Source organism: Streptomyces sp. NRRL S-350, from assembly GCF_000719705.1.
Lineage (GTDB): Bacteria > Actinomycetota > Actinomycetes > Streptomycetales > Streptomycetaceae > Kitasatospora.
Map to the genome: position 1 here is coordinate 1 of NZ_JOHO01000010.1, position 57671 is coordinate 57671.

Here is a 57671-nt window from a genome sequence, read left to right on the forward strand (position 1 = left end):
AGGTCACCGCGAAGCTTCTCCACCTCACCAAGATCCACAAACCGCAGCATGCACCGCCACAGCCACCAAGATCAAACCAACCTAACGAAGTACTACTAGTGCTCCGCGGCGCGCAGCACGATCGGGTTGGTCAGCGCCGCCATCGGGCCCCAGGGAAGGTCCGGGCCCATCGTGTTGCCCCGGCCCGGCGTGCCGTCCGCCTTCGGGTGGCGTACCTCGGCCCGGACGTACGTGGCGAGCGCGGCCGTCGTGCGCCACACCACCGTGCCGGAGCCGTCGGCGGACAGCGCCTCCTGGTGCATCTGCCCCTCGTCCGTGATCAGCCGGACGGTGCCGCCGGGAACGCCCGAGACGGCGAGCCGGACGTCCAGCGGCGCGTCGGCCGGGACGGTCAGCTCCTCGCCGATGCCCGCCTGGCGGCCGTGCCCGGTGACGGTGAACTCCAGCCGGACGGCGGAGGATTCGGCGAGCCAGCTGCGGCCGTCGCGCAGCCCGTCGAGGATCGCGTCCCGGGTGAGGTCCTCGGCGAGGACCACGTTGTGCGGGGAGCCGATGGCCTGCGGCTCGCTGTGCGCGTCGCTGTTGCCCACGGCGGTCAGCCAGGAGCGGCCCCCGCGCAGGGCGACGGCGAGCCGGCCGTCCCAAGTGTCCACCGCGGACTCGTCGTCGTACGTCCAGGGGCCGTTCCACACCTCGACGGCGTCGGCCTGGTCGTAGCCGAACTTCCACTGGCAGGCGACGTACGGGCAGTACGGGTGCGCGGGCACGACCAGGCCGCCGGAACGGTGGACCTGGCGGACGAAGCGCGGGAACTCCTCGTCGCGCGAGCGGTAGCGCCAGTCGACGAACTGCCCGGCCTCCAGGCCGAGGGCCAGCCAGTGGCCGTTGCGGGTGGTGATCTCCTCGCCCGGGAGGATCAGCAGGTCGGGGCCGGCCAGCGGGCCCCAGACGGCGTGCGACGAACTGGTGTTGTGGTCGGTGGAGACGATGAAGTCCAGTCCGGCCGCGCGGGCACCGGCTGCGACCTCCTCGGGCAGGCGCCGCCCGTCGGAGTGCACGGTGTGCAGGTGGCAGTCGCCCCGGTACCAGGCCCGGCCGCGGCCCCGGGCCCGCTCCGCCGGGTAGTGCGGGGTGAACTCCGGCCCGGGCGCGCCGAACCGCAGGGTGACCTGGACGCGGTAGTCCAGGCCCTGCGGGGCGACCTGGTACGGGCCAAGCGCGACGTGCCAGGTGCCGGGGCCGATCGGGCCGGGGAGGTAGCCGGGGGTCGCGGCGGAGCGGGAGAGGCTGAACTCGGTGCGGAAGCCGCCGGACCAGCCGCGGAAGCCGGGGCCGCTGAGGTCCGTTCCGCGCTCGTCGAAGATCCCGATGTCGCACGAGTTGCCGGGGGTGCCGGCCGGGACCGGGGGCTTGTCGTAGCTGTAGGAGACGGTGATCTCCCGGACGCCCTCGGGGACTTCGACCGGCAGGTAGACGAAGTCGGGGGCGCCGGTGGGCAGATGGCCGGTGAGGGTGAGGGTCAGGTCGGGGGTGCCGGTGGGAGCGCCGGCGGGGGTTCCGGCGCGGGGGTCGCCGGGAGCCGCGGTGGCCTCGCCGGTCGACCCGGCCAGGGCGAGGGCGGTGGCGGCGCCGGTGGCCAGACCGGTGCGGAGCAGGTCGCGGCGAGCGGGGTGGGCGGGTGGCGCGGGGTGGGCGGGTGGTGCGGCGTGGGCAGGTGTCGCGGGGTGTGGGGTGCTGGGCTCGGTCGGCATCGAGGTCTCCGGATCGCGGCGGGCGGGCGGTTCGCTCGCGTGCCTACCCCGGCGGGTGAACCGGGGGTGAGTCGGCGCCCAAGGGGGCGGGGCGGGTCGGTGAAGAGGGGCCGGGCGGGACCGGGGGCGAGTTGCGGGGAGTGACGAATGGCCGGTTCATTAGTCATGTAATCGGTTGATATGTGACGCGATGTGGTGCGACGGGTCGGGAGGCTGGCGTGGCGGTGAGTCGGCGGGCGCTGCTGATGGTGGTGGCCGGGGGCGCGCTGGCCGGTTGCGGGACCAAGGCGGCGTCGCCGGGCGACGGATCACCCTCGCCGTCAGGCTCCGCACCGGCGACGGCGGGCGCGGCAACCGACGCGTCCACCGCCCCAGCAGCGTCCGCCACGTCCGCCACGTCTGCGCCGCCCGCCGGGGCCGCTGCGGCCCCGGCGGCACCGGAGCCCCCGAAGCAGCCGCCGCACGAGCCGACCCGCGACGAGGTGGTGGAACGGTACGGCGGCGCGGCCCCGGCCGACTGGGGCCTGGAGGTCGCCGGGGTGATCACCGAGCTGCCCGACGGCGAGGGCGCCACGGCACTCACCTTCGACGCCTGCGGCGGCCCCGGCGGCAACGGCTACGACGCCGACCTGATCGACTTCCTGCGCGCACACGGCGTCCCCGCGACGCTGTTCCTGAACGCCCGCTGGATCGACGCCAACCCCGACGAGTTCGAGCAGCTCGCCACCGACCCGCTGTTCGAGATCGGCAACCACGGCACCGTCCACCGCCCGCTCTCGGTCACCGGCCGTTCCGCCTACGGCATCGCCGGCACGGGCGACGTCGGCGAGGTGTACGACGAGGTCGCGGGCAACGCGCACAAACTGGCCGCGCTCCTCGGGCACCCGCCCCGCTTCTTCCGCTCCGGCACCGCGCACTACGACGACATCGCCACCCGGGTGGTCGCCGACCTGGGCGAACGCGTCGCCGGCTTCACCGTCAACGGGGACGGCGGGGCGACCCTCAGCGCCTCCCAGGTACGGCAGGAGGTCGCGTCGGCGCCGCCGGGTGCGATCGTGATCGGCCACCTGAACCACCCGGGCGGCGGCACCGCCCCCGGCGTGGCCGCGGCGGTGCCGGGGATGCTGGCGGCGGGGCGGCGGTTCGTCCGGCTCTCGGACGTGATGTAGGCCCGGCCGGCGCCGGGTGGAGGGCCCTCCGGGTGCTCGCCTACGCCAGGCGGAGGCCCCCCGGGTGCTCCTCCTCGATGATCCGGACCAGCCAGTCGAAGACCGTCGGCCCCTTCCCCGCCCGGGCGTCCGCCAGCTCGGCGGCGACGTGTCCGCGGTTGGTCGGGTGGCACCGGCCGAGCCGGAGCTCCAGCTGCCGGACCGTCTCCGGGTAGCCGAGGTTGCGGCGGGAGACCGCGTGGCGGCGCCACTCGATGACCCAGGCCTCGTCCTCGGGCGTGCCGTAGCCGCCGCGCAGGCAGTCGGCGAAGGCGTCGAGGTTGCGGCCGAAGTAGCCGTCGATGCCGATCTCCTGCCCGACGACGTCCCAGAAGTCCTCCAGGGTGCCGATCCTGCTGCCGTCGATCACGTAGGTCACCGTCACGGGGACGAGGATATGCCGCGGGCCGTGCGCGGGGGGAGGCGTCACGGTTCGACCGCGATCGCGGTGGCGAGCAGCCCTTCCCGGACGGCCCAGCGGCCTTCGAAGCCCTCGACGCGCCGCCCGCCGACCACCGGGCCGGGGACCAGCAGCCGGGCCGTGAAGGAGCCGGCGGGGGAGAACTCCAGCTCTGCCTCGTTGAACTCCAGGAAGAGTCCCGTCAGCGGGAACCACGCCTTGTACACCGACTCCTTGGCGCTGAACAGGAGACGGTCCCACGGCGTGCCCGGATCCGCGGCCGCCAGCTCGGCGAGCCGCTTCTGCTCGACGGGCAGCGCGACGACGTCCGCGACGCCCTCCGGCAGCGGCAGTGCGGGCTCCGCGTCGATGCCGACGGAGGCCAGGGTGCCGGCCCGGGCCACGGCCGCCGCGCGGAAGCCGTCGCAGTGGGTCAGGCTGCCGACCACGCCCGCCGGCCAGCTCGGCGCGCCGCGCAGACCCGGGACGAGCGGGCGGTAGGGGACGCCGAGCCGAGCGAGGGCGGTCCGGGCGCAGTGGCGGACGGTGGTGAACTCGCGGCGCCGCTTCTCGACGGCCCGGGCGAGGACCGCCTCCTCCTCCGGCTCCAGCCGGGCCCCGGGCGGGTCGTCGTACGCCACCTCGGTCACGACGACGTCCGGCAGCAGGTCCCCGATCACCCGTTCCCCCCTCGGTCGGCCGCGCGGAGCCGTCGCCGCGCGGGACGAGGGTAACCCGGTCGGGGGGATCTTCGGGGGCGAACGGGGGTAGCGGGCGGGGACCTGCCGGGGACCTGCCCGGGATCTGCCGGGCGACTGCCGTCGGGGGCCGCAGCCCGCTCGCGGTTCGGCTCCTGGTTCGGCGCGGGGTTCGGCGCGGGGCCCGGAGGCGGCCGCCGACTCGGCCGGGGACCGGCTCTACTGGCCGAGCAGGCGGGCGAAGTCCAGCCCGAGGCTGCCGAGGACGGGCAGCGCGCCGAGGTCGGTGACGCCGCCGACCGGGATGCTGTAGCCCTGGTTGACCTCGCGGTGCGACGCCGAGCCGGTGGTGACGGCGGGCGACGCCGTGGCGGCCGACGCGGCGGTCGCGGCCGGGGCGAGGGCGGCGCCGAGGAGCAGGGCGGCGAGAACGGTGCGCATGTGACGGAGCCTCCGGGACGGCATGGCGGGTGACGGCCTGTCAACACCCTCTGTGGCGGAGCGGTCACGCATCTTCGCCCCTTCGGCCGCATTGGTAAAGATCCTTGCCTTGTGTTCATGCCAACATCGTGGAGGTCTGGACCACGGTGAGGACGAGCGCATACGTTCCCTTCGCAGGGGCGGGCATCTAGTCACCCAACTGCCATGCAGGTGGAGCGACTTCTGATTGTCATGCCCATGATCGGCAAGATTTTGGCCAGTACTGCAACCGGAGGGAACGAACCATGCACGCCATCGGCAAGAACCTCAGGATCCTCGCGGGCGCCCCGCTCGCCGCAGCCGCCCTCATCGCCCTCACCGCCGGCACCGCCAGCGCCGCGATCCCGATCAACAAGCCCATGACCGGCAAGGCGACCTACTACACCGACTCGGGCTACGGCGCCTGCGGCACACAGATCAACGCCTCCTCGCAGATGCTGGTCGCCGTCTCCCACACCTGGTGGACCACCGCCAACCCCAACAACGACCCGGTCTGCAAGGGAATTTCGGTCAAGGTCACCTACCAGGGCAAGACCATCACCGTCCCGGTGAAGGACCAGTGCCCCTCCTGCGACTCCACCCACATCGACCTCAGCCAGCCGGCCTTCGCCAAGCTCGCCCCCCTCGGCAAGGGCGTCATCAGCGGCCTCACCTGGCAGTTCGTCAAGGCGGGCCTCAAGGGCGAGACCGTCGAACTCTCCGCCCCGACCGCCGGCTCCACCATCGGCTGACACCCGCGCGAACCCGTTGCCCGCCCCGTGATCTCCCGGGGCGGGCAACGGCACGAATTCGCGCGGCGGTGCGCGAGACCGTCGAGCAACAGTCCCAGGGTGAAGTCGAACCGCTCGTGCCCGGCACCGGCGGTGAGCTCGCGGAATTGCGCCTGGTCGGCGGAAAACCGTCCGGCGGATGAGCACCGTTCGCCGAGCACACCGGACTGGCAGCGGCCGTGCCTGCTCCCTGCGCGCACGCAGGGAGCAGGCACGCGGAACCGGTCAGAGCCGGCGTTCGATGGCCTCGAAGATGTCGGCGTCGGTTTCCTGCTGCCACTTGGGGAGGTCGTTCCAGTCGGCGACGTAGGCAGGCTTCGGGTTCTCGATGTGCTTGTGGATCTGCGCGATCCAGCAGGTGGCGACGAAGCGGCCCTTCTGCTCGCGGGTGAGCCGCGCGGTGGCACCGGCACTCACGGCGACGAAGTCGCGGACCTGTGTGAACACCGCTGCGGCAGAAGCCCGTTCCCAGTCGGGTGTCTCGGCCCACGGTGCGATGTAACCGGGCTTCGGCTCGCCGGGGAAGTGCTTGCGCACCCCGGCGATCCACGCCTCCCGAAAGATCCGGCCGTCCTCGGTCATGTGGAGTTCCTTTCGTCACGCGGCGTGCTGAAGCGCCGAGAGGTGGTGGTGCAGATCCGCGATCCGGTCATCCTTCAGCAGGGGTGCGAGATGCGGCCTGACTCCGCCGAGCTTCTTCGCGATGTAGCCGGATCCAGTCTCGCCGGCGAGAGCCAGAGAAGCTGAGCCGAAGTGGACGACCTGCTCGATGTCGCCGTTGTGGGCGCTGAGAACCGCGAGTTCCGCGAGGACGGAGCCCCTGCGTCGGGGCGAGTGACTGGTCTTCAGCGCGTTGAGCAACGACTTCTCGGCGAGATCCGGCCGACCGAGGACGAGATAGCAGGTTCCGCGCTCCTCGGCCAGACGACTGCCGTCGAATCGAAGCCAGCCGCCGTTCTGGACTGGGCCGGTGAGGCCGCGGACCTGCTCGGCCTCCGCGAGCGCCCGGTCGCAAGCCTGGAGCAGGCCCAGGCCTGCAAAGGCCTGGGCCTGGACGGCGGCGACCCAGTGACGAGTGGAGAGTCGGTTGTCGCCTCGATGGGCGATTCGGGAGGCTGCCGTGAGGATCGCCTCGGCGGAGTCGTAGCGACGCTCCGAGAGTTCGACGAACGCGTGCCGGGCCAACGCGCTGGCCCAGAGGTCGTACTGCGCGGCCTCACGTGCGGCAGCAGCCGCGAGTGTGTAGCACTGTGCCGCGTCGGTGTACCGGTTCGAGTCGAAGAGGACTTCTCCGGCGAGCTGGTAAAGGTCCCCGATCAGCCCGCACAGCCGGTTGCGAGCCCGCTCGGACGTGACCGACCTGAGCTCGGCAGTGAGAACCCCGAGCCGGTGCCGGACCAGGGGATAGGCCTCGTGCTTGTTGCGGGAGGCGGAGAAGGTCCGCCATAGGTGGGCGTTCGCCAGGATTCCGGAATCGTCGGACGGGACAAAGGCGACCGGCGCGGCCGCGGCCTCGCCGAAGGGAAAGGTGATCAGCGCCGTCGCCGCAATGAGCCCGAGGGCCTCGCGTCGCTTCATGTCGTCACTTTCGTCGATGACCGCAGGGGCCGCCCGGTGGACCGGTGCCATGAACGGCGGATTCAGGAGACCGTCCAGCTCCGGGGCGGTGACCTCGAGGAGCGCTGCGAGCCTCGGCCTCTGTTGAGGGTGGGGGTCGGCACGGCCACACTCCCAGCGGGTGACAGTGGAAGTGGCCACTCCAAGATCGGCAGCGAGCTTTTCCTGACTGTAGCCCAACTCCCGCCGCCTCCGGGCGAACAGGTCACGCTTGCCGCTCATCCGTCCCCGCTCCACGAACATCATCGTTCCGGTCGGCGTCGCGGGTGCTGCCGGTGATGGTGGTGGCGGGGGAGGGGGACGAGGGGCATCGGGGCTTGGCGCTGGTCCACGGGCTGACACGGGGGTGTTGGGGTGCCGCGGTGGAGCCTTTTGGGAAGGTGGTGCATGCCGATCTTGTGGTGAGTCGGCGGGGTTGAGAGGGGAGTGCTGGGGATGGCCGGGAAGCCGGTGCTGTATGTCGTGGTGTGTGCGGCGGGGGTTGCGGGTGGGGTGGGGGAACTGATCTCCGCTGCGCAGGTGCGGGGGTGGGAGGTTGGGGTGGTCGCAACTCCCCATGCGATGGAGTTCGTAGACGTCGACGCCATCGCCGCGCAGACCGGGTATCCGATCCGTTCCGCTTGGCGGAAGCCGGGGGATCCTCGGCCGTTGCCGGACCCGGATGCGATCGTCGTCTCCCCGGCGACCTTCAACACGGTCAACAAGTGGGCCTCGGGGATCTCGGACACGCTCGCGCTCGGCATCCTCTGCGAGTCGTACGGCTGGGGGATCCCGGTGGCCGTCCAGCCGTGTCTGAGCACGGCGCAGGCGGCGCACCCCGCCTACGGCGAGAGTCTGGCGAAGCTGCGGCGGATGGGGGTGCGGGTCGCGGAGTCCGTGCCCGGTTCGTACGACTGGACCCGGGCGCTGGACCTGTTGCGGGACTGACGGGGGACCGGGCGGGTGCGCGCGAGGTACGCCGCGTACCACACCGCCGGCCGGCCGGCAGGCGGCGGCCGCGCCGCCCGGCCCCCGGACGGCCCCCGGCCGTTCGGATGCGCCGTCGAGCGGATCCGGACCGCGGCGCGGACGGTGAAGGCGTGCTGAGAAGAATGCTGCCGGTCCTCGGGGCCGCCCTGTTGCTCTGCGTGCCCGCGACCGCTGTCCAGGCCCGGTCGCCGGGCTGGCAGGTCGCCGTCGTGGACCAGGCCTCGCGCCGGGTGCTGGTGCTGCAGAGCGCCGAGGAGTTGACGGCCTACCGGGGCCCGGACACGCTGCCCGTCGTCTGGAGCTGGAGCGCGGACCGGGTGCCCGAGCTGGCCGATCTGGCGCCCGCCCGCAGCTGGACCGACCCGGCCGAGGTGAAGAGCCGTGTCCGGCAGGGCCGCCGGTACCTGCTCACGGCCGCCGGCGGCGGGCTGGCCGCCGTCGTGGAGACCGCCACCGGGCGGACGCGCTGGGCGGCGGACCTGGGGCCGGCCGTCAACCCGCACAGCATCGAGCTGCTGCCGGACGGCAATGTCGCCGTGGCCGCGAGCGCCGGCGGCTGGGTCCGGCTGTACGCGGCCTCGCAGGGCCCGCGGGCCGCCGGGTACGCGGAGTTCGGGCTGCCGGGTGCGCACGGCGTGCACTGGGACGGGCGGACCGGGTTGCTCTGGGTGCTCGGCGACTCGGCGCTCACCGCGCTGCGGGTCGGTGGCACCCCGGCCGCGCCGACCGTGGCCGCCGTCCGGAGCGCACCGCTGCCCGACCGTGGCGGCCACGACCTGGCGCCGGTGCTGGCGGCCCCCGGTCGGTTCTGGGTGAGCACGCTGACCGGCCTCTGGCAGTACGACCCGTCGGCCGATCGCTTCGCAGTCGTCCGGCTGGCCGATCCGGCCGCCGAGCGGGACGTCAAGAGCGTCGGCGACGAGCCCGGCCGCACCGGCCGGCTGCTCACCGTGGCCCCCGATCACACCGGTCCGTGCGACTGGTGCACCTCGGTGATCACCCTGCACCGGCCGGAGGGGACGCGGTCGCTGCGCGGGACGCACCTCTACAAGGCGAGGTGGTGGAGTGGCTATTAGCAGATCTGCGACGCCGCGTAGTCGATCTTGGGGCCCGAGTCGGCGATACCACCCGAACTGCGGACATCATCCGGCTGATGGGGCATATTGTGTACCCCGCCAAACTACTCCAATAGTAGTCAGTTTCCTGTCGCGGTCCGAAAACCATCCGTCGACCCCCGTCGACTGGGATAGCGTCGAAGGCGTCGGGGGGCCGACACCGATCCGGTGTATTCGAACACCAGCTACCTGGCCGTAATGGCCGAATGAGTCATGGAGAAAAACATGCGGAATTCCCCGTCGGAAGGCCGGCCGAACACACTCGACGGTCTTCAGCTCGCGGTCGACTCGCTGTCCGCATTCCCGGCCCGCAACGCGCCCGGCGGATCCGATGTGACCGAGCGGCTCGCGGCCGTCGCCGAACTGTGCCGCTCGGTCGACGCGGTGCTCGACAGCCTGGTCGTCCAGGCGGCCGCCGAGGCTGCCGAAGAGGGGTGGACCGCGGCCCGGATGGCGGCCGAACACTCCGGCTACTACGCCAGGTTGCAGCGTGCCCTGCTCCCCGCCGGGGCCGGCGCCGGGCTGACGCAGCAGTGAGCGCGGTGCACCTGGGCGCGCACGTGCTGTCCTGCCCCACCCGGTGGAGCGACGTCGACGAGAACGGGCACATCAACAACGCCCGGCTGGTCGGCTACATCCAGGAGGGGATTTACGACCTGTTCTGCCACCACGCGACCGCCGTGCGGGAATCCCTGTTCCCGCACGGATTCATTATCGCGCGGCACGAAATCGATTACCTGGAGCAGCTGCACCACCGGCCCGAGCCATTGTCGGTACGACTCACGGTGGAACGGCTCGGACGGAGTTCCGCGCACGTCGAGGTGAATGTCTGCCGGGATCCGCTCACCTTTATGCGGGCGCGGACCGTGGTGGTCGCGCGGGACCGCGAATCCGGCCGCTCGCGCACGCTCACCCCGAACGAACGGCACTTCCTCTCGGCGTTCATGCCGGAGGCGGCGCGTACCGAGGCCGCCCTGGCCGCCGCCACGGCCACGGCACCGGCGCCGACGCAGCGTCTGGCGGCCGCCTCCGGCGGCGTGCCCTCCGCGCGCCGGCCGCGCAGGCGGTGCCACGCCTCGGCGGGCTGAGCACGGCCCCCGACGGCGACCCGACTCCCGGGGGTGACACCCGGGGTCCGCTCCCGGGGCCGACGCCCCGGGCCGGCGGTGCGATCGACAACGGCGTCGATCCGCCGGTCCGGCGTCTCGCCGAACCGGCCACCCACCACCCGGCCCCTTCCCTCCCGGCCCCGGCCCCGGCCCCGGGCGCAGAGCGTTGCCCGTCCCGCCGCCCCTGGCGGTCGCGCCGGTGCCGCTCGTCCAGCCTGTCCCGCTGATGCCGCCGGTCCCGCCGGTCCCGCCTGTCCTGCCGCTCCTGCCGGTCCCGCTGCGCCTGTCGACCGCGAGCCGCCATCGGGCCACCGGAGGGCCGCCGGAAGGCTATGACTCGCTGTACGGCCATTCGGGGCCGGTCCGGGCGGTCCGCTGCCCGGTGGTGGCCCGGAACAGCTCCGCGCCGGGGCCGGTCAGCTCGACCGGCCCGGCGCCCGGGCGCAGGTAGGCGGACGCGCCCGCCGTGAGGGTGAGTCCGGCGCCGTCGGGGGAGCGGAGTCGGGCGTGCCCCGCCACGCAGAGCAGGATCTGCGGGGTGGGGAGGTCGACCCGGGTGGCGGTGTCGGCGGGGTGCAGTCGCGAGAGCCGGAACTCCTCGGCCGGGGAGGGGAATTCTTCCTCGAAGCCGTTGGTGAGCGGCTGCGGTGCGAGCACGTCGGGTTCTCCGGTGCCGAAGGAGGTGACCGCGAGGAGGCCGTCCGCGTCGACGTGCTTGGGGGTGAGCCCGCAGCGCAGGACGTTGTCCGAGTTCGCCATCAACTCCACGCCCACGCCCCGGAGGTAGGCGTGGGGCACGCCGGCGGCCAGGTACAGCGCCTGCCCGGCGGACAGTCGGACGTGGTTGAGCAGCAGCGCCGCGAGCAGGCCGGGGTCGCCCGGGTACTGCTCGGCGATGCGGGCGTAACCGGCGCAGGCGTCGGCATACGGTTCCCCGGTGTCCCCGGTGTCCCCGGTGGCCGCGAGCCGCTGCAATGCGTGGGCGACGGAGGCGAGTTCGCCGGCGGACGGTCGGGTGGGCGCCAGTGCGCTGCGCAGCAGCTCCGGCAGCACCTCGGACGAGGGCCGTGATCGCAGTGCAGCGGCCCAGGGCGCCAGGGCCGGCACGTCGAGCGCGTCCAGCAGCGCGGCCGTCCCGGCCGCCGGGCGGAAGCCGCACAGTGCCTCGAAATCTCCCAGGGCGCAGAGGAGTTCGGGTTTGTGCCCGCGGTCCTTGAAGACCCGGTCGGGTGCGTCCGGCGGCACGCCCCGGGCCTCCTCCGCCGCGTACCCCGCCTCGGCCTGCGCGCGGGTCGGGTGGACCTGGAGGGAGAGCGCCCGGTCGGCGGCCAGCACCTTGAACAGGAACGGCAGGGCCGGGCCGAACCGCCGTACGGTGTCCGGCCCGAGCAGGCCCTCCGGGTCGGCGGCGATCAGCTCGTCCAGTGGGCGCGGGCCGTGCGGGCCGGGGAGCGACGAGGGGGCCGACGGGTGCGCGCCCATCCACAGTTCGGCCTGGGGGGTGCCGTCTGGCGCGGTGCCGGTGAGCCGGGGGATGGCGGTGGTCGAGCCCCAGGCGTACCGGCGGACCGGGTTGTGCAGGGGTGCGAAGGGCGGCAGCGCGGTGGGCGGCCGGGCGGACGGGGGCCGGGCGGAGGGTGGCACGGGGTGGCTCCGGGGGTTCAGCGGCAGAGAGCGGCGGCGCCGATCAGTCCGGCGTCGGTGCCGAGTTCGGCGCGGCGCACGTCGAGGCCGCGGAGGTAGGAGAGGGCGGCGTAGCGGTCCAGGTGACGGGCGAGCGGGGTGAACAGCACGTCCCCGGCGGTGGCCACGCCGCCCCCGACGACGACCCGGTCGAGGTCCACCAGGGCGGCCGTCGCGGCGATCCCGGCGGCCAGGGCCTGGGCGGCGCGGTCGAAGGAGGCGAGCGCGAGCGGGTCGCCCGCCGTGGCGGAGGCGGCGACGGCGCGGGCCGAACGGTCGTCGCCGTCCGGTCGCCAGCCCTCGGCGAGGGCGCGGCGGGCGATCGCGGTGCCGCTCGCGACGCCCTCCAGGCAGCCGCGCGAGCCGCACGGGCAGTCCTCGCCGTCCAGGTCGACGGTGATGTGGCCGAGGTGGCCGGCGTTGCCGCTGGGGCCGGGGCGCACCGCGCCGTCGAGCACCAGTCCGGCGCCGACGCCGGTCGACACCACCAGGCAGAGTGCGTTGGCGGCGCCGCGGGCCGCGCCCTGCCAGTGCTCGGCGGCGGCCATCGCGACGCCGTCCCCGGCGAGGTGGACGGGCAGCGTGCGTGCCGCCACCGCCGGGTGCGCGGTGACCTCGGCCACCAGCGGGAAGCCGCGCCAGCCGGGGATGTTGACCGGGCTGACGGTGCCGTCGGTGAGGTCGACGGGGCCGGCGCTGCCGATTCCGACGGCCGTCACGGCGGCCCAGTCGGGGGTGCCGGCGAGCCGGTCCAGCACCCGGTGCACGACGGCGAGGACGGCCGCGCCCGACTCCGTCGCCGGGGTGGGCAGGAGGAGCCGGTGCCGCAGCCGCCCGTCGCCGTCGACCAGGGCCCCGGCGATCTTGGTGCCGCCGATGTCGACGGCGGCGAACAGCGAGGTGAACGGCACGGTGGGCTCCAGGAGGGTCGGAGGGGCGGCGCCCCGGCCGGTGACAGCCGGGGCGCCGCACAGCGTAGAGCAGGGCGCGTCGGCGGGAGCGGCCGCGCCGCAGGGGTGGCGTCAGCCGCGGGGCGCCTCAGCGGGCGGCCCTGAGCCGCAGGGTGACCAGCTCGAACGGCCGCAGCGCGAGGCGCACCGCGCCGTCCTCCACCGCCACTTCGCCGCGGGTGCCGTCCCAGGGCCGCTCCAGCAGGTCGCAGGGGACGGCGTCGGCCAGCGGGAAGGAGGTGGTGAGGCGGCCCCGGGCGCGGCCGCCGCCCGCCTCGTAGACGCGGACGACCAGGTCCCCGCTGCGGTCGTCGGCGAGCTTGACCGCGCTCACCACCAGCGCGTCGTTGTCCAGCTCCACCAGCGGCGCGACCTGCTCGGCGCTGCCGGTGACCCGCCGCTCGGGCAGCCCGATCCGGTACCCCTCGCGGACGGCGTCGCCGATCGACGCGCCCGGGACGAGGGCGTGCCGGAAGCGGTGCAGGCCCTGGTCGGTCTTCGGGTCGGGGAACCGCGGGGCGCGCAGCAGCGAGAAGCGGACCGTGGTGGTGGTACCGCCGTCGTCGCGGACGGCGCGGGTGACGTCGTGGCCGTAGGTCGAGGCGGTGACCAGGGCGACGCCCCAACCGGGCTCGTCGAGGTGGACGAAGCGGTGGTTGCAGGCCTCGAACTTGGCGGCGTCCCAGCTGGTGTTGGTGTGGGTGGGCCGGTAGAGGTGGCCGAACTGGGTCTCGGAGGCGTAGCGCTCGGTGTGGACGTCCAGCGGGAACGCGGCCTTGAGGAACTTCTCGGTCTCGTGCCAGTCGACCTCGGTGTCGATGTCGACGCGCTGCTCGCCGGCCCGCAGGGTGAGGGTCTGCACCACGGTGGAGGAGCCGAAGGAGCGGGCGACCCGTACCGAGGCCCGGTCGGCGGCGCACTCCGCGGTGAGCGAGTCCACGTCGGTCAGGTCGGTGACGGTGTTGCGGTAGAACTGGTCGACGTCCCAGGCGTCCCACATGTTGGGGAAGTCGGGGTGCAGCTGCAGCAGGTTGGCGCGGCTGCCCGGGGCGACGGCCTCCCGGCCGCTCGCGAGTTCGACCACCGAGCCGATCAGGCCCCGGGCGTCGACGACGACCTCCAACAGGCCGTTGCGCAGCGTGAATCCGCCGTCGGGCCGCTCGACCGCCTCGCACCCCGAGCCGTGGACGACGGCCGGGCCGGCCCCGCCCGCCGGCACCGCCGAACGCGCGTGCGGCGCCGCGTTGAACACCAGTTCGCGCCCGCCCGAGGCCTCCCCGGCGAGGGCCTGCTGCGCGCCCCCGATCAGTTCGCCCAGCTCCTCGGCCAGCGCCGCGTACGTGGCCTCGGCCTCGCGGTGCACCCAGGCGATGGACGAGCCGGGCAGGATGTCGTGGAACTGGTGCAGCAGGACGGTCTTCCAGATCCGGTCCAGCTGCTCGTACGGGTACGGCGCTCCGGTGCGCAACGCCGCTGTGGTGCACCAGAGTTCGGCCTCGCGCAGCAGGTTCTCGCTGCGCCGGTTGCCCTGCTTGGTCTTCGCCTGGCTGGTCAGCGTGGCCCGGTGCAGCTCCAGGTAGAGCTCGCCGACCCAGACCGGCGGGTTCCGGTACTCGGCCTCGGCCTTGGCGAAGAACTCGGCGGGCTTCTCCCAGCGGACGGTCGCCGAGCCCTCCAGGTCCCTCATCCGGGCCGCCTTGGCGACCATCTCACGGGTGGTGCCGCCGCCGCCGTCACCCCAGCCGGTCGGCGCCAACGAGTGCCGGGCGGCGCCCTTGTCCTTGAAGTTCCTTGCCGCGTGGGCGATCTCGCTGCCCTTCATGGAGCAGTTGTAGGTGTCCACGGGCGGGAAGTGGGTGAAGATCCGCGTCCCGTCGATGCCCTCCCACAGGAAGGTGTGGTGCGGGAACTTGTTGATCTGGCTCCACGAGATCTTCTGCGTCAGCAGCCACTTGGAGCCCGCGTTGCGGATGATCTGCGGCAGGCCGCCGGTGAAGCCGAAGGTGTCCGGCAGCCAGGCCTCCTGGTTCTCCACCCCGAACTCGTCCAGGAAGAACCGCTTGCCGTGCACGAACTGCCGGGCCATCGCCTCCGAACCCGGCATGTTGGTGTCGGACTCGACCCACATGCCGCCGGCCGGCACGAACCGGCCCTCCGCGACGGCCTTCCGGACCCTGGCGTACACCTCGGGGCGGTGCTCCTTGATCCAGGCGAACTGCTGCGCCTGGGACATGGTGTAGAGGAAGTCCGGTTCGTCCTCCAGCAGCGCGGTCATGTTGGCGGTGGTACGGGCCACCTTGCGGACGGTCTCGCGCAGCGGCCACAGCCAGGCCGAGTCGATGTGCGCGTGACCGATCGCGCTGATCCGGTGCGCGGACGGCACGGCGGGCGCGGCCAGCACCCCCGCCAGCTCCGAACGGGCGGCCGCCGCCGTGGCATTGACGTCCTGAAGGTCGACGGCGTCCAGCGCCCGCTCGACGGCGCGCAGGACCTCCCACCGGCGGGCGTTCTCCACCGGCAGCTCGGCCATCAGCTCGCCGAGTACCTCCAGGTCCACCACCAACTGCCAGACGGTCTCGTCGAAGACGGCGAGGTCCATCCGGGCCAGCTTGTACTGCGGCTGCTCCCCGGCCGTCTCCTTGTCGCCCAACTCGGTGGGCAGGAACGGGTGGTAGTCCAGGATGACCGGGTTGGAGGCGGCCTCGACGTGCAGCAGCACCTGCTCGCCGCCGACCGCCGGGGAGGCGATCCGCACCCACTGGTTCTGCGGGTTGAGGCCCTTCACCGGCGTGCCGTCCGGGCGGTAGACCAGGCCCTCGCACTGGAAGCCGGGCATGTTGGCGTCGAAGCCGAGGTCGATCAGCGCCTCGACGGTGCGCCCGGCCCACGCCTGCGGCACCGTACCGGTCACGGTGATCCAACTGGTGCCCCAGGGGGCGCCCCAGGCGTCCCCGACCGCGATGGGGGTGCGTGGCGCGGCCAGTCCCTCGGCGACGGGGACGGGCTCGCCGGGGGCCGTCCAGATGCCGACCTCCAGCGGGACGGACTCGGGGTACACGGCCGGGCGGATGCGCTCGTCCAGGACGCGCTTGAGGCGGGACTCGACCAGGGTGCGGTCATCGTGCATGTCAGCGGGCTCCGTTGCGTGGCTGAGGGGTGCGTGGCTGCGGTCTGGGTGTCTGGGGAGGGGCGGCGGGGCTGAGGGGCGGCGGCGCTGAGGGGTGCGTGGCTGGGGGCGTGGCGGCGGTCTGGGTGCTGAGGGTGCAGGCCTGAGGAGAGCGCGGGGCGGAGACGGACTAGAGGGAAGATACGTCGTCGGGTCGGACCACCTCGGTGATGCCGCGTGCGGCCAGGTGCGCCCGGTCCTCGGCGCGCTCGGCGAGGACGGTGGTCGGGCGGGCGCCCGCCTCGGCGAGGCGCATGAACGCCTCGTACACCGAGCCGCCGGGGCCGCAGACCGACCGCTCGGGGGCCGTCACCTCGTCACCGGTGGCGACCACCACGGCGGTGCTGCGCGGCGGGGGCGGCTGCCAGGAGCGGCGGGCCTCGGCGGCGGCCTCGGCGAGTCGGGCGCCGGCCGGTTTGACCTTGCGGTCGGTGGTCAACAGGCCGAGGCTGTACTCCAGTTCGGGGAAGTCGGCGAGCGAGCGGTCGACGTCGTGGGAGCACCACCAGGTGACGCCCCACAGGTCCGGGCAGTCCAGCGCGGCCTCGACGGTGGCGCCGGTGAAGCGCGCGGCGTCCTCGGGGGCGATGTGCGGGGCGGGCGCGCCGACCTCCTGCAGCCAGACCGGCCGGGCCGGGTCGTCCGCCCAGGCCTTGGACAGCTCGACCAGGTACGCGGCGTGCTGCGCGGTGGCGGTGGAGTGGGCGCCGTAGCGCTGGGCGGTGCCGTTGAACACCCAGGAGTGCACGGCGGTGGCGGCGCCGATCCGCGCCGAGTGCCAGGGGGTGAACGGGTGCTCGTCGAGGTACCAGGCGGCGTCGTACGAGGCGTGCAGGTGGAGTCGGCCCGGGGCGCCGGTCTCGCAGGCATCGAGCATCCGGTGCAGCCAGGCCTGGACCTCGGCGGGGGTGGCCCGGTCGGGGTCGGGGTGCGGGTCGCCGGAGAACTGGTTGATCTCGTTGCCGAGCGTCATCCCGAGGAAGTTGGGCCGCTCGCGCAGCGCCTCGGCGAGGGTGCGCAGGTAGGAGGCCTGGCCGTCGAGGATCTCGGGGTCGGTGAAGAGGTTGCGCCGGTGCCAGGTCCGGGTCCAGGACGGCAGGAAGTCGAAGCTCGACAGGTGGCCCTGCAGGCCGTCCACCGCGACGTCCAGCCCGCGTTCTCCGGCCGCGTCCACCAGGGCCGCCAGCTGCTCGACGGCCCGCGGGCGGATCATGGTGCGGTTGGGCTGGAAGAGCGGCCAGAGCGGGAAGACCCGGACGTGGTCCAGCCCGAGGCCGGCGATGGAGTCGAAGTCGGCGCGCACGGCGTCGAGGTCGAAGTCGAGCCAGTGGTGGAACCAGCCGACGCTGGGGGTGTAGTTGACGCCGAAGCGCGGGGCCTGCGGGGTGCCGGTCATGGGCGGTTGCTTCCTCAACGGTGTCGGGGTGTGCGGACGGCGGGCTATCCCTTGACGGCTCCCTCCTCGACGCCCTTGAAGAAGAAGCGCTGGCAGACGCCGAACACCACGACGATCGGCAGGAAGGCGATCATGGTGCCGGCCGCGATCAGCCGGGGGTTGGCGGAGAAGGTGCCGTTGAGGTACTGCAGCCCGACGGTGAGGGTGTACTTCTGCGGGTCGTTGAGCACGATCAGCGGCCAGAGGAAGTCGTCCCAGGCTCCGATGAAGGTGAAGATCACGATCACGCTGAGCATGCCGCGCACGTTCGGCAGGCCGATGTGCCACAGCCGCTGCCAGACGTTGGCGCCGTCCACCAGCGCGGCCTGGTCGAGTTCGACCGGTACGGCGGCGAAGGCGGTGCGCATCAGCAGCACGTTGAGCATCGCGATCGAGCCCGGCAGCGCGACTCCGGCCAGGGTGTCGGCCAGGCCGAGGCCGCGCACCAGCACGTACTGGGAGACGATGGTGACCTCGCCGGGCAGGACGAGCGTGGCGAGGAAGAGGCCGAGGACGAGCCTGGCGCCGCGGAAGCGCAGCCGGGCGAGCGCGTAGCCGGCCAGGGCGCAGCCGACCACGTTGCCGGTGATGCAGACGGCGGCGACGATCACCGAGTTGAGCGCGTAGGTCCAGACCGGGATGGTGTCGGCGACCTTGGCGTAGTTGCCGAGGGTGGGCTGGTCGGGGATGAAGCTCGGCGTGCTGGTGTAGACGTCCTCGCCGGGGCCCTTGAGGGAGGTGGAGAGCTGCCACAGGAAGGGGCCGACGACCAGGAGCAGGACGAGCAGGAGGAGCAGGTAGCGAACGGCGGTCCGGGCGGGGGAGGGGGTGTTGAAGCCTCGGGAGCCCTGGGAACCTCGGGACCTTTGGGAACCTCGGGAGCCCTGGGAGCCTCGGACGCCCCGGGAGGCCCGGTCGCGGTGGTCGGGCCGGGAGTCCTGCGCGGTCGTCGAACGGGGGGAGGTCATGGGTTCAGGCCGCCTTCCGGTTCAGGCGCATCAGCAGCAGCATCGGGCCGAGGGTGATGACGAAGAGCATCAGGCTGAGCGCGGAGGCGTAGCCGAGGTGGCCGTTGAAGCCGCGGCTGTACATCTGGATCAGCATCACCACCGACATGTCCCGCCCGCCCGGGCCGCCCTGGCCGTGGGAGAGGACGTACAGCTCGGAGAAGACGCGCAGCGCGCTGACCGAGATGAGGACGGAGACCAGCATCATGGTCGGCCGCACCCCCGGCAGGGTGACGTGCCAGAAACGGCGCAGGGGGCCGGCGCCGTCGACGGCCGCCGCCTCGTGGAGTTCGCCGGGGACGTTGGCGAGGGCGGACAGGTAGATGACCATGTAGTAGCCGAAGCCCTTCCAGACGGTCAGGGCGATCGCACTGAACAGCAGCAGCCAGCGGTCGGTGAGGAAGGAGACCGGGGAGTCGGCCAGCCCCGACTGCCGGAGCAGGCCGTTGACCAGGCCGCGGTCGTCCAGCACCCAGCCCCAGATCAGTGCCACCACGACGGCGGACGCGATCACGGGGGTGTAGAAGGCGGTGCGGAAGAAGGTGATGCCGGGGATCTTCCGCTGGACGAGCAGGGCGAGCAGCAGGGGCAGGAAAGTCAGCAGGGGCAGGCAGACCAGCATGAAGACGATGCTGTTGAGCAGGGCGTCGGCGAGCTGTTCGTCGTCGAGCAGGCGCCCGTAGTTCTCCAGGCCGGTGAACTGCCCGCCGCCCAGGGGCTTGGCGTTGGTAAAGGACAGGATCACCGTGTTGACGGCCGGCCAGAGGTTGAAGACGGCCAGCCAGACTATCGCGGGCCCGGCGAGCAGCCAGGGGGTGAACCAACGCCGGTGGGTCATGCCGTTGCCTTCCTGGGGGTGGTGCGGGTCATTCCCGGGGCGGCGGGCGGGGGTGGCCCGCCGCATCGCCGGTACGGCCGGTGGGCGGTGGCCGTCAGCCCTTGAGCAGCTTGTTGCACTGCTCGACGGCGGAGTCCAGGGCCTCCTTGGAGGTCGCGTCGCCGCTGATGGCCAGCGCGAACTGCTGCTTGATGACGGTGGCCATCGCGTCGTCGACCTCGACCGGCTGGATCAGCTTGGCCTTCGCGAGGGAGGTGAAGGCGATCACCTTGGCGTCGCCCGCGTTGGTGCCGTCGCTCCGGCTGAAGAACGGATCCCCGGCGGAGGCCTTGGTGGACGGGAAGACGCTGGTCAGGTGTGCGAAGGCGGCCTGGTTCTCCGGGCTGGTGACCCAGCGGGCGAGGGCGACCGCGGCGGCCGGGTTCTTGGTGTTCTTCGGGATGGACAGTCCCTGGACGTAGAGCGGCGGGGTGGCCATCGCGGGGGAGGCGACGACCTTCGGGGCGAGGGTGGGGTTGTCGGTGGCGAGGCTGGTGATGTAGTTGCCGCCGCCGGTGGTCCAGGCGACCGTGCCCGAGCTGAAGAGCTTGGAGTTGCCGGCGTAGGTGTCGGTCAGCACTCCGTTCGGCATCAGGCCCGCCTTGAAGGCGTCGCGGTACTTGTCGAGCAGTGCGGCGGCCTCGGGAGTGTTGAAGGTGAAGGACTTGCCGTCGTCGGCCATGATCTTGACGCCGATGTTGTAGAGGTCGCCGAGACCGGGCTTGCGGCTCATCAGATAGGTCTGGCCGCCGGACTTCTCCTTCATCACCCGGGCCTGGGCGATCAGTTCGTCCAGGGTGGTGGGGGGCTTGGCCGGGTCCAGCCCGTTCTTGCTGAGGAGTTCCGAACTCCAGTAGTTGACGTCGGTGTTGAGGTACCACGGGTAGCCGTAGGTGCCCTGGTAGCCGTTGAAGCGGTAGGCCTCCACGCCGCCGGCCACGTACTCGTCGGAGAGCTTCGGGTCGGCCTTGGAGACGTCCAGCAGGACGTCCTTCTTCGCCAGCGGGAAGGCGAAGTCCGGCGGGAGGTTGACCACGTCGGGCAGACCGCCGGCGGCGGCCTGGCTGAGCACCTTGTCGGAGTAGCCCTCCCCGGGCTGGTCGAGCCACTCGACCTCGACTCCGGGGTACTTCTTCTTGAAGCCGTCGATCACGCCCTGCATGTAGTCGGTGAACTTCGGCTTCAGCGCCCAGGTCTGCAGCGACACCTTGCCCTTGACCTCGCCGGTGGCGGCCGCGCTCGCCACGCTGTCGCTGTTCTTGGTGTCGCCGGAGCCGAGTCCGCAGCCGGTGAGCGCGGCAGCGGTGAAGGCCGTCGTCGTCAGTGCCGCCCAGATTCTTCGCATGAGGGTCTCCCGGTCCTGAGGGTGGGTGGGGGATCGTGCCGAGCTCGGGGTGTGTCGCGGGGGTGGTGCCCGGGGGTGGTTCCGAGGGAGGTTCCGAGGGGTGCTCTCGTGGGTCTGCCGACGGGTGTACTGCCGGCAGGTGTACTGCCGGCGGGCGGGCTGCGGGCGGATGGACCGCCGGCGGGTGACAGCTGCTGACAGCTGCTGACAGGTGTTGTGCCGACAGGGGTTGTGCGGGTTTCCGGAACCTGGCTTACTAAACCGGTCTAGTTCTGGCAGGGACTATGCTCCCGCCTAAACTTGGATGTCAAGAGAGGAGTCGGGTTCTGTGGGCAGACCGACGATCGCCGACATCGCGCGCCAGGCCGGTGTCTCCAAGGGCGCGGTGTCCTTCGCGCTCAACGGCAGGCCCGGGGTGAGCGAGGCGACCAGGGCCCGGATCCTGCGGGTCGCCGAGGAGATGAACTGGCGCCCGCACAGCGCCGCGCGCGCCCTCGGCGGCGCCCGGGCCGACGCCGTCGGACTGGTGATCGCCCGCCCGGCCCGGACCATCGGCGTCGAGCCGTTCTTCAGCCAACTGCTCTCCGGCCTCCAGGCGGTGCTCTCGGCCCGATCCGTCGCGCTGCACCTGATGGTGGTCGAGGACACCGCCGCGGAGATCGAGGTCTACCGCCGCTGGGCCTCCGAGCACCGGGTCGACGGCTTCATCGTCGTCGACCTGCAGGTCAAGGACCCGCGGCTGCCCGTCCTGGACGAACTCGGGCTGCCCGCCGTCGTCCTGGGCGGCCCCGGCAAGGGCGGCAACCAGCTGCGGATCTGGGCCGACGACCGGGAGGCGATGCTGTCGATCGTCGACTACCTGGCCGCGATCGGACACCGCCGGATCGCCCATCTGGCCGGGCTGCCGCACTTCCAGCACACCCAGCGGCGGATCCGCGCGCTGCGCGACGCCTCCCGCCGGCTCGGACTGGAGGAGGCCGTGTCGGTGCCCACCGACTTCAGCGACGCCGAGGGCGCGGCCGCGACCCGCACGCTGCTCTCCCGGGCCGGGCGGCCCACCGCAATCGTCTACGACAGCGATGTGATGGCGGTCGCGGGGCTCGGAGTGGCGGGGGAGATGGGCGTCGCGGTGCCGGGCGAGCTGTCCATCGTCTCCTTCGACGACTCGGTGCTGGCCCGGATCGTCCACCCGCCGCTGACCGCGCTCAGCCGGGACACCTTCGCGCTCGGCGAGCAGGTCGCCCGCAGCCTGCTCGAGGCCCTGGACGAGACCGGGCCCGGGCGGGACCTGCAGATGCCCACGCCGCGGCTGACCGTACGGGAGTCCACCTCGCCGCCCGGCCCCGCCGGCTCGGCCGCCGGTTCCGTCGCCGCTCTCGCCGCCGGCTCCGTCGGGGATTCGCCCCGCGGAGTGGTTCCTGCGCGGGTCGTTGACAGCGGTTCTGAACCGGTTTAGCCTCGCAGCGCCGAGCGGGAGCCCGCTCGGCGCCCGCGCTCCGCCGCACCTCGCCGTACCCTGCCGAACCCCGCCGAACCCGGCCGCACTCCGTCCGGCTCCGCTGCGCCCGCACGTCGAGGAACCCTCCGCAGCGGCGGCACCCCCTCTGCTCAGGCGCCGTGTTCCAGCGCCGTGTCCCGACACCGGCACGCCCGCATGCACCCGGGCCCCCGTACGCGACGGCGGGCCTGCCCCCACCTCCTCCGCTCGATCGGAGTCACCGCATGTCAAGACGCCTCCCCCTACTGCTCGGCGCCGCCCTCGCGACGGCCGCGCTGACCGCCACCCCGGCGGCCTGGGCCGACCCGATACCGACCGGGGCCCCCGCCGCCCCCGCCGGTCCGGGTACCTCCGCCGGTCCGGGTACCTCCGCCGGTACGGGCGCCACCGCCGGTACGGGCACCGCCGCCGGTACGGGCACCGCCGCCGGTACGGGCACCCAGCCGTTCGCCTCGTACTGGTACCCCAGCACCATCCTCAACTGGGATCCGACCACCGACCCGGACGCCCGCTTCAACCGCTCCCGCGTCCCGCTGCAGCCGCGCACCGCCGACCCGGCGTTGAAGGCGAACCCCAACGCCCGCACCGGCGAAGGGAAGATCGCCTCACTGGTCTCCTTCGGCCCCACCTCCAACAACCCCTCGCAGGGCTCCGCGGACCCCAACTACTACGCCTTCGGCTACTGGCAGTACGTCGACAAGCTGGTGTTCTGGGGTGGTTCGGCCGGGGAGGGCCTCATCCTCGCCCCCAACCCGACCGTCATCGACGCCGCCCACCGCAACGGCGTCAAGGTCTACGGCACCGTCTTCTTCCCGCCCGGCGCGTACGGCGGCCAGATCCAGTGGGTGCGCGACCTCGTCCAGAAGTCCGGCAGCCGCTACCCCGTCGCCGACAAGCTCGCCCAGGCCGCCCAGTACTACGGCTTCGACGGCTGGTTCATCAACCAGGAGACCGGTGGCGGGGATTCGGCCCTCGCCACCGAGGTGCGCAACCTCATGCAGTACACCAAGGCGCAGAGCGGCACCGAGTTCATGTGGTACGACGCGATGACCACCTCCGGTTCGGTCAACTGGCAGAACGCCCTCACCTCCGCCAACTCGCCGTTCCTGCAGGACGGTTCGAAGCGCATCTCGGACTCGATGTTCCTGAACTTCGACTGGTCCGCGAGCGGTCTCGACTCCTCCCGGACCCTGGCACGCAGGCTGGGCCGCAGCGAGTACGACCTCTACTCCGGCATCGACACCGAGGCCAACGGCTACAACTCCTCGGTGGACTGGAACACCCTCTTCCCGCCCGGCAAGCCGCACACCACCTCGCTCGGCCTCTACCGCCCGGAGTGGACCTGGAAGTCGGCCACCGACCGCGCGGACTTCTACGCCAAGGACTCCCGCTACTGGGTCGGCAGCAACAACGACCCGTCCCGGACCGACCTTTCGGCGAGCTGGCCCGGCCTGGCGAGCTACGTCGCCGAGTCCTCACCGATCACCGCCAAGCCCTTCGTCACCAACTTCGACACCGGCCAGGGCGACTTCTACAACGCGGGCGGTACCCGGGTCGCCACCGGCGGTTGGAACAACCTCTCGCTGCAGGACGTCCCGCCGACCTACCGCTGGGTCGTCGACTCCACCGGCAGCAAGCTCACCCCGTCCGTCGACTTCGGCGACGCCTACCAGGGCGGCTCGTCGCTGCGCCTGACCGGCACCCTCGACGCCGCCAACACCGTCCGGCTGTACGAGTCCAAGCTGCCGGTCAGCGCGGCCACCAAGCTGGACCTCGTGGTCAAGACCCCGGCCGCCGGGCCGACCAAGCTCAAGGCCGCCGTCGCCTTCACCGACGCGCCGAACAGCTTCACCACGGTCGACGTCGGCGCGGACTCCGGGACCGGGTGGGAACGCCACACCCTCGACCTCTCCGCCTACGCGGGCCGCACCATCGCCCAGGTCGCGCTCCGAGTCGACGGCTCCGACCCCTCCTACGACCTCAGGGTGGGCCAACTCGCCGTCTACGACGGGTCGGTACAGACTCCGGCGGCGCCCGGCGGCCTCACCGTGCTCGGCGCGGCCGACGTGACACCGGGCTCCAGCCAGTCCCTGCGCCTGTCCTGGACGGCGGCGCCCGGCGGCAACGTGCACCACTACGAGGTGTACCGGCGCAACGTGGACGGCAGCCGGACCTTCCTCGGCGCCACACCGAACGACGCCTACTTCGTCGGGCGGCTCGACCGGGCCGGCGGCGAGAGCGCGACCACCCTCGACGTCGAGGCGGTGTCCACCACCTACGGGCGCTCGACCGCCGCGTCCACCACGGTGGGCTGGACCGGCACACCGCCGAGCTCCACCAACCTGGCGCTCGACCGCCCCGCCACCGCCTCCGGCCAGTGCAACGCCAACGAGGGCCCGGCCAAGGCCGTCAACGGGAGCGTGAGCGGCGGCAACAGCGACAAGTGGTGCAGCCTGAACTCCGCCAAGTCGCTGGAGGTGGACCTCGGTTCGGCGAAGCGGCTGACCGAGTTCGTGGTCAAGCACGCGTCGGCGGGCGGCGAGAGCACCTCGTACAACACCCGTGACTTCTCCGTGCAGGTCCGGTCGAGTACGAGTGATCCCTGGACGACCGTCGCCGACGTCACCGGCAACACCGCCGGCACCACCACCCATCCGGTGAACACGACCGCCCGCTACGTGCGGCTGGTGGTCACCAAGCCCACCCAGACCACCGATCCGGCCGCCCGCATCTACGAGTTCGAGGCCTGGGGCGCGTAGTCCCGCCGCTCCTTCGGAAAGGAACCACCCCCGTGCCGGTCACCATCACCGCCGTCGAGAGCACCGACCTGTTCGTCGGCCCCGAGGACGCGCCCCGCCAAGTACTGCGGGTGACGACCGAGGGCCCGGCCGCCCGGATCACCGTCACCGGCCCGGGCGTCCGCGGCGAGGCGACCGGCACGGGGCTGGTCGAAGTCCCGATGGAGATCACCGGCGCCTCGCCCGGCGCCGAACTCCCGGTCATCGTAAGGGCGGAGGAGCTACGCGACGGCGGGACGGAGGCCGCTCCGGAACGGGCTCCGGCGATAGCCCCGGCGCTGGCTCCGGAAGTGGCTCCGGCGATGGCCTCGGAGGTCGAGGCCGTCGTCGAGGCCGCCGAACCGGGCTGGACGATGTTCCTGGTCTCGCACTTCCACTACGACCCGGTGTGGTGGAACACCCAGGCCGCCTACACCTCCCCCTGGGAACTGCTCTCCGCCGACGCCACCACCCGGCCGCTCTGGGAACGCAACGGCTTCGCGCTCGCCGACGCCCACCTGGACCTCGCCCTGCGAGACCCGGTGTACAAGTTCGTCCTCGCCGAAGTGGACTACCTGAAACCGTACTTCGACCAGCACCCGGAACGCCGCGAGACCCTTCGGCTCCTGCTGGAGCGCGGACAGGTCGAACTCGTCGGCGGCACCTACAACGAGCCGAACACCAACCTGACCGGCGCCGAGACCACCATCCGCAACCTCGTCTACGGCATCGGCTACCAGCGCGACATCCTCGGCGGCGACCCACGAACCGCCTGGCAGCTCGACGTGTTCGGGCACGACCCGCAGTTCCCCGGCCACCTCGCCGCAGCCGGCCTCACCGGCAGCGCCTGGGCGCGCGGCCCCTTCCACCAGTGGGGCCCGATCCAGAAGAACTTCCGCGAGGCCAAGGACGACGCCCGGGTGATGCAGTTCCCCAGCGAGTTCGAGTGGATCGCCCCCGGCGGCCAGGGCGTGCTCACCCACTACATGCCGCACCACTACTCGGCCGGCTGGTGGATGGACTCCTCGCCCGACCTCGCCACCGCCGAGCAGGCCGTCTACGAGCTGTACCGCAAGCTCAAGCCGGTCGGGGCGACCAGGAACCTGCTGCTGCCGGTCGGAACGGACTACACCCCGCCGAACAAGTGGGTCACCGGGATCCACCGCTCATGGGCGGCCAAGTACCTCTGGCCGCGCTTCGTCTGCGCCACCCCGCGCGACTTCCTCGACGCCGTCCGGGCCGAACTCGCCGCCACCGGACGGCGGCCCAGCCCGCAGACCCGCGACATGAACCCGGTGTACACCGGCAAGGACGTCTCCTACATCGACACCAAGCAGGCGCAACGGGCGGGCGAGGTCGCGGCGGTGGACGCCGAGAAGCTCGCCACGCTCGCCTCCGTGCACGGGCTCGGCCGCTACCCCGAGGCGGCACTGGACAAGGTCTGGCGCCAACTCGCCTACGGCGCACACCACGACGCGATCACCGGCTCCGAATCGGACCAGGTGTACCTGGACCTGCTCGGCGGCTGGCGGGAGGCCCACGACCTGGCCGCCGCCGTCCGCGACTCGGCGCTCGACGCGCTCACCGGCCGGATCGACACGACGGGCGAAGGCGCCGCCGTGGTGGTGACCAACACCCTGTCCTTCGACCGGACCGACCTGGTCGCCGTCGAACTCCCCTCCGGTTCGACGGCAGTGAGGGTGCTGGACGACCGCGGCGAGCCGGTGCCCAGCGCCGTCGACCGGGGGACGCTGCGCTTCCTCGCCGCAGGGGTGCCCGCGCTCGGCTGGCGCACCTGGCGGCTGGTGGAGGGCGTCGCGTCGCGGCCGTGGGCGGAGGCGGAGGGCGCGGTCATCACCAACGAGCGGTACCGCGTCACCGCCGACGCGGCGCGCGGCGGCGCGCTCACCTCCGTGCTGGACCTCCGGCACGGACGGGAGCTGATCCAGAATGGCCGGATCGGCAACGAACTGCGCGTCTACGAGGAGTACCCGCAGCACCCCGACTTCGGCGAGGGCCCCTGGCACCTGGTGCCGAGCGGCCCGGTGGTCGGATCCGGGGACGGCGCCGCGTCGGTCCGCCGGGAGACCGGGCCGCTCGGCGAGCGGCTGGTGGTCGGCGGCACGGTCGACGGGATCCGCTACGAGCAGACCGTCACACTGTGGCGCGGACTCGACCGGGTGGACTGCCGGACCCGGGTCGTCGACCACTCCGGCGCCGACCGACTGCTGCGGCTGCGCTTCCCGGTCGACGTCCCCGGCGGGCTGCCGGTCAGCGAGGTCGCCGGCGCGGTCGTCGGACGCGGCTTCGCCATGCCCGACGTGGACTCGGCGGAGGCGCCGTGGACGCTGGACAACCCCGCGAACACCTGGTTCGGGCTCGGCGCCACGGCGCGAGCCGTACTGACCGACCCGAGCGGCACCGTCACCGGCACGCGGGCCCTCGGAGTGGCGGAAGTCGTCGTCCCGACGCTGGACGACGCCGCCGACGCCCGGCCGCTGGTGGTCGCACTCGCCCGGGTCGGTGTCACCGCCACCACCTCGGGCGCGGACTGGGCGCGCTACGGCTGGCTGGACGTGGACTCCAACCTGCCGGACTTCCGCATCGTGATCGGCGGCCCGGAGGTCAACGACGCGGCCAGGGAACTGATCGACCGGGCGGGGGACGGGTACGCCGCCGCCCTGAAGGCCCACGGCGCGGTGTGGGTGCCGGCGCTCACCCCACTCGCCGAGGTCTGGCGGCCCGGCGCCGACCTGCGCGACCTGCGGGCGCTGCCCGCGCTGGTCGTGTCCGACGTCGAGGCGCTGGTCGAGGACCTGGGCGACGCCCGGATCACCGCCGTCTGCCCGCCCGGGGCCGAGGCGCACCCGGTGGACCGACTCGACGATCACACCGTGGCGTTGCTCAGCTTCGGTCTGCCCGGATTCGCCGTCGACACCACCGGCGCGCTGCACCTCTCGCTCATGCGGTCCTGCACCGGCTGGCCCTCCGGCGTCTGGATCGACCCGCCCCGGCGCACCCTGCCCGACGGAGCCTCCTTCCAACTCCAGCACTGGACACACGAGTTCGACTACGCGCTGGTGGCCGGCCCGGGTGACTGGCGGGACCAGGCACTACCCGCCCAGGGCCAGGAGTTCAACCACCCGCTGTACGCCCGGATCGCGGCCCCGCACGAGGGCCCACTCCCGGCCGCCCTCTCCTGGCTGCGCGTCGAACCGCAACGCGAGGTCCTGCTCGGCGCGCTCAAGCCGGCCGGGAACCCGATCGCGCAGGGGTCGGCGGCTCGGCCCGGCGGCGATCTCACCATCCGCCTGGTCGAGTCGACCGGCCTCGGGCGGGCCGTCACGCTCGGGGGCGCCCTCGGACTGGGCGACGTACGACCCGCCGACCTGCTCGAACGCCCGCTCGACCCCGCCGGCCCGGGCCTGGACCTCGCGGGCCAGCAGATCGCCACCCTGCTCGCCACCCCGGCCCTGGCGGCCGCGGATGACGGCCCGGTCCTCGGCCCGGCCGCCGAACCCGCCCAGCCCGTCCACGCCCGCTACTGGCTGCACAACCGCGGCCCGGCACCGCTCGGCTACCTGCCGGTATCGGTCGGCGCCTCGCCCGGACTGCTGCGGACGACGGGCGAGGCGGTGACGCTGTCCGTCGCCCTCTCCTCGCAACTGCAGGACGCGGCGGTCGAGGGCACGGCCGTCGTCCTCCCGCCCGAGGGCTGGGCCACCAGCCCCGGCAGCCGCCCGTACCGGCTCGACGCGGGCGGCCACCTGCGGTTCCCGGTCGCCCTCACCCCGCCGGCCGACGCCGAACCCGGGCTCCACTTCGCCGCCGTCCGGATCGAACACGACGGCCAGCAGATCGAGGACGTGGTGACGATCGCCGTCGGCGACCTGCCCGACCTCCTGCCCGCCCCCGGCGACACCCCCGAGGACTGGACGGCCGCCCAGGGCACCACGGCCACGGCGGGCCGGGACACCGGCCTGACGGTCGAACTCTCACACCACACCCTGCGCCTGGCCCCCGGTGCCAGGGCAACCCTCGGCGTCACCCTCACCAACCGCACCCGCGGCGAGATCCGGGGCGAGCTGCAACTGGTCGCGCCATGGGGCACCTGGGAGGCCATCCCCGACCCCGTGCGCGGCTTCACCGTCCCCGCCGGAGCGACCTCGGTGGCCGAGTTCGCCGTCGCCGCCCCCGAAACCGCCGACCCGGGCGCCTACTGGGCCCTGGCCAAGGTCATGTGGTTCGGCCGCTGCCAGTACACCCCGACCGTCGCCCTGGTGGTGGAGGGATGACGCTCGGCCTGCTCGACGGACAGCCCGTCCCCCGTACGGCCCTGGACCGCCGCCTCGCCGCCCTGCGCAACGGCCCGCGCTCCACCGCCCTGCCTCGGCCGGGCAGTTCGGAGGACCGACAGCTGACCCGGTGGGTCGCGCAGGTGCTGCTGACCGAGGCGCTGTGCGAAGCGGTGGCCGCCGAACGGCACCTGCCCGTGCCCCGGTCGGGCCCGGCCCGTCTCGACCAGCAGGCCGCCGTCGAACTCGGCTCCATCACCGCCGCCGCCTACGAAGGCAACGCGGCCGTGCGGGCCGTCTACGAATCCGTGACAGCCGGCATCGACCCGTCGCCCGCCGCCCTCGCCCACCACCGCACCATGACCGCCAGGCCACCGGCGGTCGTCTGGCACCTCGCCCTCCCCGACGGCGAGCTGGACGCCGAACCCGCGACCCTCCCGGCGGCGCTCGCCGAAGCCCTCCGCGCCGCACCACCCGGCGAGTGGGTCACCGAAGGCCCCTGGAAGGCCGCCCTCCTCACGACCACCACGACCCCAGCGGACCCCGACCCCGCCCCAGCCCTCCGCGCCGCCACCCGCCGAGCCGCCTTCGTCCGCTGGCTCGACCACGAGCGCGCCCGACGCCTCACCCTGGTGCAAGGCCTCGAACACCCCGGCGACCCCGCCCAACCGGACAACCACCACCGCCACTGAGACGACGGCCCACCGGGGAACCCCGCCCCGGCCTCGGGTGCCCGGTCAGGAGCCGCCCACGTAGCGGGACTCCATGTACACCGTCCGCTCCGCCTCTCCCGGGTCCGCCACCACGCTGAAGCGGCTCCCGTTGGAGGTCGTGAAGTCCACGAAGAGGTCGTACGTGACGGACTTGTCGAAGGACCAGCCGAAGCGGTTGGACTCGGGGTCGTCGAACCCGATCCTGTTCCCCTGCCCAGGGGTCCAGTGCACGGGGCGGGCCGCGTCGACCGAGTGGGCGGAGAGGTACCGGTCCACGCAGTCCTTCGGGGCGCGGAAGCTCAGGTTCAGGCTCTGCTCCGGGTACTTCGAGCTCCCGGAGAACCCGACGCCCTGAAGGTCGCAGGCGGGCAGGTCAAGGCCGAACGCCTTCGCGACCCCTTCGAGGCGAGGGTCTGCCCCTTCGGAGAACCCGGGTACGCCCGGGGGTCCGCGGCCGCCGTCGTGCAGCCGACTGCCAGGGAGACGGCGGCGACCACGCCCGCGGCCGCCGCGGCTGCGCGTCGCGGTCCCGTGCCGCCGGGCGGTCCTGCCGTGATCCGTACTCGCATCAGTGTCCTTTCCCGGGGCGGGTACCGTCCCGCGGGGCCTTCCCCGCGGGACGGTACCCGCCCCGGACAGGGTGATCAACCGGCGGTGGAGTCGAGGGCTTGGGCCTGTTCGCGGTCGACGGCGACGGCATCCTCGCCCGCACCGGGTGGCAGCCCGACGGCGAGCCCTGGCGTGACCGGACGGACCCGGGCACCCGACCATGGCGACCGGCTGTCGTCGCGGCTGCCCGGCCCCGTCAGAGCCGCTCGGGGACGGGGTTGCCGACCGCCTCGATGGCGCGGCGGACGGGCACCTTCAGGAGCACCGCGAAGCCGATCACGAAGAACACCAGCAGCGAGATGATCGCCGAGCGGTAGCTGCCGGTGACCTGGAACGCGAGGCCGAAGACCAGCGGGCCCATCCAACTGGTGCCGCGGTCGCTGACCTTGTAGAAGCTGAAGTACTCGGCCTCCTTGCCGGCCGGGATGAGGTGGGAGAACAGCGAGCGGGAGAGCGCCTGGCTGCCGCCGAGCACCAGGCCGATCATGCAGGCCAGGGCGTAGAACCAGAGCGGCTGGTGGGCGGGCATGAAGTAGCCGAGGGCGAGGGTGACGACCCAGCCGAGCAGGGAGCCGAGGATGGTCCGCTTGGCGCCGTACCGCCGGGCGATCCGGCCGAGCAGCAGGGCGCCGCCGATCGCCACGACCTGGACCATGAGCACGGCGGTGACCAGCGAGGTCTGCTCCATGCCGAGTTCCTCGCTGCCGTAGAGCGAGGCCTGGGAGACGACGGTCTGGATGCCGTCGTTGTAGCAGAGGAAGGCGGCGAGGTAGAGCAGCGTGAGCGGGTGCTTGCGCATGCCCTTCAGGGTGCGGCCGAGTTCGCGCAGGCTGCCGGCGGAGGGCTCGCCGGCCGTGGCCGTGGCCCGCCGGGGTGCCACACCGGCGCGGGAGGGCAGTCGCAGCATCGGGACGATCGTGAACAGGGCCCACCACAGGCCCGCCGAGGCCAGGCAGATCCGCACGGCGGTGCCGGAGGAGAGGCCGAGCGCGTCGTGCCCCTCGAACAGCGCCAGGTTGGCGATCAGCAGTACTCCGCCGCCCGCGTAGCCGTACGCCCAGCCCTTGGAGGAGACGGCGTCGCGTTCGTCGGGTGCGGCGAGGCCCGGCAGGTAGGCGTAGGACAGCGCGACCGACACCGCGTACGCGAGGTTGGCGACCACCAGCAGGGCGCCGCCGAGCAGGTAGCGGTCGCCGTCGAGGAAGAACATCCCCATCGTGGCGGTCGCGCCGAGGTAGGCGAAGCCGCACATCAGTTCCTTGTGCCGCCCGGTGCGGTCGGCGACGGTGCCGGTCAGCAGCATCACCACGACGGAGATCAGGACGGAGAAGGAGACCGTGTACGGGAAGAACGACCCGGCGCGGATCGACAGGCCGAGCGGGTGCACGTCGCCGGACGCGTCGGCCGCGTTCTTGGCGACGGTGGTCAGGTACGGCCCGAGGAACACCGTCAGGACGGTGGCGGAGAAGGCGGCGTTCGCCCAGTCGTTGATGTACCAGCCGAACTGCATCCGGCGCAGGGCGGGGCCGTCGGGCGCGGGCGCCGGACCGTCCGGGCGGTCGCCGGGCCGGTCGTCCGGCAGGTGGTCCGGCAGGGGGGCCGCGGTGCTCATGGGGCTCCTATCACCGTGCTGGAGCCGGTGCTGCCGTCCGTCCAGCAACCGCGCTCCCCGAGGACGTCCCGCAGGACGTCGATGCGATCGGCCATGATGCCATCCACCCCGAGGTCGAGGAGAGCCCTGATCCGTGTGGGATCGTCCACAGTCCAGACGTGGACCTGCAGGCCGAGGCGGTGGGCGGCCCGGACGAAGGCCCGGTCGACCACCCGCACGCCCCGGTGCCGCTCCGGCACCTGCGCGCACACCCCGGCGAACGGCGCCCCGCGCCCCGGCAGGAGCGGCCCGGCCAGTGAGCGCAGCCGCAGCCGGGCCACCTCGCGCGGGCCGAGCGAGGTGGCCAGCCGGGGGCCGGCGGCGGCGCGGACGGCGGCGAGCCGGCTGTCGGAGAAGCCGCCGACGCAGACCCGATCCCAGGCGCCGGTGCGGCGGACCGCCTCGACCAGCGGCGCGATGGCCGGCGCCGCCTTGACGTCGATGTTGAACCGGGCGTCGGGGAACGCGCCGAGCAGGTCCTCCAGCAGCGGTACGGGCTCGGTGCCGCCGATGCGGGCCCGCCTGACGGTCGCCCAGGGCAGCTCCGCGACCGCTCCGGCGCGGTCGGTGACGCGGTCGAGCCGGGAGTCGTGGAAGGCCACCAGCACGCCGTCGGCGGTGGCGTGCACGTCCGTCTCCAGGTAGCGGTACCCGAGGGCGACGGCGGCCTCGAAGGCCGCGAGCGAGTTCTCCGGGTGTCCGAGGTCGCCGCCCCGGTGCGCGAAGGCCAGCGGCCCCGGATGGTCGAGGAAGGGGTGCATGTCGTGCTCCGAGCTGCTGGGGGAGGACCTGCCGGGCCCGGGCGCCCGAGCGGCGCGGCCTGCTCCGACGGCGCCCCGGACCGTGCGCGTTACAGTATTACGCACCCTGTCAAGTAGTAACGGTCGGTAGCGATGCAGGTCAGGACGCGGCTGACGCGGCGGCCGTGGGTGCCGTGGTCGCCGGGGCTGCTGTGGTCGCCGTGGCGTGAATCGGCGGGAGATCGTGCAGGAATCAACATTTCGATAATGTTTGATCGTTTTTTGATCGTTTAGAGTCAACATTGTTGTGACCTTTGCCACAACATGAAGCTCCCTCGATGTTTCGGTGTCGCGGTTCACATGGCTGAAACATCCCGCGGTGGCCTGATGTCGCGTAACTATTCGTCAGAAGTTCAGATTTGATGGCAGGGTGGGTGAAGCCGTACCACCTTCTGACCTGCTGCACACTGATCGTGTGCATGATGACGAATGGCTGAACTGTGCGCATGACCCGTTCGGATCGCAACGAAGCGACCACGCGGCCCCGCCTCGCCGGCGAAAAGCTCACCATCCAGGAGTTCTCCCGGCTTGCCGGCCGCGTCGGCGGCTACCCCTACGTGAAAATCGTGCTCGACCGTGCCGAGTCGGTGCTCCACTTCATCGACAGTTCCGACGGCACCCTCCACGTCCGCTACATCGCGTGCGAGATACTCGGCATGTCGCTCGACGAACTGGCCCGCGGGCTCGATTCGTTCAATGACGACGTGTACCGGAATCCCGGCCGCCGCTTCTATCTCGGCACCCTTGCCCTGCACACCCGGCGCAGCCCGGCGGACCAAGTAGCAACGGCAACAGCAACAACAGCCGCAACGACAGCAGCAACGACAGCAGCAGCGGCAACAACGGCAGCACCGGCGACGGCCGACGACGAGACGGACGAGGCCTTCCTGTCCTTGGAGACCGTCGACGTCGACACCATGTCCCAGGACATGCTGCGGTTCTTCTACCACCGGGTACGCGACCACATCGACCCGTCGCTGCCCCTGCTCCTCAAGCCGGCCAACCACCGGCAGGAGGAGTACGTGGCCGGGATCCCGGAGAGCGAGATGCCGCGCGTCCTCTCCCACGAGCTCTACTCCACGGCCTCCTTCGTGCCGTTGAACCCCGGGCAGGCCCACGGGCGGCTGCGGGTGTTCCGCTCGGAGGCCGAGTACCGGGCCGACCCGGAGCCGCTGGAGTGGCACGACATCGTCGTGATGCCCAGGGTGCCCGAGGACGTCCCCCGGGTGTCGGGCATCATCCACACCGAGCACACCACCCCGCTCTCGCACATCAACGTGATGGCCACCGGGTGGCGGATCCCCAACGCCGTCGGCACCGATGCCCTCGACCGGATCGACCGGGCGGGACTGGCCGGGCGGTGGGTCCGCTACCGGGTCGACGCCGACGGCTCCGACTTCCACCTCGAAGCCGCGCAGCCGCACACCGACGGCGCCGGGCCCACACCGCCCGCCGAACGCGTCGCCGTGGACCGGCCCGACCTCACGCCCACCCCCATCACCGTCCTGTCCGGCCTGCGCGCGGGCGACCACGTCCGGTTCGGCACCAAGGCCGCCAACCTCGGCGAACTCACCCACCTGCTGCAGCACGGCTCGCCGCGCTGGCTCGGCTTCTACCGCGTCCCCCGGCCGCCCCGGGACAACCTGCTGCGCTACCTGGCCCGGCAACTCGGCCTCCCGGAGGACGCGGACGAGGCCGAACTGGCCGACGCCGCACAACGCCTGGTGAAGGAGTACGCCCAGGTGCCGCGCGGCATCGTCCTGCCCTTCTCCCTCCAACAGCGCTTCCTCGACTCCTCGCCGGAGCTCCGGGACGCCCTCGGCCGGCTCGACTCCGCCCTCCTGGACGGGACTTCGGCGAGCGCAACGGCCCCGGGCCCTGCGGAGACCACGCGGATCGGCGAGCTCTGCCGCGAAGCCCAGCGGCTGATCCGCACCACCTCGCTGCCGGACCCGATCCGCACCGAGATCGACCGGGCGCTCGACCGGCACCTGTACGGCGCGGCCGTCGTGGTCGTGCGCAGTTCGTCCAACGCCGAGGACCTGCCCGGATTCTCCGCCGCAGGACTCTACGAGTCGGTGGCGAACATCAGCGGCACCGACGCCGTCCTCGACGCGGTCCGGGAGGTCTGGGCCTCGCTGCTCTCGCCCCGCGCCGTCCTGCTGCGGCAGCAGGCGGGCATCCCCCTCGACCACTGCGGCATGGGCGTGATCGTCCAGGAGCAGGTCGGCGCCGCCGTCGGCGGTGTCCTGGTCACCTGCAACCCGCTGAGCCCGCAGGACTTCCGCAACGTCTACCTCAACATCTCGCCCCGCTCGGTGACCGAGGTGGTCTCCGGCGAGGGCGCCCCGCTCCAGTACCTGTGCAACACCATGGAGGGCGGCAGCCGCACGCTCTCGCTCGGCACCGCCGCCGCCGACCTGGACGCGGCGACCAAGGACCTCGTCGGCCGACTGGCCCTGATCAGCCGACTGCTGCAGGCCCACTTCGCGCCCGACGAGAGCTACGCCGCCCCGGTCGACATCGAGTGGGCCATCGAGGACGACCGGGTCAGCCTGCTGCAACTGCGCCCCTTCCGCGCCGCCGCCCGCTGACCCGCAGCCCGCCGCCGCCGGACGACGCGGCCGCGCCCGGCACCGGCCACGGCCAATCCGGCCACGCCCGATACCGGCCACGCCCGATACCGGCCACACCGATTCCCGGCGCCCCGATCCCGGCGGCGCCCCATCCCGGCCACGCGCAGCGCAGCCGCCTGCGACGCCCGCCGCCTGCGCAGCGGGCGGCCGCGGCACCTGCCGCCTGCCCGCCGGTCCCATGAACTCCCGTCAGGAGAACCCACGTTGAACAAGATCCTGTACGTCTACGTCAAGGGCGGAGCCCCGCTGGAGTACGCCTTTCCGCGGATCGCCGCGTGCGGGGAGCTGCACGTGCTCGCGCTGGCTCCGCTGCCCACGACCGCGGAGGACGCGTGGCGGCCCAGCTGCGCCGGCATCGAGCTGGTGTCCGGGGCGCCGCGCGGTGAAGAACTGGTCGAGCTGATCGTGGAGCACGCGAAGGCCATCGGGGCCGACGCGGTGCTCACGCTCTCGGAGTTCGCGGTGCTGGCCGTCGCGCACGCCGCTCGCCGGCTCGGTCTGGCCGGGGCCGGTGAGGGCATCGTCCGCGCGCGGGACAAGCGGCTGATGCGCGAGGCGTGGGCCGCCGCCGGGGTGCCGGTGCCCGGGTTCCGCCGGGTCGACAGACTCGCGGACCTGGACGCCGCGCTGGCCGAGTTCACGCCTCCGCTGCTGCTCAAGCCGGCCTGGGGCGCCGGTTCGGTCGCCCAGATCGTGCTGGACTCGCCCGCGGACGCCGCCCCGGCGTGGGCCGAGATCGAGCGCGGGCTCCGGGCCGGCAGCCGGGTCGGCATGAACGAGCTCTACGCCGCGGACACCGACCGGGACCGGCTGGTCGAGGAGATAGCCCAGGGCTCCACCGAGGGCTGGTACCAGGAACCCGGCTACGGCGACTACGTGAGCGTCGAGGGCATCGTCGCGGACGGTGTCTACCGCCCGCTGGCCATCACCGCCAAGCTGCCGACCGTGCCCTCCTTCGTCGAGGTGGCCAGCACCTCGCCCTCCGTCATGGCGGTGCCGCTGCAACGCCGGATCGAGGAGGTGTCGCGGCAGGCCGTCGACGCGCTCGGCCTGGAGAACTGCGGCACCCACACCGAGCTCAAGCTGATGGAGGACGGCGGGCTGGTGGTCATCGAGACCGCGGCGCGGTTCGGCGGTCTGCTGACGACCCGTCAGGTCCACGAGGTGTTCGGCATCGACCCGATCGGCATGCTGGTCCGGCAGTTGCTGGGCGAGCGGGTCGACTACCCGGAGGCCATGCTCACCCACGGGGACCGGGCCGCCGCGTCGGTGGCCGTCGTGCCCGCCGACGCCTCGGGACGGCCCTGGCGGACCAGGCCGGTGTGGAACCCGCAGGCCGTGGACTGGCAGAGCCTGCTGTCACCGGGCAGCACCATCGAAGCCGTACCCGCCTTCGCCATGCCCGCCGGGCAGCCGGTGCCCTCCTTCGACCCCTTCGCGGGTTCGCGCAACTGGCTCGGGGTCTACCTGCTGAGCGCCGTCGACGCCGACACCCTGAAGCGCGACTGCAACGCCGTGCTGAACGGCCTGGAAGCCGCCCTGCACCGGGCCGCCGGCTGACCCCCTCCCCGTCGACCACCGAGGTACTTCGATGCGTGTACTCTTCGCCGGCGCCCCCGGCGTCGGCCACCTCTTCCCGCTGGTCCCGCTGGCCAGAGCGATGCGCGAACTGGGCCACGAGGTCGCGGTGGCCTCGATGGACGGCGGCGAAGCGGTCGCCGCGTCCGGGCTGCCCTACCTGCCGCTCGCCCCGGGAGTGGACTGGCGCCGGGAGATCCGGGAGGCCGGCCGCACCAGGCGGCCCGACCTGATGAGACGGGTCGTCGAGACCAACGCCGCCGACCGCGAGGCCTTCGTCCCGCTGGCCGCCCACGTCAACGCCATGGTCGCCGACGCGGCCGTCGACCTCGCCGCAGGGTGGCGGCCGGACCTGGTGGTGTACGAGTACCTGTTCCCGGTCGCCCTGCTCGCGGCCGCCGGCCTCGGCGTGCCCGCCGTCCAGCACGACCTCGGATTCGTCCGCACCCCGAAGCTGCGCGAACTGATGCTCACGGAGATGGCGGACACCATCACCCGACACGGCGTCGACCCGCTGCCCGAGCCCGCCGACACCATCGACCTCGCCCCGCCGAGCATGGCCGGGGCGCAGCGGTACGGCAGCACCATGCGGCCCGTCGCCTACAACGGCGAGGGCGAACTCCCGGAGTCCCTGGCCGCGCCCGCCCACCGACCCCGCGTGGCGGTCACCCTCGGCACCGTACCGCCCAAGACCGACGGCCTGACCAGGATCGAGCGGGTCATCGCGGCCGCCGCCGACCTCGACGCCGAGTTCGTCCTGGCGACCGGCGAACTCGACCTCGGCACCCTCGGCACCCTGCCCGAGAACGTCCGCCCGTACGGCTGGGTGCCGTGGCGCGCGCTGCTCGACACCTGCGCGGCCGCGATCCACCACGGCGGCAGCGGCACCGCCCTCGCCGCCCTGGACGCGGGCATCCCGCAACTCGCCCTCCCCGACGGCTCCGACCGCTTCGTCAACGCCCACGCGGTACGCGACCGAGGAGCCGGCCTCTGCGCGGGCGCCGAGGACATCGGCCCCGCCCTGCTGGACCGCCTGCTCACCGACACCGACCTCGCCCGCGCCGCCCGCGAGGTCAGCGCCGAGATCGCGGCGATGCCCAGCCCGGCGGCGCTGGCGACCCGGCTCATGGACCTCACCGGCCCCGCCGGATCAGGCGGCTGAGCCAGGACGGCGGGCCCAGGGGGCCGGGGGCGACCTCCCCCCTCCCTCGGGCCCGCCGCCCGCCGCCCGCCGCCCGCCGCCCGCCGGGCGAGCCGGGACCGAGTCGCCGAGAAGGGCAGCGGGCCGGCGGCCCGGCGGCGCTCTGTCAGCGGCCCGCCGGTGACGTGCAGGTGGTGTCAGCGGTCTGTCCGCGCCCTGAAGGTGGCCCGCCCGAGTCTGGTGGACAGCAGCACCACCGCATCACCCACTCAGGGAGGCCCACCATGTCGAACGCGTCCGCCACGCCGATCCCGACCAGCACACCGAACGCGCCCAGCACTCCGAACGCGCCCACACCACCTGGCGCGCCCAGCGCATCGGCCCTGCCGAACGGCGGCCGGCCTCGCCCCGACGGCCGCAGGGCCTCGGTCCTGGTCTCCGGCGCCGGGATCGCCGGCACCGCCCTCGCCTACTGGCTGGAGCGCTACGGCTTCCACGTCACCGTCGTCGAGCGGGCCCCGTCGCTGCGCGGCGGCGGCCAGGCGGTCGACATCCGGGGCAACGCCCTGCAGGTCGTCGAGCGCATGGGCCTGCTGGAGGAGGTCCGGGCCCGCCGGACCGGTCTGCGCGGAATGTCCCTGGTCGACTCGGACGGCCGCGAGTTGAGCCGCACCACCGAATGGACGGTCAGCGGCGGTCCCGTCGGCGGCCCCGACGTCGAGATCCTGCGCGACGAGTTGGCCGAACTGGTGGCGGGAGCGGCCGGGCCCGGCATCGAGTACCGGTTCGGCGACTCGATCGACACCCTCGTCCAGTACCGCGACGGCGTCCAGGTCCGGTTCCGCAGCGGCACCGAGCGGTCCTTCGACCTCGTCGTGGGCGCCGACGGCCTGCACTCGAACACCCGCCGCCTCGTCTTCGGACCGGAGGACGACTACCTGCACGCCATCGACAGCTACATCGCCGGCTGGAGCGTGCCCAACCACCTCGGCCTGGACCGCTGGGAGATCGTCCACGAGCCCGGCGGCAGGGCCGAGTGGTCCTGCCTGGTGATGACCGCCCGCGGCAACACCGAACTGCGGGTCTTCGTCGGCTTCCGGAGCGACGAACCGCTCGACCGCATGCTGCCCCGCGACCGCGTCGAACAGCGCCGACTGATCGCCGAACGCTGCGCGCACCTGGGCTGGGAGGTGCCGCACTTCCTCCGGGGCATGTGGGAGACGGACGCCTTCCACTACGACGTGGTCGCCCAGATCCGGATGGACCGCTGGTCCAACGACCGCGTCGCCCTGCTCGGCGACGCCGGGTACTGCTGCTCCCCGTTCACCGGCCAGGGCACCAGCGTCGCCCTGACCGCCGCCTACGTCCTGGCCGGCGAACTGCACGCGGCCGACGGCGACCACCGGACCGCCTTCCCCGCCTACGAGCGGCGACTGCGCGACCACGTGACGGCCAACCAGGCCATCCTCGAACTGACCGCCCCCCGCTACGGCGGCGACGCCGCACCCGCGCCCCGGGCGGACGGCGGTCAACCCGGCGCCGAGGGCGTCCCGGGCTTCGACGCTCCGGGCCCGGAGATGGAGGCGGCGTTCCGCGCCGCCACCCTCTTCGACCTGCCCGACTACTGACGTCCGACTACTGACGTCCGACTACTGAGGGGTGACCACTCGGGGCGATTACCGAGGGCCGACTACCGAGGGCCCGCTACCGAGGGCAGGCTCCTGGGCCCGGCCGGCAGCCCGCTGCGGTCGAGGAGCGCATGGAGGCGTTCGGCGGACAGCGCCGGGTTGGCGGCCGCACCCTCGGCGAGCCCCGGGTCGGCCAGCAGCGATTCGACCAGGCCCCGGGGCAGCCTCGGGTTCGCCGCCGCCGCCCGTCGAACGCGCGGGTCAGGGTCGGCCAGCCGGTGGACGGGCGGTCGGGCGAGGCCGGAGTCGGCGGCGGCCAGCGCGCGGACCTCGGCGTCCTCGTGGTCGAGGAGGTCGGCGAGCCCGGTGCGGGGGAGCCGGGGCAGGGTGAGCAGGTAGGGGCGTTGCCGCGGTGTGGCGATGAAGGCGTCGAGGACGGTCGCGGGCGGCGCCAGCGGATGGTTGTAGGCGAGGATGTGCCGCACGTCCGGGTCCGGATCCCGGGCCAGGCGGTGCACCAGTCCCTCCGGCAGGCGGGGGCAGGTCGCGGCGACCCGGCGCAGCACGGCCTCCGGGGATCCTGCGCACGCCTCGTACCAGCTCGTCTCCGGCTCGACGAACATCTCCGGGGCCGGGCCGACGCATTCGGCCGACAGTCCGATGACCCGGTCGATGGCACTGCGTTGCGCCCAGGTGCGGGGGAGGGGGTGCAGCAGGGCCCGGGCCCGCACGGCGCTGTCCGGGTCCTGGGCCAGTTCGGCCAGGAGCGCCGGACCGACATCGGCCCGGGAGGCCACGCGCTCGCGCACCTGCGGATCGGGGTCGCGCGCCAGGCGGGCGACGATCTCCGCGGGCGTGTGACGGTTCCCGGCCAGCGACCGGAGGTCGCGGCGTTCGGCGAGGCACCGTTGGGCCATCGCGGGGGAGACGGCGTAGTTGATGAGGATCAGGTTCCGGCTGTGGCACTCCTGGTCCGGCAGGTCAGCCTCCATCGCCAGCGGGTCCAGCACCCGGCTGTTCCGCCGCGCGGCCTCGGCCACGGCCGGCACCGCGTCGGCCAGCAGCGCCTCGCGTTGCGCGTCGGTGAGGGCGAGCCACAGGGAAGCGGCCTGCGCCCGCAGCCGGGGGTTCGGATGACCGGGCAGCCCGCGCCGGAAGGACTGCGGGATCTGCTGGGAGAACGCCAGCTCGGCGGCGATCTCGTCGGCGGTCAGGAAGGCGCCCGGGTGATCGCCGTCCCGTGCCGTCAGCAGGACCTCCAGCACGTCGTCGGGCAGCGCCTCGACCGCGCCGAACCGCGGGCGCGGCCCCGACGCCAGCCTGACGCGGACCAGGGCGTCGGGATCGTCGACCATCCGGCCGCGCTGCTCCGGGGCCACGAACCGGTTCCGGGCGAACGCCTGACGCACCTCCCGCGAGGGGTGTGCGACCACCGCCTCGATCACCGCCGCGGGAAGCGCCCGCTCTCCGCACAGGACCGCCCACACGGCGTGCGCCGCCGGATCCAGCAGCCGCAGCAGAACGCCGGCCGGCGCGCCCGGATTGGCCGCGACACCGCGCAGCCAGGCGTCGGCGAGAGGGGAGGAGGTCATCCGCACATCCTCTCACCGCCCGGCCCCGGTGCCCCGGCCGCCCCGTGAGCTGCCGGCCGGTGAACTCGCTTATGCCGTCGGCTGGTTGGGCGCGGGTGGGGTCAGCCGACCTCCCGGACCTGCTCGGCCTGCTCGCCTTGGTGGGCCGGTTGGGCCGGTCGGGCCTGTTCGGTTCTGCTCGGGTGCCGCGGCCGGGCGGCCGTGGGCCGTCGGCACGAGGTAGCTCCGCTTGCGCCCGTCCGTGCCGGTGAGCCGGCCCCCGTTGGCCTCGATCACGCGCCGCGACGCGGTGTTCGTCTCGTCGAAGGTCAACAGCGCCTCGGCGATGCCGAGCGCGGCGGCGACCGGCAGGGCGGCGGCGAGCATCGCGGTCGCGTGCCCCCGGCGGTGGGCGCTCGGCCGCACGTCGTAGCCGATGTGCCCGCCGACCCGCGCCGGACGCGGTGTCAGCCGGTGGCGGATGGCGAGCCGGCCCAGCACCTCGCCGCCCTCGACCCACCGCGGCGTCGTCATCCGCGCGGGCCCCGGGCATCCCGGGTGCTCGCCGAGCGCACCGAGCCGGCGGCGCGCCCGGACAGACGTCTCCGTAGCCGTCGTGCAGTGCGTCACCGGTGGGCATCAGTACTCCTCCTCCGCGGCGGCGCACCGCTGCTTCCGGGCCGGCAGGTCCTCGCCCCGACGGTCAGCCCTTGCCGCCCGCCTTGAGGACCTGTGCCGCGGCCACGCCCGCCGCGCTGTTGCCGTGGCCGCCGCCCTCGACCTCGGCGGCGACGGCGAGGTCGCCCTGGTAGGCGATGAACCAGCTGTTGGTGGCCTGGCCGGAGCCCGCTTCGGCGGTGCCGGTCTTGGCGCCGACCTGGCCGGACAGGCCGGACATCGGGGCGCGGGCGGTGCCCTGGGTGGCGGTCTTGGCCATCATCGTGCGCAGGTCCCGGGCGACGTCCGAGGGGAGCCTGCCGGGTGCTGTCACGCGTTTGGCGTCCTCGCGCAGGACCGGCTGGCGAAACGTTCCGCTCTGCACGGTGGCGGCGACCGAGGCCATCAACAGTGAGTTGACCTGGATCTGCCCCTGGCCGATGTACCCGGCGGCCGCCTCGTCCTTGTTCCCCGGCACCGGAACGGTGGCGTCCCGGCTCGGGATGCCGATGTGCCACTCCAGGCCGAGGCCGAACTGCTCGCGGGCCACCTTGGCGAGCGTGCCCGGCTGCAGCTTCTCCAGGCCCTTGTCGATGAAGCCGGTGTTGCAGGAGTGGGTGAAGTCGTCGGTGAGCGTGTACGAGGGGAAGTTGCCGGCGTCGTCGTTGTGCCAGACCCGCGGGGAGTAGGTGGTCTCCTTGCACGGCACCACCGTGTCCGGCGTCACCCCCTCCTGCAGCAGGGCGGCCGAGGTGATCACCTTCATCGTGGAGCCGGGTGCCTGGCCGCCCCCGACCGCGCGGTTGAAATTGAGCGGGGAGTAGGCCATCGCGAGGATGTGGCCGGTGCTCGGCTCGACGGCCACCAGCGAGGAGGGCTTGCCGCCCGCCGACTGCTGCTTCACCGCCTCCTCGGCGACCTGCTGGAGGTCGGCGTCCAGCGTGAGCTTGACCTGCGGCGCGGTCGGCGGGGTCAGCACGAACAGCTGCTCGGGCTCCTTCCCGGGGCCGCCCGAGATCACCACGGCCCGCCCGGCCACCACGGTCGCGCCGTCGGCCGGTGCGATCTGGGGCAGCACGGCACGCAGCGACGGGAAGCCTTCGAGCGGCTTGCCGTTGCGGTCGGTCGGCTTCGACACCGGGTCCGGCAGCGGCTTCACGCCGATCGTCCGGCCCGGGGCGAGGTGCGGGTGGATCACGGTCGGTGTCCAGCGCACCACGGCCCGGCCGTCCTTGGCTCGGACGACGCTCAGCGCGCTGTCGTACTCCCAGGCGCCCGTCGCGCCCTCGAACTCGGCCTTCACCCGGAAGCCGACGGCCGGTTCGCCCGTCGTGGCGCCCGCCGATCCGGCCGTCGTCCCGCCCGTCGTCCCGCCCGTCGTTCCGGCGGGAGCGGGCCCCGTCGCGGTCAGCGCGAGCGTGCGTGCCGCCACCTGGTCGTGGAACGCCGTCAGTGCGGCGCGGGCCGTCTCCGGGCTGTCCGTCAGCCCGGCGGCGGCCGGGACGTCCCCGCGGCCCCAGGCCGCCAGGAAGTCCTTCGCCACCGACGCGGCCTGTTCGGCGGTCGCCGGCTCGGCCGGGCCCTGCGCGGCGGTGGCGGTCCCCTGGCGGCCGTCGGTGCCCGGGGAACCGCCGTCGGTCACGGCGGTGACGATGTTGTACGCGCCGTACCCGCCGACCGCCAGCAGCGCGGCGAAGACCCCGCCCGCCGTCATCAGCAGCACCCGTTTCGCGGCCGGTCGGCGCGGTGCGTCCGCCTCCGACTCGACGTGGTCGTCGTCGAGTTCGGCGTGTCCGGCGTATCCGGTGTACTCGTCGGGCTCTTTCTCGTCGTGCATCGTTTCCCCCTGCGTCCATCGTGTGGCGGGCCCGCCCCCTCCGGCATCCTGGGCCGCCGCCCGGACGGCCGCTCGGCGGCCTGTTCGGGTGCGGACAGCGTATGCGGAGAGGGCGGGGCGGTCGACAGAGGGGCGGCCGGGGGCCCGGGCGTCAGGCCCAGGGGTCCGTGAAGGAGCGACCCGGGACGGGCTTGGCGATCAGGGCGATGGCGGTGAAGAAGTTGACCTGGCCGATGGCGATCATCAGGGTGGTGAGCTCCTTCTCGCCGTAGTGCTCGGCGACTTCGGCGTACAGCGCGTCGGGGACGCGCTCGCCGTGCGGGTTGGGCCGGAGGGCGGCGTCGGTCAGGGCGAGGGCGGCGCGTTCGGGGGCGGTGAAGTACGGCGAGTCCTGCCAGGAGGCCACCGAGGTGATCCGCTCCTCGCTCTCGCCGGCCTTGCGGAGGAAGCCGGTGTGCAGGACGGTCAGGTAGGTGCTGCCGGCGAGCTGGCCGGCGCGCAGCTGGACCAGGCTGATGGTGGTGCGGGGCACCGAACGGTTGCCGGTGGCCTTGAACAGGGCGGCCGAGACCTCGGCGAGTTCGGGGACGAGCGCCACCGGGTCCTGGCTCATGCGGGGGCGCAGCGGGACCTCGGTGGTGATCGATCGGGTGCTCATGTCGTGTTCCTCTTCGGATCTGTGGGATCTACGGGATCTGCCGGATCGGGATGATCGGGTGATCGAGGCGATCGGCGGTGCTGTCACCTTCCCGACGGATCGCGGAGTGGTGGTGTGACATCGCGGCCCGTCCGGTTTCGAGCGGGGCCGCGGACGCGGACGTGCTCACGGCCCGGCGCTCCGGGTTCCTGACGGCGGGTCGGTTCCTGCTCCGTGCCGGAGCGCCGGGGCCGTCCGGGTTCCGCCGACCGAGTGGCGGCCCAGCGCGGCGCCCCGCCGGGCCGTATGCGAACGGATACCGTACGGCGGGGCCGACCGGCCCCTGTTCGCTGCGCGGATGGGAGAACGCATGCCCGGGACCCGGCACATCGGAGACGGCAGGACCGGCCGATCGGCCCGATGGCTGACGGCCGCCCTGCTCGTACCGGCCCTCGCGGCCTGCGGCGGCGGGGGAGGCTCGGACAGCGGGCAGACCGGCAACGCGCAGACCGACAGCGGGCAGAGCAGCGGTTCACAGCCCGATGACCAGCGGACCAAGGCTCGCGAGATCCAGGGCAGTTTCCCGAACGCGGGTGAGGTCTCCGCCAGTGTGCGAGGCTCCGGCAGGAAGGCCGTCGTCACGGTGAAGAGCACCTCGCCGTCCCCGGTCCAGGCCCTTGTCAGCAACGTCACCGACTGCACGGAGAACGCCAAGCCTGCCACTCCGAGTAGCGCCGCCGTGACCGTGACCGACAGCGGAAGCGCCCCGGCCGAGTTCACCCTCCCGACGTCGAGTGCGGCGGACCGTCCGATCTGCTACACGGTGACCATCGACGGGGAGCGCCGGGACCTCCAGGCCGAGGGAACGCTCTCCGGCACACCGTCCCCCGGCGCGAGTACGACCGGCACGGACGAGACCAGCCCCGGCGGCACCAGCCCGAGCGGCGGGCCGACGAGCTCCGGCGGGGGCGACACCCCGTACGGAAGCACCGGGGGCACCGAGAGCGGGAGCACCCCCTGAGCCCTGCCGAGGAGGATCCGCCCGCCGGAGAAGGGGAGCGGCCTCCCGCCGAGGAACGGGCTCCCGAGGAGGGGGAGCTGACCCGTGATGTCGGGGAACGGCCCGCCGCGAGCCCGTGGAGCGGGTGGATCGCCACGCTCGCGAGCTGGATCGCCCCGACGACCTTCGTCACGGCACTGCTCTTCTTCTTCGGCTACGCCTACACCAACGCGCTCTACGGCTACTTCGGCATCGACGCCGCGACGCTCGGCTTCTCCACCCAGGAGCTCCTCCTGCGCAGTTCCTCGGCGCTCTACCTGCCTGCCGGGGTCGTCCTCAGCGCGGTGCTGGTGGCCGCTCTGGCGTTCCCGTTGGTGTCCGGCATCGCCCGCCGCCGTACCGGGGGTGCCCGGGCGCTGCGGTGGGCGTGCCTCGCCGTCGCCCTGCCGGTCTGCGCGCTGCTGGTGCTCGGCCTGCTGGCCGGGTTCGAGGCGATCGACGCCGGTCCGATGGGCACCCCGGTGCTGATCGGTGGTGCACTACTGCTCGCCCTCCTGGCGCGGCTGCTGTACGTGCGGGGCACCGGCGCGGCGTTCCCGGTGGCGGGGGAGCGGGCGGCGATGGGCGTCACGGTGGCGATCGTCGCGCTGTGCGCGTACTGGGCGGTCGGCAGCTACGCCCAGGAGAAGGGGGAAGCCGACGCCGAGCAGCTCTCCCGCAGCCTCGAACTGCGGCCGGCCGTCATGCTCGACACCTCGGAGCGGCTGTCGCTGGGCTGGCCCGGGGTGCGGGAGTCGCCGCTGCCGGACGTGGAGGCCGGGGCGCGGTTCCGGTACCGGTACGAGGGTCTTCGGCTGTTGGCGCAGGCCGGCAACCGGATGTTCCTGATCCCCCGGCGCTGGACCTGGGAGACCGGCAACGTCCTGGTCCTCCCGGTCGATTCCGGCATCCGGATCGCCTTCCACGCCGGCTGACACCCGGCCCGCTCACCGCTGCGCCGCGGTCCGTCCCCTCGACGGACCGCGGCGCAGCGGCTTCACCGGGCGTCAGTGCGCTCCGGTCCCGCGCCGATCACGCGGGTGCCGGCCGGGGCGTCCGGGGAGGCCGACGGGGTCGGCGTGGCGGACGAGCCGGCCCGGCCCTGACGGGCGGCGCGGGAAGGGGCGCCCGCCGGCAAGGGGGGCGACAACGGTCGCGCCGCGCTCCGTCAACTCCTACCACCGCGAGAAAAAGCGCCCCCTTCACGCCGTTCGAACGTCAACTTCGTGCGCGTATCGTCCGCCGATCGGGTCATTCATGGCGTTAACACGTCGAATGACTTCCCCTGTCGGTGGCTCCCGCTAGAGTCTCAGACGTTTCCAGTTGTTAGTCTGCGAAGAACGGGGGGCGCGTGCTGCCAGCCATCGCACGCCGGCTCGCCCATCCGCTCCTGCTCCTGGGCGTGCTCTGCACCGCCGTCGCGACCCTGCACTTCCACTGGGCGCCCGACCGGGTCTCGCCACTCGTCCTGATCGCGGTCATCGGATACCTGGCGGTGCTGGAGAGGGTGATCCCGTACCGCACCGACTGGCATCCGAGCCGCCGTGAACTCGGCTGGTACAGCGCCTACTTCGTGCTCAGCATGATCGGTGGCGCGCTGGCCCAGGGCCTGGTGTCGGCGTTGGTGGGGCTGCTCGGCCCCGCGCGCCCCGCGCTGCCCTTCGCGGTGGAGATCCCGCTCGCACTGCTGGTCGGCTCGCTCGGCGACTACCTCGTGCACCGCTGGTCGCACCGCAACCGGTGGCTCTGGAGACTGCACGGCGTGCACCACGTTCCGGCGAAGGTGAACGTCGCGAACAACGGCGTGAATCATTTCCTCGATGTCTTCGTCGCACAGTCCGTCGTCCAACTTTCGCTGGCGCTGATCGGATTCTCGGCGGATTCGGTGTTCGTGGTCGGAATATTCGTTCTGGCTCAGGGGTATTTCGTCCACGCGAACATAGACGTCCACCTCGGGCCGCTCGGCCACGTCCTCGCCGGCCCGGAACTCCACCGCCTCCACCACAGCACCGACCTCGGCGAAGCCGGCCACTACTCCTCCGACCTCTCGCTGTGGGACCACGTGTTCGGGAGCTTCACCTGGCGGCCCGGGCGAGCGCCCACGGCTGTCGGCCTCACCGACCCGGCCTCGTTCCCCGCCACCGGTGAGCTCGGCGCCACCCTGCTGCACCCCTGGCGCCGGGCGAAGCCCACCGAGCAGTCCGTCTGACGACCTCCGGCCCGCGCAGCCGCCCCTCCTGCCCGTGTCCCCGGCGCCACGCCATCACCCTGGGATTGGACCATGACTTCCTCGCCCTTCGCCGTGCCCCGCGAGCCCATCGCGATCACCGGTATCGGCTGCCGCCTGCCCGGACACGCCAACGACCACCGGACCTACTGGCGCAATCTGATCGAGGGCCGGGACTGTCTCACCGACACGCCCGCCGACCGGTACGACACCGGCACCCTGGGCAGCCGGGACCGGGCCAAGCCGGGGCGGCTGATCGGCGGCCGGGGCGGCTACATCGACGGATTCGACACCTTCGACCCGGACTTCTTCGGGATCAGCCCGCGCGAGGCCGAGCACATGGACCCGCAGCAGCGCAAACTCCTGGAGGTCAGCTGGGAGGCCCTGGAGGACGGCGGCCTGCGCCCCGGCGAGCTGGCCGGCCGCGAGGTCGGCGTCTACATGGGCGCCTTCACCCTCGACTGGAAGATCCTGCAGTTCGCCGACCTCGACTTCGGCACGATCGCCGCGCACACCGCCACCGGCACCATGATGACGATGGTGTCCAACCGGATCTCCCACTGCTTCGATTTCCGTGGCCCCAGCATCTCGATCGACACCGCGTGCAGCTCCTCGCTGGTCGCCGTCCACCTGGCCTGCCAGAGCCTGCTCCGAGGAGAGACCGAACTCGCGCTGGCCGGCGGCACGTTGCTGCACATGGCGCCGCAGTACACGATCGCCGAGACCAAGGGCGGCTTCCTCTCCGCGGACGGCCGCTCGCGCGCCTTCGACGCCTCCGCCGACGGCTACGTGCGGGCCGAGGGCGTCGGTGTGGTCGTGCTCAAGCGGCTCTCCGACGCGCAGCGCGACGGGGATCCGGTGCACGCCGTGATCCTCGGCAGCGGCGTCAACCAGGACGGCCGCACCAACGGCATCACCGTCCCCAACGCGGACGCCCAGGTCACCCTGATCGAACGGGTCTGCGCGGAGGCCGGCGTGCTGCCCGGCAGCCTGCAGTACGTCGAGGCGCACGGCACCTCCACCCCGGTCGGCGACCCGATCGAGGCGGCCGCGCTCGGCCGGGTGCTCGGCATCGGCCGCCGCTCCGGGGACCGCTGCTACGTCGGCTCCGTCAAGACCAACATCGGGCACACCGAGGCCGCGGCCGGAGTCGCCGGGCTGATCAAGACCGCGCTCGCGCTCAAGCACCGCCGCATCCCACCGCACCTCAACCTGGAGCACCCCAACCCCGGCATCGACCTGGCCGCGCTGCCCTTCGAGATCCCGACCGAGCCGGTCGACTGGCCCGAGCACCGCGGCCCGGCGCGCGCGGGCGTCAACTCATTCGGCTTCGGCGGCACCAACGCGCACGTCCTGCTGGAGGAGCCCCCGCGCCCCGAGCCGGCCGTACCGGTGGCCGCGCCGGTCCGCACCGTCCTGCCGCTGAGCGCCAAGGACGCCGCCGGGCTGCCCGAACTCGCCGCGGCCGTACGCCAGGAGCTCGCCGCCGGGGTGTCGCTGACCGACCTCGGCCACACCCTGGCGCACCGCCGCCAGCACCTGCCCGAGCGGCTCGCGGTGGTGTACGCCTCCCGGCAGGACCTGGACGAGGCGCTGGCGGCGTACGAACGCGGCGAGGAGCACCCGAGGGTGGTCCGGGGCCGCGCGCGGGAGCGCCGACAGCGACGCCTGGCCTGGGTGTTCACCGGCATGGGCCCGCAGTGGTGGGGGATGGGCCGGGGACTGTACGAGAGCGAGCCGGTCTACCGGGAGGCCGTCCGGGCCGTCGACCGGGAGATCCGCGAGCAGGCCGACTGGTCGCTGCTGGCAGAACTGGGCCGGGACGAAGCCGACTCCAGGATGGCCGAGACGTGGCTGGCCCAGCCCGCCAACTTCGCCGTCCAGGTGGGCCTTTCGGCACTGTGGCGGAGCCACGGACTGCGCCCCGACGCCGTGGTGGGCCACAGCACCGGTGAGGTCGCGGCCTTCCACGAGGCGGGCGTGTACGACCTGGCCGACGCCGTCCGGGTGGTGCTGTCCCGCAGCCGGCTCCAGCAGCGGCTGGCCGGCACCGGCACGATGCTCGCGGTCGGCCTGCCCGAGGCGGAGGCGGAGCGGCGGATCCGCCCCCACCGCGGCCAGGTCTCGCTCGGGGCGGTCAACAGCCCGTCCGCGGTGACCCTGGCCGGGGACGCCGAGGCACTGCGCGAGCTGGCCGGGGAGCTGGCCGCGCAGGGTGTGTTCGCCCGCCTGCTCGACGTCGAAGTCCCCTACCACAGCGTGCGGATGGACCCGATCCGGGACGAGCTGATCGCCGCGCTCGCCGCCCTCAAGCCGCAGGAGGCGCGGCTGCCGCTCTACCTGACCGCGCGGGAAGCCCTCGCCAAGGGGCCCGAGCTGGACGGCGGGTACTGGTGGCAGAACGTCCGCAACCCGGTGCGCTTCCGGGCCGCCGTCGAGCGGATGGCCGAGGACGGCCACGGCCTGTTCCTGGAGGTCGGCCCGCATCCGGTGCTCGGCCACGCGATCCGCGAGTGCGCGGACCAGGCGCACACCGTGGCGTCGATCCGCCGCAGCCGGGACGAGACGGAGACCTTCACCCGGAGCCTCGCCGAACTCCACACCCTGGGCGTCGACTTGAGCTGGGACGCGCTGCACCCGGCCGGGCGCCCGGTGCCGCTGCCGACGTACCCGTGGCGGCGCGACCGGTACTGGGCGGAGCCCAAGCCGGTCGAGCAGATCCGGCTCGGGCAGGTCGACCACCCGTTGCTCGGCCGCCGCACGGCCGGCGCCCAGCCCGGCTGGACCACCGCGCTCGACCCCGAGCGGCTGCCCTACCTCGGCGACCACCGGATCGAGGGCCAGGTCGTCTTCCCGGCCGCCGGGTACCTGGAGATGGCCGCGCAGGCCGTGCGCGCCCTCACCGGCGGCACCGAGGTGGTGCTCGCCGAGATCGAACTGAACCGGGCGCTGTTCCTCTCCGAGACCGAGCCCGTCACCGTCCGGCTCGGCTACGCGCCGGAGGACGCCCGCTTCACCATCGCCTCCACCCCGGCCGGCGCCGAGCCGGCGGTGCACGCGTGCGGCCGGGTACGCACCGGCCAGCGGCGCTCGTACGGCCCCGCGCTGGACGCCGAGCCGGTGCGCGCCCGCGGCCGGCACCTCGACGGACCGGACTGCTACCGGCAACTGGCCGAGCGCGGCTACGACTACGGGCCCGCCTTCCAGGCCATCGAGGAGGTGTGGACGGGCCCCGGCGAGGCCCTCGCCCGGATCCGGCCGACCGACCTCCTCGGCCCCGACGCGGCCGACCACCACCTGCACCCCGTCCTGCTGGACGCCTGCTTCCAGACCCTGCTCGCCACCACCCTGCACGCGCCCGAAGGCGGCAGCGTCCGGCTGCCCGTCTCCATCGAGGAGGTCCGGCTCGACGAGATCGGCGACCGGCCGCTCTGGGCGCACGCCACCGTCACCCGGGACGGCGGCGGGGAACTCGTCGGCGACATCGCGCTGCACGCCGAGGACGGCACCCCGCGCGGCCGGATCACCGGCTTCCGGGTCGCCGACGTGGCCCAGGCCCCGGCCTCCGTCGGCCTGGCCACCATCGACGGCTGGCTCACCGAACTCGCCTGGGTGGAAGCACCCGAGCCGCCCGCCGACCAGACCCGCGGCGACCTGCTGCTCTTCGCCGACGAGAGCGGCCTCGCCGAACGGCTGGCCGCCCTGGCCGCCGAGCACGGCGCCCGCTGCCACCTCGTCCGGCCCGGCGCCGACTACCGGCACGACGACGGCCGCTCGACCGTACGGCCCGACTCGGCCGAGGACGTGCGGCGCCTGCTCGCCGACCTCGACCCCGGCTACGGCACCGTCGTCCACCTCTGGAACCTCGACCTGCCCGCCCTGGACGCCACCACGCCCGACCGGCTCGGCGGGCTCGCCACCCTCGGCGCCTACTCCCTGATCGCACTCGCCCAGGCCCTGCCCGCCGCCCGCCCGGACGGCCGGCTGCACATCGTCACCCGGGGCACCCAGGCCGCCGTCCCCGGCGACCGGGTCGAACCCCTCGGCGGCCCCGCCTGGGGCATCGGACGCGTGCTGTGGCAGCAGGAACTCGTCGCCCAGCGCGGCAGCCTGATCGACCTCGACCCGGCCGTCGCCGCCCCCGAACAGGCCGCGGCACTGCTCGCCGAGCTCACCGCCCGGGACGAACAGGAGATCGCCCTGCGGGCCGGCGGCCGGCTCACCAGCCGGCTGCGGCAGGCCCAAGGCCTCACCCGGCCGCTGCCGCCCGTCCTGCGCCCCGACGGCAGCTACCTGGTCACCGGGGCCTTCGGCGCCCTCGGCCGGCTGCTCTGCCGCACCCTCGTCCGGCGCGGCGCCCGGCGGCTGATCCTGGTCGGCCGCACCGCCCTGCCCGAGCGCTCCGAGTGGGCGCACACCGACCCGCAGACCCCCGCCGGGGAGCGGATCGCCTTCCTGCGCGAACTCCAGGCACTCGGCGCCGAACCGCTGCTCGCCCCGGTGGACGTCACCGACGAGGCCGCCCTCACGGCCTGGCTCGCCGACTACCGCGAGCGCCAGCGCCCGCCGATCCGGGGCGTGTTCCACCTCGCCGGGCAGGTCAAGGACACCCTGCTGGCCCAGATGGACCGCGCGGCCTTCGACGCCGGGTACGCCCCCAAGGTCGTCGGCGGCCACCTGCTGCACCGGCTGCTGCGCGACGAACCGCTCGACCACTTCGTGCTGTTCGCCTCCGTGGCCTCGCTGCTCACCACCGCCGGGCAGACCAACTACGCGGCCGGCAACGCCTTCCTGGACGCCCTCGCACACCACCGCCGGGCCGACGGCCTGCCCGCGCTCAGCCTGGACTGGGGCCCCTGGGCCACCGGCATGATCGAGGAACTGGGCCTGGTCGCCCACTACCGCGACGCCCGCGGCATGAGCTCGCTGCCGCCGGACGCCGGCACGGCCGTCCTGGAACGCGTCCTCGGCCAGGACCGCGCCCAGCTGCTCGTCGCCACCGTGGTCGACTGGCCGACCTTCCTCGCCTGGTACCCGGCGCCGCCGCCGCTGGTCGCCGACCTGGCGGCGAGCGCCGCCGAACAGGCTCCGGCCGAGACCGGCGGATTCCTCGACGCCTACCGGGCGGCCGACCCGCCGACCAGGCAGGAGCTGGTCACCGAGCGGTTCACCGCCGCCGCGGCCGCCGTGCTGCGGATCGGCGCCGAACGGATCGACACCGACACCAGGCTCGGGGCACACGGCCTCGACTCGCTGCTCGCGATGGAACTGCGCGCCCGCGTGCACGGCGAACTCGGCGTCGCCCTGCCGGTGGTGGCCCTGCTCAGCAACGGCAGCGTCGGAGACCTGGTCGACCTGCTCACCGAGGGCCTGAGCGAGCGGCTCGCTGCCGTCGACGGCGGCCCGGCGCGGGCCGAGGTCGAGCTGCACACCGACGAGTCCCGCTACCCGCTCACCCACAACCAGCAGGCGCTCTGGTTCCTGCGCCAGCTGCACCCGGACGGCTTCGCGTACAACATCGGCGGCGCCGTCGAGGTCCGGGCCGTGCTCGACCCCGTGCTGGTGTTCGCGGCGTTCCGCTACCTGGTCGCCCGCCACCCCGGGCTGCGCGCCGCGTTCACGGCCGAGGAGGGCCGGCCCGTCCAGCGCATCCGCGCGGAGGCGGTGGCCGACACCGGGCTGTTCGACGTCGAAGGCCGGCCGTGGGAGGAGATCCACGAGCTGATCGTCCGCGAGTACCGGCGGCCGTACGACCTCGCCGAGGACCCGCTCGTCCGACTCCGCCTGTTCCGGCGCGGGCCGGACCGCTGGGTGCTGATGAAAGCCGTCCACCACATCGTCTCCGACGCGATCTCCACCTTCACCTTCATCGAGGAACTGTTCGAGGTCTACGAGGCGCTGCGCCAGGGCCGCACCCCCGAACTGCCGCCGGTGGCCGCCCGCTACCTGGACTTCCTCAACCACCAGAACCGCTTCCTGGCCGGACCCGAGGCGCAGCGGATGCTCGACTACTGGCGCGGCCACCTGCCGGCCGAGATGCCGGTGCTGGCGCTGCCGACCGACAAGCCGCGGCCGGCCGTGCAGACCCACAACGGAGCCTCCGAGTTCTTCCGACTGGACGACGAACTCACGGCCCGCGTGCACGAACTGGCCCGGGCGAACAACGCCACCCCGTTCATGGTGCTGCTCAGCGCCTACTACCTGCTGCTGCACCGCTGGTCGGGGCAGCCGGACATCGTGGTCGGCAGTCCGGTCACCGGCCGCACCCAGGAGGAGTTCGCCTCCGTCTACGGCTACTTCGTCAACCCGCTGCCGCTGCACGTGAGCCTGGCCGGGGAACCGACCGTGGCCGAACTGCTGGCCCGGGTGCGGGAGAGCGTGCTCGGCGGGCTGGACAACCAGGAGTACCCCTTCCCGCTGCTCGTCGAGCAGTTGGGGCTGCAGCACGACCCGAGCCGATCCGCCGTGTTCCAGGCGATGTTCATCCTGCTCACCCACAAGGTCGCCGTGGAACGCTTCGGATACCGCCTGGAGTACATCGAACTCCCGGAGGAAGAAGGGCAGTTCGACCTCACCCTGTCCGCCTACGAGGACCGCGCGGACGGCTGCTTCCACTGCGTCTTCAAGTACAACTCCGACCTCTTCGAGCCCGCCACCGTCCAGCGGCTGGCTGCGCACTACCGCAACCTGCTGGAGGCCATGACCGGTGCCGCCCAGGACGAGCCGGTCGGGCGGCTGCGGATGCTGGACGCGGCCGAACGGCGCCGGATCCTCACCGGGTTCAGCGGCGTCGAGCGCCGGATCGACCACGACACCCCGGTGCCCGAGCTGATCGCCAAGGCCGCCGCCGAACACCCCGAGGCCGTCGCGGTGGTCGCGCCCGGACGGGACGAGGTCCGGCGGCTGACCTACGGCGAGCTGGACCGGCGCTCCCAGCGCACGGCCGCGCGGCTGCGCGAACTCGGCGTCGTAGAAGGCTCGGTGGTCGCCGTCTGCCTCGAGAAGTCGCCCGAGCTGATCACCACCCTGCTGGGGATCTGGCGGGCCGGCGCCGCCTACCTGCCGCTCGACCCCGGCCACCCGGCCGACCGGCTGGCCTTCCAGGTGGCCGACGGGGGAGCCTCCCTGGTCGTCGTCGACGAACGGCACCCGCTGCCCGCCGAACTGCCCGCCCGCCCGGTCACCCTGGAGGAACTGGACCTGCCGCCCGCCGCCGCCGGGCCGCTGCCCGCCGCAGACCCGCACCGCGCTGCGTACGTGATCCACACCTCGGGCTCCACCGGCCGTCCGAAGGGCGTACGGGTCGACCACCGCAACCTCGCCGCCGTCACCGCGGGCTGGCGCGCGGAGTACCGGCTGGACACCGAGGCCCGAGTGCACCTGCAGATGGCCGGCACCGCCTTCGACGTGTTCTCCGGCGACCTCGCCAGGGCCCTCGCCACCGGCGGCACACTCGTCCTCGTCGACCGGGAACTGCTCTTCGACACCGCCCGGCTGTACCGGGTGATGCGCGAGGAAGCAGTGGACAGCGCCGAGTTCGTGCCGGCGGTCGCCCGCGCGCTCCTGGCGCACTGCGAACGCGACGGCCTGCGCCTGGACTTCATGCGGCTGCTGATCGTCGGCTCCGACTCCTGGAAAGCCGCCGAGCACCGACGGCTGCGCGCCCTGTGCGGCGAGCGGACCCGGCTGGTCAACTCCTACGGCCTCACCGAGGCCACCGTCGACAGCACCTACTACGAAGGCGCGGCGGACGGCCTGGAGCCCGGCCGGATGGTACCCATCGGCCGGCCCTTCCCGAACAGCGCGCTGTACATCCTCGACCCGTACGGCGAGCCCGTCCCCGCCGGAGTGCCCGGCGAGCTGTGGATCGGCGGCGCGGGCGTCGCGGCCGGCTACCCGGGCGCCCCGGAGCAGACCGCCCGGCGCTTCACCACCCTCGAACTCGACGGCACGCCCCTGCGGCTCTACCGCACCGGCGACCTCGGCGCCTGGGACACCGAGGGCACCGCGCACCTGCTCGGCCGGATCGACAACCAGGTCAAGGTCCGCGGCCACCGGATCGAACCGGGCGAGATCGAAGCCCACCTCACCGCCCGCCCCGAACTCGCCCAGGCCTGCGTGACGGTCCGCCAGGACCCCTCCGGCGAGGCGGCGCTGGTCGCGTACGTCGTCCCCGCCGAGGGCACCGAACTGGACCGCAGGGAACTGCGCCGCCACCTGGCCGAGCACCTGCCCACCGTGATGATCCCCTCCTACCTCACCGAACTGCCCGTCCTGCCGCTCACCCCGAACGGCAAGGTCGACCTCGCCGCCCTGCCCGAGCCGAAGGCCGACACCGGCGGCGCCCAGCACGAACCGCCCGCCACCCTCTACGAAACCCGGGTCGCCGAGCACTGGCGGAACCTCCTCGGCCTCGAAGAAGTCGGCCTCCAACACGACTTCTTCGAACTCGGCGGCAGCTCCATCCGGCTCATCGAGCTGATCCACCACCTGCAGACCGAGTTCAACATCAGCATCCCGGTGGGCCTGCTGTTCAAGGTCACCACCCTGCACGGCATGGCCCGCACCGTCGAGCAGATCATCACCGGCGAGGTGGCAGGCGCCCAGCCCCACCTCTGGTTCAACCCGGAGGCGGCCGACGACCGAACCGTCTTCTGCTTCCCCCCGGCCGGCGGCCACGGGCTGGTCTACCGGCAGCTCGCCGCGCACCTGCCGGAGCACCGGATCGCCGCCTTCAACTACCTGACCGGCGACGACAAGACCGCCCGCTACGCGGACCTGGTCGAGGAACTGCACCCGGCCGGGCCGTACGTCCTGCTCGGCTACTCGCTCGGCGGCAACCTCGCCTTCGAGGTGGCCAAGGAACTCGAACGACGCGGCCGAACGGTGGGCTCGGTGCTGCTGGTGGACGCCTACCGGGCCGTGGACGCCTTCGACCTCGGCGAGGAGCACGTCGCCGCCTTCGAACGCGAACTGCGCGAACACCTGCACCGCCACACCGGCTCCCGGATCGTCGCCCAGGAGACCCTCGAACAGGCCAGGGACTACCTGGAGTTCTGCAGCCGCACCCCCAACACGGGCACCGTGAACGCCCACCTCGACGTGGTCTGCGAGCGCGAGCGGCTGGACGTGCACGTGGGCGGCGAGGAAGGCTCCTGGCACGGCGCCTCCACCACCGGCACCGCCGTCCACGCCGGGCACGGCAGCCACGCCGAGATGCTCGACGGCGAATTCGCCGCCCGCAACGCCGAACTGGCGGGCGCCATCCTGGCCGGAGGCGCCGTCGATGGCCGCGGCTGACCGCGGACCGGACTGGTCCGGCAGGGAGCGGCCCCCCGGCGGGCCGCCCCGAGTGATCGTCATCGGGGCCGGCCTGGCCGGCCTCGCCACCGGCTGCTACGCGCAGATGAGCGGCCTGGAGACCCGCATCTTCGAGAAGCACGTCCTGCCCGGCGGCTGCTGCACCGCGTGGTCCCGGCACGGCTACCTGTTCGACTACTGCATCGACTGGCTGATCGGCACCGCCGAGGGCACCGGGGCGCACCAGGTGTGGCGCGAACTCGGCGCCCTCGACGGCAAATCCGTGACCCGCTTCGACACCTTCAACCGGGTCGTCGACGAACACGGCCGCGCCGTCACCTTCTTCGGCGACCCGGACCGGCTGGAACACCATCTGCTGGCCCTCGCACCCGGCGACGCCAAGCCGATCCGGGCCTTCTGCCGGGACCTGCGCCGCTTCGCCGCCATCGACCTGCCCTGGGACCTCACACCGCCGCCGCTGCGCACCCCGGCCGAGC

Annotated in this window: 39 protein-coding genes (1 of these 39 running past the window's edge); 19 read left to right on the plus strand and 20 right to left on the minus strand. The window is 73.2% G+C overall.

Annotation, left to right across the window (positions count from 1 at the left end):
• Nucleotides 1-95: 95 nt before the first annotated feature.
• Nucleotides 96-1751, minus strand: coding sequence for a CehA/McbA family metallohydrolase (locus IF30_RS0111800; protein WP_199807855.1), 1656 nt, complete (start codon nt 1749-1751; stop codon nt 96-98).
• A 218-nt stretch (nt 1752-1969) separates the two neighbouring features.
• On the opposite strand from IF30_RS0111800, the gene IF30_RS0111805 reads away from it, so the two are divergent.
• The gene (locus IF30_RS0111805) at nt 1970-2920 is read left to right on the plus strand and encodes a polysaccharide deacetylase family protein (RefSeq protein ID WP_234322681.1); all 951 of its coding nucleotides are present in this window, start codon (nt 1970-1972) and stop codon (nt 2918-2920) included.
• A 40-nt stretch (nt 2921-2960) separates the two neighbouring features.
• On the opposite strand, the gene IF30_RS0111810 is transcribed toward IF30_RS0111805, so the two are convergent.
• From IF30_RS0111810 to IF30_RS0111820, 3 genes are all read right to left on the minus strand, one after another.
• Complete coding sequence (locus tag IF30_RS0111810; RefSeq protein WP_030235976.1) at nt 2961-3344, minus strand: barstar family protein; 384 nt, start codon at nt 3342-3344, stop codon at nt 2961-2963.
• A gap of 41 nt (nt 3345-3385) precedes the next feature.
• Nucleotides 3386-4039, minus strand: coding sequence for a 4'-phosphopantetheinyl transferase family protein (locus IF30_RS0111815; protein WP_030235979.1), 654 nt, complete (start codon nt 4037-4039; stop codon nt 3386-3388).
• A gap of 237 nt (nt 4040-4276) precedes the next feature.
• A complete protein-coding gene (locus tag IF30_RS0111820) occupies nt 4277-4498 on the minus strand; it encodes a hypothetical protein (RefSeq protein ID WP_030235981.1) in 222 nt (73 codons plus the stop codon).
• A gap of 284 nt (nt 4499-4782) precedes the next feature.
• On the opposite strand from IF30_RS0111820, the gene IF30_RS0111825 reads away from it, so the two are divergent.
• Nucleotides 4783-5268 (plus strand): cysteine/serine endopeptidase inhibitor, encoded by a 486-nt coding sequence (locus IF30_RS0111825; protein WP_051709956.1) that lies wholly within the window; start codon nt 4783-4785, stop codon nt 5266-5268.
• Nucleotides 5269-5532: 264 nt separating this feature from the next.
• Here the strand turns inward: IF30_RS0111825 and IF30_RS0111835 are convergent, their stop codons facing one another.
• Complete coding sequence (locus IF30_RS0111835; RefSeq protein ID WP_030235986.1) at nt 5533-5889, minus strand: hypothetical protein; 357 nt, start codon at nt 5887-5889, stop codon at nt 5533-5535.
• Between the two features lie 15 nt (nt 5890-5904).
• Nucleotides 5905-7146: a helix-turn-helix domain-containing protein gene (locus IF30_RS0111840; protein ID WP_030235989.1), complete on the minus strand. Its 1242-nt coding sequence runs from the start codon at nt 7144-7146 to the stop codon at nt 5905-5907.
• 213 nt (nt 7147-7359) lie between these two features.
• Between IF30_RS0111840 and IF30_RS0111845 the strand changes: the two genes are divergently transcribed.
• The 4 genes from IF30_RS0111845 to IF30_RS47665 all read left to right on the plus strand — a co-directional run bounded on the left by IF30_RS0111845 (nt 7360) and on the right by IF30_RS47665 (nt 10096).
• The gene (locus IF30_RS0111845; RefSeq protein ID WP_030235993.1) at nt 7360-7851 is read left to right on the plus strand and encodes a flavoprotein; all 492 of its coding nucleotides are present in this window, start codon (nt 7360-7362) and stop codon (nt 7849-7851) included.
• A gap of 152 nt (nt 7852-8003) precedes the next feature.
• On the plus strand, nt 8004-8969 hold the full coding sequence (locus IF30_RS0111855; RefSeq protein WP_158834948.1) for a DUF6528 family protein: 966 nt from the start codon (nt 8004-8006) through the stop codon (nt 8967-8969).
• 264 nt (nt 8970-9233) lie between these two features.
• Nucleotides 9234-9545, plus strand: a complete 312-nt coding sequence (locus tag IF30_RS47660; protein ID WP_030235999.1) for a hypothetical protein — start codon at nt 9234-9236, stop codon at nt 9543-9545.
• On the plus strand, nt 9542-10096 hold the full coding sequence (locus tag IF30_RS47665) for an acyl-CoA thioesterase (protein WP_051709959.1): 555 nt from the start codon (nt 9542-9544) through the stop codon (nt 10094-10096). The genes IF30_RS47660 and IF30_RS47665 overlap by 4 nt, the downstream gene beginning before the upstream one ends.
• Before the next feature lie 351 nt (nt 10097-10447).
• Here the strand turns inward: IF30_RS47665 and manA are convergent, their stop codons facing one another.
• From manA to IF30_RS0111900, 7 genes are all read right to left on the minus strand, one after another.
• Nucleotides 10448-11698 carry a mannose-6-phosphate isomerase, class I gene (manA, locus tag IF30_RS0111870; RefSeq protein ID WP_051710018.1) on the minus strand — a complete coding sequence of 417 codons (1251 nt, stop codon included), beginning with the start codon at nt 11696-11698 and terminating at the stop codon, nt 10448-10450.
• A gap of 80 nt (nt 11699-11778) precedes the next feature.
• The gene (locus IF30_RS0111875) at nt 11779-12711 is read right to left on the minus strand and encodes an ROK family protein (RefSeq protein ID WP_030236009.1); all 933 of its coding nucleotides are present in this window, start codon (nt 12709-12711) and stop codon (nt 11779-11781) included.
• Nucleotides 12712-12838: 127 nt separating this feature from the next.
• A complete protein-coding gene (locus IF30_RS0111880; protein ID WP_030236011.1) occupies nt 12839-15877 on the minus strand; it encodes an alpha-mannosidase in 3039 nt (1012 codons plus the stop codon).
• 169 nt (nt 15878-16046) lie between these two features.
• Nucleotides 16047-17312 carry a glycoside hydrolase 5 family protein gene (locus IF30_RS0111885; RefSeq protein WP_030236014.1) on the minus strand — a complete coding sequence of 422 codons (1266 nt, stop codon included), beginning with the start codon at nt 17310-17312 and terminating at the stop codon, nt 16047-16049.
• A gap of 44 nt (nt 17313-17356) precedes the next feature.
• Nucleotides 17357-18319: a carbohydrate ABC transporter permease gene (locus IF30_RS0111890; protein WP_107054381.1), complete on the minus strand. Its 963-nt coding sequence runs from the start codon at nt 18317-18319 to the stop codon at nt 17357-17359.
• Between the two features lie 4 nt (nt 18320-18323).
• Nucleotides 18324-19196, minus strand: a complete 873-nt coding sequence (locus IF30_RS0111895; protein WP_030236019.1) for a carbohydrate ABC transporter permease — start codon at nt 19194-19196, stop codon at nt 18324-18326.
• Between the two features lie 94 nt (nt 19197-19290).
• Complete coding sequence (locus IF30_RS0111900; protein ID WP_030236022.1) at nt 19291-20580, minus strand: ABC transporter substrate-binding protein; 1290 nt, start codon at nt 20578-20580, stop codon at nt 19291-19293.
• A 328-nt stretch (nt 20581-20908) separates the two neighbouring features.
• Here IF30_RS0111900 and IF30_RS0111905 point away from each other — a divergent pair, with 328 nt between their 5' ends.
• The 4 genes from IF30_RS0111905 (at nt 20909) to IF30_RS0111920 (ending at nt 29842) form a co-directional block, all read left to right on the plus strand.
• Nucleotides 20909-22036, plus strand: coding sequence for a LacI family DNA-binding transcriptional regulator (locus tag IF30_RS0111905; protein ID WP_078891331.1), 1128 nt, complete (start codon nt 20909-20911; stop codon nt 22034-22036).
• 266 nt (nt 22037-22302) lie between these two features.
• On the plus strand, nt 22303-24837 hold the full coding sequence (locus tag IF30_RS0111910; RefSeq protein WP_030236027.1) for an endo-beta-N-acetylglucosaminidase: 2535 nt from the start codon (nt 22303-22305) through the stop codon (nt 24835-24837).
• Between the two features lie 32 nt (nt 24838-24869).
• Complete coding sequence (locus IF30_RS0111915; protein WP_030236028.1) at nt 24870-29150, plus strand: NEW3 domain-containing protein; 4281 nt, start codon at nt 24870-24872, stop codon at nt 29148-29150.
• Nucleotides 29147-29842: a DUF7158 domain-containing protein gene (locus tag IF30_RS0111920; RefSeq protein WP_030236031.1), complete on the plus strand. Its 696-nt coding sequence runs from the start codon at nt 29147-29149 to the stop codon at nt 29840-29842. Before IF30_RS0111915 ends, IF30_RS0111920 begins: the two co-directional genes overlap by 4 nt.
• A 45-nt stretch (nt 29843-29887) precedes the next feature.
• On the opposite strand, the gene IF30_RS0111925 is transcribed toward IF30_RS0111920, so the two are convergent.
• The 3 genes from IF30_RS0111925 to IF30_RS0111935 all read right to left on the minus strand — a co-directional run bounded on the left by IF30_RS0111925 (nt 29888) and on the right by IF30_RS0111935 (nt 32884).
• On the minus strand, nt 29888-30139 hold the full coding sequence (locus IF30_RS0111925) for a hypothetical protein (RefSeq protein WP_030236035.1): 252 nt from the start codon (nt 30137-30139) through the stop codon (nt 29888-29890).
• 529 nt (nt 30140-30668) lie between these two features.
• Nucleotides 30669-31982, minus strand: coding sequence for an MFS transporter (locus tag IF30_RS0111930; RefSeq protein ID WP_051710021.1), 1314 nt, complete (start codon nt 31980-31982; stop codon nt 30669-30671).
• 98 nt (nt 31983-32080) lie between these two features.
• The gene (locus IF30_RS0111935) at nt 32081-32884 is read right to left on the minus strand and encodes a glycerophosphodiester phosphodiesterase (protein ID WP_037899773.1); all 804 of its coding nucleotides are present in this window, start codon (nt 32882-32884) and stop codon (nt 32081-32083) included.
• 485 nt (nt 32885-33369) lie between these two features.
• On the opposite strand from IF30_RS0111935, the gene IF30_RS0111940 reads away from it, so the two are divergent.
• The 4 genes from IF30_RS0111940 (at nt 33370) to IF30_RS0111955 (ending at nt 39906) form a co-directional block, all read left to right on the plus strand.
• Entirely contained in the window at nt 33370-35517 is a 2148-nt protein-coding gene (locus IF30_RS0111940; protein ID WP_030236043.1) for a PEP/pyruvate-binding domain-containing protein, read from the plus strand.
• 246 nt (nt 35518-35763) lie between these two features.
• Nucleotides 35764-37119, plus strand: a complete 1356-nt coding sequence (locus IF30_RS0111945; protein ID WP_030236046.1) for an ATP-grasp domain-containing protein — start codon at nt 35764-35766, stop codon at nt 37117-37119.
• A gap of 31 nt (nt 37120-37150) precedes the next feature.
• The gene (locus tag IF30_RS0111950; RefSeq protein ID WP_030236048.1) at nt 37151-38299 is read left to right on the plus strand and encodes a nucleotide disphospho-sugar-binding domain-containing protein; all 1149 of its coding nucleotides are present in this window, start codon (nt 37151-37153) and stop codon (nt 38297-38299) included.
• Nucleotides 38300-38562: 263 nt separating this feature from the next.
• On the plus strand, nt 38563-39906 hold the full coding sequence (locus tag IF30_RS0111955) for an FAD-dependent monooxygenase (RefSeq protein WP_063752597.1): 1344 nt from the start codon (nt 38563-38565) through the stop codon (nt 39904-39906).
• 62 nt (nt 39907-39968) lie between these two features.
• Here IF30_RS0111955 and IF30_RS0111960 read toward each other — a convergent pair whose 3' ends face one another.
• From IF30_RS0111960 to IF30_RS0111975, 4 genes are all read right to left on the minus strand, one after another.
• On the minus strand, nt 39969-41498 hold the full coding sequence (locus IF30_RS0111960; RefSeq protein WP_051709963.1) for a hypothetical protein: 1530 nt from the start codon (nt 41496-41498) through the stop codon (nt 39969-39971).
• A gap of 69 nt (nt 41499-41567) precedes the next feature.
• Complete coding sequence (locus tag IF30_RS50555; protein WP_078891333.1) at nt 41568-42011, minus strand: GNAT family N-acetyltransferase; 444 nt, start codon at nt 42009-42011, stop codon at nt 41568-41570.
• 169 nt (nt 42012-42180) lie between these two features.
• Nucleotides 42181-43971, minus strand: coding sequence for a penicillin-binding transpeptidase domain-containing protein (locus tag IF30_RS0111970; protein ID WP_051709967.1), 1791 nt, complete (start codon nt 43969-43971; stop codon nt 42181-42183).
• Between the two features lie 151 nt (nt 43972-44122).
• A complete protein-coding gene (locus IF30_RS0111975; protein ID WP_030236062.1) occupies nt 44123-44629 on the minus strand; it encodes a carboxymuconolactone decarboxylase family protein in 507 nt (168 codons plus the stop codon).
• A gap of 349 nt (nt 44630-44978) precedes the next feature.
• On the opposite strand from IF30_RS0111975, the gene IF30_RS46555 reads away from it, so the two are divergent.
• The 5 genes from IF30_RS46555 to IF30_RS0112010 all read left to right on the plus strand — a co-directional run.
• On the plus strand, nt 44979-45629 hold the full coding sequence (locus IF30_RS46555; protein ID WP_030236065.1) for a hypothetical protein: 651 nt from the start codon (nt 44979-44981) through the stop codon (nt 45627-45629).
• 323 nt (nt 45630-45952) lie between these two features.
• Nucleotides 45953-46582, plus strand: a complete 630-nt coding sequence (locus IF30_RS0111990) for a hypothetical protein (RefSeq protein WP_030236068.1) — start codon at nt 45953-45955, stop codon at nt 46580-46582.
• 416 nt (nt 46583-46998) lie between these two features.
• Nucleotides 46999-47856, plus strand: a complete 858-nt coding sequence (locus IF30_RS0112000) for a sterol desaturase family protein (protein WP_234322682.1) — start codon at nt 46999-47001, stop codon at nt 47854-47856.
• Between the two features lie 72 nt (nt 47857-47928).
• Complete coding sequence (locus IF30_RS0112005) at nt 47929-57174, plus strand: non-ribosomal peptide synthetase/type I polyketide synthase (RefSeq protein WP_030236074.1); 9246 nt, start codon at nt 47929-47931, stop codon at nt 57172-57174.
• Nucleotides 57161-57671 carry the start of a phytoene desaturase family protein gene (locus IF30_RS0112010; RefSeq protein ID WP_030236076.1) on the plus strand. The gene runs 1169 nt beyond the window's last position, so only the first 511 of its 1680 coding nucleotides appear in the window; the start codon lies at nt 57161-57163; its stop codon lies off the right edge, out of view. Before IF30_RS0112005 ends, IF30_RS0112010 begins: the two co-directional genes overlap by 14 nt.

Coding starts and splice junctions, on each gene's coding strand:
- IF30_RS0111800 (WP_199807855.1), bottom strand. CDS start 1,751: ATGCCGACCGAGCCCAGCACCCCACACCCCGCGACACCTGCCCACGCC.
- IF30_RS0111820 (WP_030235981.1), bottom strand. CDS start 4,498: ATGCGCACCGTTCTCGCCGCCCTGCTCCTCGGCGCCGCCCTCGCCCCG.
- IF30_RS0111825 (WP_051709956.1), top strand. CDS start 4,783: ATGCACGCCATCGGCAAGAACCTCAGGATCCTCGCGGGCGCCCCGCTC.
- IF30_RS0111835 (WP_030235986.1), bottom strand. CDS start 5,889: ATGACCGAGGACGGCCGGATCTTTCGGGAGGCGTGGATCGCCGGGGTG.
- IF30_RS0111840 (WP_030235989.1), bottom strand. CDS start 7,146: ATGAGCGGCAAGCGTGACCTGTTCGCCCGGAGGCGGCGGGAGTTGGGC.
- IF30_RS0111845 (WP_030235993.1), top strand. CDS start 7,360: ATGGCCGGGAAGCCGGTGCTGTATGTCGTGGTGTGTGCGGCGGGGGTT.
- IF30_RS47660 (WP_030235999.1), top strand. CDS start 9,234: ATGCGGAATTCCCCGTCGGAAGGCCGGCCGAACACACTCGACGGTCTT.
- IF30_RS0111880 (WP_030236011.1), bottom strand. CDS start 15,877: ATGCACGATGACCGCACCCTGGTCGAGTCCCGCCTCAAGCGCGTCCTG.
- IF30_RS0111885 (WP_030236014.1), bottom strand. CDS start 17,312: ATGACCGGCACCCCGCAGGCCCCGCGCTTCGGCGTCAACTACACCCCC.
- IF30_RS0111890 (WP_107054381.1), bottom strand. CDS start 18,319: ATGACCTCCCCCCGTTCGACGACCGCGCAGGACTCCCGGCCCGACCAC.
- IF30_RS0111895 (WP_030236019.1), bottom strand. CDS start 19,196: ATGACCCACCGGCGTTGGTTCACCCCCTGGCTGCTCGCCGGGCCCGCG.
- IF30_RS0111900 (WP_030236022.1), bottom strand. CDS start 20,580: ATGCGAAGAATCTGGGCGGCACTGACGACGACGGCCTTCACCGCTGCC.
- IF30_RS0111910 (WP_030236027.1), top strand. CDS start 22,303: ATGTCAAGACGCCTCCCCCTACTGCTCGGCGCCGCCCTCGCGACGGCC.
- IF30_RS0111920 (WP_030236031.1), top strand. CDS start 29,147: ATGACGCTCGGCCTGCTCGACGGACAGCCCGTCCCCCGTACGGCCCTG.
- IF30_RS0111930 (WP_051710021.1), bottom strand. CDS start 31,982: ATGCAGTTCGGCTGGTACATCAACGACTGGGCGAACGCCGCCTTCTCC.
- IF30_RS0111935 (WP_037899773.1), bottom strand. CDS start 32,884: ATGCACCCCTTCCTCGACCATCCGGGGCCGCTGGCCTTCGCGCACCGG.
- IF30_RS0111940 (WP_030236043.1), top strand. CDS start 33,370: ATGACCCGTTCGGATCGCAACGAAGCGACCACGCGGCCCCGCCTCGCC.
- IF30_RS0111950 (WP_030236048.1), top strand. CDS start 37,151: ATGCGTGTACTCTTCGCCGGCGCCCCCGGCGTCGGCCACCTCTTCCCG.
- IF30_RS0111955 (WP_063752597.1), top strand. CDS start 38,563: ATGTCGAACGCGTCCGCCACGCCGATCCCGACCAGCACACCGAACGCG.
- IF30_RS0111960 (WP_051709963.1), bottom strand. CDS start 41,498: ATGACCTCCTCCCCTCTCGCCGACGCCTGGCTGCGCGGTGTCGCGGCC.
- IF30_RS50555 (WP_078891333.1), bottom strand. CDS start 42,011: ATGACGACGCCGCGGTGGGTCGAGGGCGGCGAGGTGCTGGGCCGGCTC.
- IF30_RS0111970 (WP_051709967.1), bottom strand. CDS start 43,971: ATGCACGACGAGAAAGAGCCCGACGAGTACACCGGATACGCCGGACAC.
- IF30_RS0111975 (WP_030236062.1), bottom strand. CDS start 44,629: ATGAGCACCCGATCGATCACCACCGAGGTCCCGCTGCGCCCCCGCATG.
- IF30_RS46555 (WP_030236065.1), top strand. CDS start 44,979: ATGCCCGGGACCCGGCACATCGGAGACGGCAGGACCGGCCGATCGGCC.
- IF30_RS0112005 (WP_030236074.1), top strand. CDS start 47,929: ATGACTTCCTCGCCCTTCGCCGTGCCCCGCGAGCCCATCGCGATCACC.